This is a genomic window from Teichococcus oryzae, assembly GCF_008386565.1.
Lineage (GTDB): Bacteria > Pseudomonadota > Alphaproteobacteria > Acetobacterales > Acetobacteraceae > Pseudoroseomonas > Pseudoroseomonas oryzae.
Genome location: NZ_VUKA01000004.1, coordinates 53770 through 107963, shown reverse-complemented (window position 1 = coordinate 107963; position 54194 = coordinate 53770). Strand labels below are relative to the sequence as shown.

The 54194-nt window shown below is 71.5% G+C and carries 55 protein-coding genes, 1 tRNA gene and 1 pseudogene (2 of these 57 only partly in view); 29 read left to right on the top strand and 28 right to left on the bottom strand.

Going from position 1 to position 54194, the window contains the following annotated elements; translation table 11 throughout:
* Positions 1-511, bottom strand: the 5' portion of a protein-coding gene (gene xseA / locus F0Q34_RS10890; RefSeq protein WP_149812248.1) for an exodeoxyribonuclease VII large subunit. 1046 nt of this gene lie to the left of the window's left edge; 511 of the gene's 1557 nt are visible here — the first part of the coding sequence; it begins with the start codon at positions 509-511; its stop codon lies off the left edge, out of view.
* Positions 512-591: 80 nt separating this feature from the next.
* A complete protein-coding gene (locus F0Q34_RS10885) occupies positions 592-1221 on the bottom strand; it encodes a glutathione S-transferase family protein (RefSeq protein WP_149812247.1) in 630 nt (209 codons plus the stop codon).
* Between the two features lie 118 nt (positions 1222-1339).
* Between F0Q34_RS10885 and purD the strand changes: the two genes are divergently transcribed.
* Complete coding sequence (gene purD, locus F0Q34_RS10880) at positions 1340-2608, top strand: phosphoribosylamine--glycine ligase (RefSeq protein ID WP_149812246.1); 1269 nt, start codon at positions 1340-1342, stop codon at positions 2606-2608.
* A 26-nt stretch (positions 2609-2634) separates the two neighbouring features.
* Here the strand turns inward: purD and F0Q34_RS10875 are convergent, their stop codons facing one another.
* Both F0Q34_RS10875 and F0Q34_RS10870 read right to left on the bottom strand, forming a co-directional pair.
* Entirely contained in the window at positions 2635-5223 is a 2589-nt protein-coding gene (locus tag F0Q34_RS10875; RefSeq protein WP_149812245.1) for an HWE histidine kinase domain-containing protein, read from the bottom strand.
* Positions 5220-5843, bottom strand: a complete 624-nt coding sequence (locus F0Q34_RS10870) for a biliverdin-producing heme oxygenase (RefSeq protein ID WP_149812244.1) — start codon at positions 5841-5843, stop codon at positions 5220-5222. Before F0Q34_RS10870 ends, F0Q34_RS10875 begins: the two co-directional genes overlap by 4 nt.
* Positions 5844-6026: 183 nt before the next feature.
* Between F0Q34_RS10870 and F0Q34_RS10865 the strand changes: the two genes are divergently transcribed.
* Entirely contained in the window at positions 6027-7181 is a 1155-nt protein-coding gene (locus tag F0Q34_RS10865) for a patatin-like phospholipase family protein (protein ID WP_149812243.1), read from the top strand.
* Between the two features lie 30 nt (positions 7182-7211).
* On the opposite strand, the gene F0Q34_RS10860 is transcribed toward F0Q34_RS10865, so the two are convergent.
* Entirely contained in the window at positions 7212-7553 is a 342-nt protein-coding gene (locus tag F0Q34_RS10860; protein ID WP_149812242.1) for a cupin domain-containing protein, read from the bottom strand.
* Positions 7554-7655: 102 nt separating this feature from the next.
* The gene (locus F0Q34_RS10855) at positions 7656-9965 is read right to left on the bottom strand and encodes a molybdopterin guanine dinucleotide-containing S/N-oxide reductase (RefSeq protein ID WP_149812241.1); all 2310 of its coding nucleotides are present in this window, start codon (positions 9963-9965) and stop codon (positions 7656-7658) included.
* A 166-nt stretch (positions 9966-10131) separates the two neighbouring features.
* Here F0Q34_RS10855 and F0Q34_RS10850 point away from each other — a divergent pair, with 166 nt between their 5' ends.
* The 7 genes from F0Q34_RS10850 (at position 10132) to F0Q34_RS10820 (ending at position 16158) form a co-directional block, all read left to right on the top strand.
* The gene (locus F0Q34_RS10850) at positions 10132-10620 is read left to right on the top strand and encodes a YccF domain-containing protein (RefSeq protein ID WP_149812240.1); all 489 of its coding nucleotides are present in this window, start codon (positions 10132-10134) and stop codon (positions 10618-10620) included.
* A complete protein-coding gene (locus F0Q34_RS10845; RefSeq protein WP_161600839.1) occupies positions 10617-11882 on the top strand; it encodes a flavin monoamine oxidase family protein in 1266 nt (421 codons plus the stop codon). The genes F0Q34_RS10850 and F0Q34_RS10845 overlap by 4 nt, the downstream gene beginning before the upstream one ends.
* The gene (locus F0Q34_RS10840; RefSeq protein ID WP_149812238.1) at positions 11879-13000 is read left to right on the top strand and encodes an MlaE family ABC transporter permease; all 1122 of its coding nucleotides are present in this window, start codon (positions 11879-11881) and stop codon (positions 12998-13000) included. Before F0Q34_RS10845 ends, F0Q34_RS10840 begins: the two co-directional genes overlap by 4 nt.
* A gap of 2 nt (positions 13001-13002) precedes the next feature.
* Positions 13003-13782: an ABC transporter ATP-binding protein gene (locus tag F0Q34_RS10835; protein ID WP_149812237.1), complete on the top strand. Its 780-nt coding sequence runs from the start codon at positions 13003-13005 to the stop codon at positions 13780-13782.
* A 3-nt stretch (positions 13783-13785) separates the two neighbouring features.
* Positions 13786-14802 (top strand): MlaD family protein, encoded by a 1017-nt coding sequence (locus tag F0Q34_RS10830; RefSeq protein WP_149812236.1) that lies wholly within the window; start codon positions 13786-13788, stop codon positions 14800-14802.
* Positions 14803-14837: 35 nt separating this feature from the next.
* The gene (locus tag F0Q34_RS10825) at positions 14838-15440 is read left to right on the top strand and encodes an ABC-type transport auxiliary lipoprotein family protein (protein WP_161600838.1); all 603 of its coding nucleotides are present in this window, start codon (positions 14838-14840) and stop codon (positions 15438-15440) included.
* Positions 15441-15561: 121 nt separating this feature from the next.
* On the top strand, positions 15562-16158 hold the full coding sequence (locus F0Q34_RS10820) for a hypothetical protein (protein WP_149812234.1): 597 nt from the start codon (positions 15562-15564) through the stop codon (positions 16156-16158).
* A 24-nt stretch (positions 16159-16182) separates the two neighbouring features.
* Here F0Q34_RS10820 and F0Q34_RS10815 read toward each other — a convergent pair whose 3' ends face one another.
* A complete protein-coding gene (locus F0Q34_RS10815) occupies positions 16183-16836 on the bottom strand; it encodes an OmpW/AlkL family protein (RefSeq protein ID WP_241665451.1) in 654 nt (217 codons plus the stop codon).
* A gap of 105 nt (positions 16837-16941) precedes the next feature.
* On the bottom strand, positions 16942-17928 hold the full coding sequence (locus tag F0Q34_RS10810) for a Bug family tripartite tricarboxylate transporter substrate binding protein (RefSeq protein WP_149812233.1): 987 nt from the start codon (positions 17926-17928) through the stop codon (positions 16942-16944).
* A 205-nt stretch (positions 17929-18133) separates the two neighbouring features.
* On the opposite strand from F0Q34_RS10810, the gene F0Q34_RS10805 reads away from it, so the two are divergent.
* The 4 genes from F0Q34_RS10805 (at position 18134) to F0Q34_RS10790 (ending at position 22085) form a co-directional block, all read left to right on the top strand.
* The gene (locus tag F0Q34_RS10805; RefSeq protein ID WP_149812232.1) at positions 18134-19804 is read left to right on the top strand and encodes a formate--tetrahydrofolate ligase; all 1671 of its coding nucleotides are present in this window, start codon (positions 18134-18136) and stop codon (positions 19802-19804) included.
* Positions 19805-19846: 42 nt separating this feature from the next.
* Positions 19847-21070 (top strand): tetratricopeptide repeat protein, encoded by a 1224-nt coding sequence (locus F0Q34_RS10800; protein WP_149812231.1) that lies wholly within the window; start codon positions 19847-19849, stop codon positions 21068-21070.
* A gap of 260 nt (positions 21071-21330) precedes the next feature.
* Positions 21331-21765, top strand: coding sequence for a flagellar biosynthesis repressor FlbT (locus F0Q34_RS10795; protein ID WP_149812230.1), 435 nt, complete (start codon positions 21331-21333; stop codon positions 21763-21765).
* A complete protein-coding gene (locus F0Q34_RS10790) occupies positions 21762-22085 on the top strand; it encodes a flagellar biosynthesis regulator FlaF (protein WP_149812229.1) in 324 nt (107 codons plus the stop codon). Before F0Q34_RS10795 ends, F0Q34_RS10790 begins: the two co-directional genes overlap by 4 nt.
* Positions 22086-22100: 15 nt before the next feature.
* On the opposite strand, the gene F0Q34_RS10785 is transcribed toward F0Q34_RS10790, so the two are convergent.
* Both F0Q34_RS10785 and F0Q34_RS10780 read right to left on the bottom strand, forming a co-directional pair.
* Positions 22101-23108: a hypothetical protein gene (locus F0Q34_RS10785; protein ID WP_149812228.1), complete on the bottom strand. Its 1008-nt coding sequence runs from the start codon at positions 23106-23108 to the stop codon at positions 22101-22103.
* 27 nt (positions 23109-23135) lie between these two features.
* Positions 23136-23684: an adenine phosphoribosyltransferase gene (locus F0Q34_RS10780; RefSeq protein ID WP_149812227.1), complete on the bottom strand. Its 549-nt coding sequence runs from the start codon at positions 23682-23684 to the stop codon at positions 23136-23138.
* Between the two features lie 210 nt (positions 23685-23894).
* Between F0Q34_RS10780 and F0Q34_RS21790 the strand changes: the two genes are divergently transcribed.
* Positions 23895-24128: a DUF2842 domain-containing protein gene (locus tag F0Q34_RS21790; RefSeq protein WP_161600837.1), complete on the top strand. Its 234-nt coding sequence runs from the start codon at positions 23895-23897 to the stop codon at positions 24126-24128.
* On the opposite strand, the gene F0Q34_RS10770 is transcribed toward F0Q34_RS21790, so the two are convergent.
* Positions 24112-24873: a TorF family putative porin gene (locus F0Q34_RS10770; RefSeq protein ID WP_241665436.1), complete on the bottom strand. Its 762-nt coding sequence runs from the start codon at positions 24871-24873 to the stop codon at positions 24112-24114. The two genes, F0Q34_RS21790 and F0Q34_RS10770, sit on opposite strands and share 17 nt — an antisense overlap.
* Positions 24874-25071: 198 nt before the next feature.
* Positions 25072-25148, bottom strand: a tRNA-Pro gene (locus tag F0Q34_RS10765).
* 193 nt (positions 25149-25341) lie between these two features.
* On the opposite strand from F0Q34_RS10765, the gene F0Q34_RS10760 reads away from it, so the two are divergent.
* Positions 25342-25803: a c-type cytochrome gene (locus F0Q34_RS10760; protein WP_149812225.1), complete on the top strand. Its 462-nt coding sequence runs from the start codon at positions 25342-25344 to the stop codon at positions 25801-25803.
* A gap of 15 nt (positions 25804-25818) precedes the next feature.
* Here the strand turns inward: F0Q34_RS10760 and F0Q34_RS10755 are convergent, their stop codons facing one another.
* Positions 25819-26493, bottom strand: a complete 675-nt coding sequence (locus F0Q34_RS10755) for a cytochrome b/b6 domain-containing protein (protein ID WP_149812224.1) — start codon at positions 26491-26493, stop codon at positions 25819-25821.
* Between the two features lie 114 nt (positions 26494-26607).
* Between F0Q34_RS10755 and F0Q34_RS10750 the strand changes: the two genes are divergently transcribed.
* The 8 genes from F0Q34_RS10750 (at position 26608) to F0Q34_RS10715 (ending at position 32361) form a co-directional block, all read left to right on the top strand.
* The gene (locus tag F0Q34_RS10750) at positions 26608-27618 is read left to right on the top strand and encodes a LysM peptidoglycan-binding domain-containing protein (RefSeq protein WP_161600836.1); all 1011 of its coding nucleotides are present in this window, start codon (positions 26608-26610) and stop codon (positions 27616-27618) included.
* A gap of 57 nt (positions 27619-27675) precedes the next feature.
* Positions 27676-28395: a phosphatidylserine decarboxylase gene (locus tag F0Q34_RS10745; protein WP_149812222.1), complete on the top strand. Its 720-nt coding sequence runs from the start codon at positions 27676-27678 to the stop codon at positions 28393-28395.
* Positions 28395-29276, top strand: a complete 882-nt coding sequence (locus F0Q34_RS10740; RefSeq protein WP_149812221.1) for a CDP-alcohol phosphatidyltransferase family protein — start codon at positions 28395-28397, stop codon at positions 29274-29276. Before F0Q34_RS10745 ends, F0Q34_RS10740 begins: the two co-directional genes overlap by 1 nt.
* 207 nt (positions 29277-29483) lie before the next feature.
* Positions 29484-30206: a S1 family peptidase gene (locus F0Q34_RS10735; protein WP_161600835.1), complete on the top strand. Its 723-nt coding sequence runs from the start codon at positions 29484-29486 to the stop codon at positions 30204-30206.
* Positions 30207-30337: 131 nt separating this feature from the next.
* A complete protein-coding gene (locus tag F0Q34_RS10730; RefSeq protein WP_149812219.1) occupies positions 30338-30775 on the top strand; it encodes a CBS domain-containing protein in 438 nt (145 codons plus the stop codon).
* A 67-nt stretch (positions 30776-30842) separates the two neighbouring features.
* Entirely contained in the window at positions 30843-31346 is a 504-nt protein-coding gene (locus F0Q34_RS22080) for a hypothetical protein (protein ID WP_194163321.1), read from the top strand.
* A gap of 71 nt (positions 31347-31417) precedes the next feature.
* Complete coding sequence (locus F0Q34_RS10720; RefSeq protein ID WP_149812218.1) at positions 31418-31810, top strand: metallopeptidase family protein; 393 nt, start codon at positions 31418-31420, stop codon at positions 31808-31810.
* A gap of 53 nt (positions 31811-31863) precedes the next feature.
* Positions 31864-32361, top strand: coding sequence for a nucleotidyltransferase family protein (locus tag F0Q34_RS10715; protein WP_241665435.1), 498 nt, complete (start codon positions 31864-31866; stop codon positions 32359-32361).
* A 12-nt stretch (positions 32362-32373) separates the two neighbouring features.
* Here F0Q34_RS10715 and F0Q34_RS10710 read toward each other — a convergent pair whose 3' ends face one another.
* The 5 genes from F0Q34_RS10710 to F0Q34_RS10690 form a co-directional block, all read right to left on the bottom strand.
* Complete coding sequence (locus F0Q34_RS10710; RefSeq protein ID WP_149812216.1) at positions 32374-32973, bottom strand: uracil-DNA glycosylase family protein; 600 nt, start codon at positions 32971-32973, stop codon at positions 32374-32376.
* Positions 32970-33686, bottom strand: a complete 717-nt coding sequence (locus tag F0Q34_RS10705; protein ID WP_149812215.1) for an NAD-dependent deacylase — start codon at positions 33684-33686, stop codon at positions 32970-32972. The genes F0Q34_RS10710 and F0Q34_RS10705 overlap by 4 nt, the downstream gene beginning before the upstream one ends.
* A complete protein-coding gene (locus F0Q34_RS10700; RefSeq protein WP_174242032.1) occupies positions 33683-34159 on the bottom strand; it encodes a copper chaperone PCu(A)C in 477 nt (158 codons plus the stop codon). The genes F0Q34_RS10705 and F0Q34_RS10700 overlap by 4 nt, the downstream gene beginning before the upstream one ends.
* Before the next feature lie 101 nt (positions 34160-34260).
* A complete protein-coding gene (gene thpR / locus F0Q34_RS10695) occupies positions 34261-34842 on the bottom strand; it encodes an RNA 2',3'-cyclic phosphodiesterase (RefSeq protein WP_149812214.1) in 582 nt (193 codons plus the stop codon).
* A gap of 7 nt (positions 34843-34849) precedes the next feature.
* Positions 34850-35515 carry an arylesterase gene (locus F0Q34_RS10690; RefSeq protein ID WP_241665434.1) on the bottom strand — a complete coding sequence of 222 codons (666 nt, stop codon included), beginning with the start codon at positions 35513-35515 and terminating at the stop codon, positions 34850-34852.
* 52 nt (positions 35516-35567) lie between these two features.
* On the opposite strand from F0Q34_RS10690, the gene F0Q34_RS10685 reads away from it, so the two are divergent.
* The 3 genes from F0Q34_RS10685 (at position 35568) to F0Q34_RS10675 (ending at position 39783) form a co-directional block, all read left to right on the top strand.
* Positions 35568-36257, top strand: a complete 690-nt coding sequence (locus F0Q34_RS10685; protein WP_241665433.1) for an ABC transporter ATP-binding protein — start codon at positions 35568-35570, stop codon at positions 36255-36257.
* A complete protein-coding gene (locus F0Q34_RS10680; RefSeq protein ID WP_149812211.1) occupies positions 36254-38797 on the top strand; it encodes an ABC transporter permease in 2544 nt (847 codons plus the stop codon). Before F0Q34_RS10685 ends, F0Q34_RS10680 begins: the two co-directional genes overlap by 4 nt.
* Before the next feature lie 200 nt (positions 38798-38997).
* Positions 38998-39783 (top strand): Bax inhibitor-1/YccA family protein, encoded by a 786-nt coding sequence (locus F0Q34_RS10675; RefSeq protein WP_149812210.1) that lies wholly within the window; start codon positions 38998-39000, stop codon positions 39781-39783.
* 111 nt (positions 39784-39894) lie between these two features.
* Here the strand turns inward: F0Q34_RS10675 and F0Q34_RS10670 are convergent, their stop codons facing one another.
* The 4 genes from F0Q34_RS10670 to F0Q34_RS10655 all read right to left on the bottom strand — a co-directional run bounded on the left by F0Q34_RS10670 (position 39895) and on the right by F0Q34_RS10655 (position 44421).
* Positions 39895-40548, bottom strand: coding sequence for a CarD family transcriptional regulator (locus tag F0Q34_RS10670; protein ID WP_174242031.1), 654 nt, complete (start codon positions 40546-40548; stop codon positions 39895-39897).
* Between the two features lie 214 nt (positions 40549-40762).
* Positions 40763-41095, bottom strand: coding sequence for a ferredoxin FdxA (gene fdxA / locus F0Q34_RS10665; RefSeq protein ID WP_149812209.1), 333 nt, complete (start codon positions 41093-41095; stop codon positions 40763-40765).
* Positions 41096-41202: 107 nt separating this feature from the next.
* Positions 41203-41520, bottom strand: coding sequence for an RNA-binding S4 domain-containing protein (locus F0Q34_RS10660; protein ID WP_149812208.1), 318 nt, complete (start codon positions 41518-41520; stop codon positions 41203-41205).
* A 36-nt stretch (positions 41521-41556) separates the two neighbouring features.
* A complete protein-coding gene (locus F0Q34_RS10655) occupies positions 41557-44421 on the bottom strand; it encodes a helicase-related protein (RefSeq protein ID WP_241665432.1) in 2865 nt (954 codons plus the stop codon).
* A gap of 96 nt (positions 44422-44517) precedes the next feature.
* Between F0Q34_RS10655 and F0Q34_RS10650 the strand changes: the two genes are divergently transcribed.
* A complete protein-coding gene (locus F0Q34_RS10650; RefSeq protein WP_161600834.1) occupies positions 44518-45672 on the top strand; it encodes an MFS transporter in 1155 nt (384 codons plus the stop codon).
* 42 nt (positions 45673-45714) lie between these two features.
* Here F0Q34_RS10650 and F0Q34_RS10645 read toward each other — a convergent pair whose 3' ends face one another.
* Together F0Q34_RS10645 and acnA are read right to left on the bottom strand one after the other, a co-directional pair.
* Positions 45715-46548, bottom strand: a complete 834-nt coding sequence (locus tag F0Q34_RS10645) for a metallophosphoesterase family protein (protein WP_149812205.1) — start codon at positions 46546-46548, stop codon at positions 45715-45717.
* A 520-nt stretch (positions 46549-47068) separates the two neighbouring features.
* Positions 47069-49765, bottom strand: coding sequence for an aconitate hydratase AcnA (gene acnA / locus F0Q34_RS10640; RefSeq protein WP_149812204.1), 2697 nt, complete (start codon positions 49763-49765; stop codon positions 47069-47071).
* 88 nt (positions 49766-49853) lie between these two features.
* On the opposite strand from acnA, the pseudogene ccmA reads away from it, so the two are divergent.
* Both ccmA and ccmB read left to right on the top strand, forming a co-directional pair.
* Positions 49854-50474 (top strand): annotated as a pseudogene (ccmA, locus tag F0Q34_RS10635) (heme ABC exporter ATP-binding protein CcmA); the annotation flags it as partial.
* Positions 50471-51121 (top strand): heme exporter protein CcmB, encoded by a 651-nt coding sequence (ccmB, locus tag F0Q34_RS10630; protein WP_149812202.1) that lies wholly within the window; start codon positions 50471-50473, stop codon positions 51119-51121. The pseudogene ccmA and the gene ccmB, both read left to right, overlap by 4 nt.
* A 16-nt stretch (positions 51122-51137) precedes the next feature.
* Here the strand turns inward: ccmB and F0Q34_RS10625 are convergent, their stop codons facing one another.
* The 4 genes from F0Q34_RS10625 to tsaD form a co-directional block, all read right to left on the bottom strand.
* Positions 51138-52217 carry a GGDEF domain-containing protein gene (locus F0Q34_RS10625; protein WP_149812201.1) on the bottom strand — a complete coding sequence of 360 codons (1080 nt, stop codon included), beginning with the start codon at positions 52215-52217 and terminating at the stop codon, positions 51138-51140.
* A 95-nt stretch (positions 52218-52312) separates the two neighbouring features.
* Positions 52313-53302 (bottom strand): NAD(P)H-dependent glycerol-3-phosphate dehydrogenase, encoded by a 990-nt coding sequence (locus F0Q34_RS10620; protein WP_149812200.1) that lies wholly within the window; start codon positions 53300-53302, stop codon positions 52313-52315.
* 7 nt (positions 53303-53309) lie between these two features.
* Positions 53310-54137, bottom strand: coding sequence for a 23S rRNA (adenine(2030)-N(6))-methyltransferase RlmJ (locus F0Q34_RS10615; protein ID WP_149812199.1), 828 nt, complete (start codon positions 54135-54137; stop codon positions 53310-53312).
* A protein-coding gene (tsaD, locus tag F0Q34_RS10610) for a tRNA (adenosine(37)-N6)-threonylcarbamoyltransferase complex transferase subunit TsaD (protein WP_241665431.1) crosses the window boundary here: on the bottom strand, positions 54134-54194 show its end. The gene runs 995 nt beyond the window's last position; the window shows 61 of its 1056 coding nt (coding positions 996-1056); its start codon lies off the right edge, out of view; its stop codon occupies positions 54134-54136. Before tsaD ends, F0Q34_RS10615 begins: the two co-directional genes overlap by 4 nt.

Here is a 54194-nt window from a genome sequence, read left to right as displayed (position 1 = left end):
GCCGCGCGATCGTGGTGCGGATGTCCTGGATCACCGCGCCCTTCTCGGAGGACACCACGCCCACCACCCTCGGCAGCAGCGGCAGCGGCTTCTTGGCGGCCTCGTCGAACAGGCCCTCGGCGCCGAGCTTCTTGCGCAGCGCCTCGACGCGGGCGAGCAGCGCGCCTTCGCCGGCGAATTCCAGCCGGTCGATGATCAGCTGGTAGTCGGAGCGCTCGCCATAGGAGGACACCTTGCCGGTGGCGATGACCTCTATGCCGTTCTCCGGGCGCAGCGACAGGCGCGGCACGGCGAAGCGCCAGATGATGGCGCGGATCTTCGCCCCCTCATCCTTCAGCGCCAGGTAGATGTGGCCGGACGGGTAGGCCTTCAGCTCGGTGATCTCGCCGCGGATGCGCACCCGGCCGAACGTGCCCTCCAGCGTGCGCTTGATCGCGCCGCTGATCTCGCTGACGGTGAATTCGGGGGCGTTGGTGCGGGGGCGCGCGCCCTCGGGAGAGTCGGTGTCCATGCCGGCCCATTATGCGCCAGCGGCGGAGCGGCGGCCAGCCGCCCCCTTTCCCCGGCCCGGCGGCGCCCCGGCAACCGGCCTCAATCCCGCTTTTCCGGCATCAGCGCCTCGTCCATGGCGAGTGCCCGCCGCGCCGCCGGGCGCCCGGACAGCTTGCTCCAGTAGCGCTCCAGCGCCGGCCGCTTTTCCAGCGTGCCGAAATGCATGCCCCAGCCGATCTGCGAGCCGAGATACAGATCGGCGGCGCTGAACCGGTCCCCCGCCAGGAAGCCGCCATCCTGCACGGCGTATTCCAGCATGTTCATCACATCCGCCATGCAGCCATAGCCCACCAGGGCGCGCTGCTCCTCGCCGGGGGCAACGCCCATCGCGGCATCGGCCACCGCGGCCTCCACCGGGCCGGCGCCGAAGAACAGCCAGCGGTAATAGGCGCCGCGCGCCGGATCGCCCGGCGGCGGCGCGAGGCCGGCTTCGGGAAAGGCATCGGCCAGATAGGCGCAGATGGCCGCACTCTCGGTGACCACCACCTTGCCGTGGCGGATCATCGGAACCTTGCCCATCGGGTTCAGCGCCGTGAAGGCCGGCGCCTTCATCGCCGGCCCGTAGCCGATGATCTCGGTCCGGTAGGGAACGCCGAGCTCCTCCAGCATCCAGCGCACGATGCGCCCGCGCGACATGGGGTTGGTGTAGAAGACGAGGTCCTGGGCCATCGCTTTTTTCTCCCTTACAGCCGGCCGGGCCGGCCCGAGGCATGACGGCGAAGCCGCCATGGGCTGACGCGGCGGCCGTGCCATGCTAGCGCGGCGCCGTTGCGGAGAGGGATGAAGGATGAAGGTTCTCCTGGTGGGCGGCGGCGGTCGCGAGCATGCGCTGGCCTGGGCGCTGTCCGGCTCTCCGCTGCTGGGCAAGCTGTGGTGCGCCCCAGGCAATGCCGGCATCGCCGAGATCGCCGAATGCGTCGCCATCGGCGCCGAGGATGTCACGGGGCTTCTCGCCTTCGCGCGCGAACAGGGCGTGGACCTGGTGGTGGTGGGGCCGGAGGCGCCGCTGACGCTGGGCCTCGCCGATGCCTGCGCCGAGGCCGGCATCCGCTGCTTCGGCCCCAGCGCGGCGGCGGCGAAGCTGGAAGGCAGCAAGGCCTTCACGCGGGAGGTGGCGACCGCCGCCGGCGTGCCGGGCGCCGAATGGGCGCAGTTCACCGACCCCAACGCCGCCCGCGCCTATGTCCGGCAGAAGGGCGCGCCCATCGTGGTCAAGGCCGATGGCCTCGCCGCCGGCAAGGGCGTGGTGGTGGCCGAGACCGTGGAGCAGGCCGAGGCCGCCATCGCCGCCATCATGGAGGACCGGGTGCATGGCGCCGCCGGCGCCACGGTGCTGATCGAGGAATGCCTGCTGGGGCAGGAAGTGTCCTTCTTCGCCCTGTGCGACGGGGAGGTGGCGCTGCCCATGGCGGCGGCGCAGGACCACAAGCGGGTGGGGGATGGCGACACCGGCCCGAACACCGGCGGCATGGGCGCCTATTCGCCGCCCCCCGCCTTCACCGCCGACATCGAGACCCAGGTGATGGAGCGCATCATCCGCCCCACCCTGGCGGAGATGGCGCGGCGCGGCGCCCCGTTCCGCGGCGTGCTGTTCGCCGGGCTGATGCTGACGGAGCAGGGGCCGAAGCTGATCGAGTTCAATGTCCGCTTCGGCGACCCGGAATGCCAGGTGCTGATGCTGCGGCTGCAATCGGATCTGCTGGCTGCCCTGGCGGCGGCCTGCGACGGCACGCTGGACCAGGCCGAGCTGCGCTGGTCGCGGGAAGCGGCCATGGTGGTGGTGATGGCGGCGCAAGGCTATCCCGGCGCCTACCGCAAGGGCAGCGTGATCGAGGGGCTGGAACAGGCGGCGCAGGTTCCGGGCGCCCAGGTCTTCCACGCCGGCACGGCGCGGGGTGATGACGGCGCGCTGGTCGCCACGGGCGGGCGGGTGCTGGGCATCGCCGCGAGCGGCGCCACGCTGGGCGCGGCGCGCGACGCCGCCTATGCGGCGGTGGACGCCGTGCGCTGGCCCGACGGCTTCTGCCGCCGCGACATCGGCTGGCGCGCCCTTTGAGTTGAGGGAGGGGGGCGCCGCGCCCCTCAGCTTCCTTCGGCCAGCCGCTTTTCCAGAGCCCGCCGCATCTCGGCGGCGGTGTAGGGCTTGCTGATCACGCCCGACGTCTTGAACCGCTCGGGGAAGGCGTCGGCCTCGCCATAGCCGGTGGCGAAGACGAAGGGCACCCCGTGGGCCCGCAGCGCATCGGCCACCGGGAAGCTGTTTTCCCGCCCCAGATTGACGTCGAGCAGGGCGATGCGCGGCGGCGCATGCTCCAGCAGCCGCAGCGCCGCCTGGACCGAGCTGGCGACATCCACCGCCTCGGCCCCCATGCGCCGGAGCTGGTCCTCGGCATCCATGGCAATCAGCAGGTTGTCCTCCACCAGCAGCACGCGGCCGGACAGGGAAAAGGCATCCGGGCGCGCCTCGCCACGGGGCGGTGGCTGCGGCTGGGCCGGCGCGGGGGTGGCGGGCGCGCTGCCACGTCGCACGCAATCCGCCGGCAGGAGGAAGCGCGCCTCCAGCCCCGCCAGGTTGTAGTGCAGCTCGGCCTCGCCATTCAGGTCATGGGGCAGGGCGCGCTCCACGATGGTGGTGCCGAAGCCCTTGCGCAGCGGCGGCTTGACCGGCGGGCCGTTCTCCTCGGTCCAGAAGATCTCCAGCGCTTCCTCCGGGGTGAACCGCCAGCGCAGCAGCACCCGGCCTTGCCTGTCGCACAACGCGCCGTATTTGGCGGCATTGGTCATCAGCTCATGCACCACCAGCGCCATGGTGGTGTAGGCGGCGGGCTCCAGCAGGGCCGGGGGGCCGGACAGGATGACGCGGTCTTGGTTTCCGTTGAGATAGGCCTCGGCCTCGGCCACCACCAGGTCGCGCAGCGGGGCGGGCTGCCAGCGATCGGTGTTGATCTGGTCATGCGCGCGGGCCAGGGCCTGGATGCGGCCGCCCACCATGTCGCCGAATTCCTCCACCGTGGCGGCGTGGCTGCGGCTTTGCGTCACCAGGCCGCGGATCAGGCCCAGGATGTTGCGCACGCGGTGGTTCAGCTCGGCGATCAGGATTTCCTGCCGTTCCTGCGCCACGCGCCGCTCGCGCTCAGCCATGTCGGTGAGCTGGAGGACCACCTCCAGCAGCGTGACGCGCAGCCGCTCGGCCATCACCAGGTCGCTCTGGCTCCAGAGGCGGCTTTGCCCTTCCACGGTCTGCTGCCATGCCGCGAAGCTTTTGCGCGGCGTCAGCCGGGCGCCGTTGGGGCCCAGCGTCACCGGCTTCTGGGGGTCGCCGGCCCAGGTCACGGAATGGGTCACGGCGCGGCGGAAGAACACCAGGTAGTCGCGCGGGCTGCGCGACAGCGGGATGGCCAGCACCCCGGCGGCGCGGTCGGCGAAATCGGCGGCCTCCGGGTACATCTCCCCCAGCCTGTGGGTGGCATAAACCCGGCCCGAGGCGGCGCGGTTCAGGTAGCGGATGATGCCGGCGAATTCCTCCGCCGTGGGCGAATGGCCGCGCAGCGCGGTGCCGCCCTTGCTCCACAGCCCGATGCCGTCGCAGGGGATCACCTCCGACAGCATTTCCAGGAACTCGGCCAGAGAGCGGTTGCCGGGGCGCATGGCGCCCAGCGCGGCCATCAGCTGCTGGTGGACGCGGTTGGCCTCGGCGTCGCGCGCCTGTTCCTGTTCCCGTTCCCGCGATTCCAGCACCAGGGAGAAGATCTGCCCGAACAACTCGGCCGCCGTGCGCCGCTCGAACGGCACGCGCAGCGCCTCGTTGTGGTGGCAGGCGATCAGGCCCCACAGCCGCCCCTTGCGCAGCACCGAGATCGACATGGAGGAGCGCACGCCCATGTTGCGCAGGTATTCGACATGGATCGGCGACACCGAGCGCAGCACCGACAGCGACAGGTCGAGCGGCTGCCCGTGGCTGTCCAGCAGGGGCAGCACCGGCACCGGCGGCACCTCGGTGTCGGCGATCAGGCGGAGCAGGTTGCGCTCATACAGGATGCGCGCCTGGCGCGGGATGTCGGAGGCCGGAAAGCGGTGGCTCATGAAGGAAGCCTGGAAGGAGGCGGCCGATTCCGCGATCACCTCCCCCGCGCCGTCATGGTCGAAGCGGTAGAGCATGACGCGGCTGAAGCCGGTCAGGCCGCGGATCTGCCGCACCGCCTCGCGGCAGATGTTCTCGAAGCCGTCGGCCTGGTGGAGGCGCGCGATCATGCCGCGCACGGTGGTGCCGGCTTCCAGCCCGTCCTCGAGGTCGGAAGGTTCGCCCTCCAGGACAATGCTTTCCCCCACCATGTGGATGGCGAGGTCATAGGCGATGCCGCCTTCCTGCAGCACGACGCCAAAGACGCGCTCCACCGTGTCGGGGCCGCGCAGCAGGTGCAGCAGGCCGCCGATCCGGTGCATCGCCCCGGGCAGCAGCAGGGCGTTCAGCGGCTCGCCCAGCAGGGCTTCCGGAGCCTGGCCGAGATGCTCCGCGACATTGGCGGAAGCGCGCCGCACCACCCAGTCATTGCCGACCGCCACCAGGAAGCCGATGGGCTGGATGCCGCCCAGCAGGTGGATCGGCTCGCGGTCGCAATTGGTGAGGTCCACGCCGCGGGGCAGGTCGACCTGGCTGAACGGATCATTCATGAAACGGCAACTCTGGGGATGTCCTGGGGATGGGGCGCGGCGGGGGTCACGCCGGTCCTGAGGGCGTCAAGAAAGACCTGGAAGGCCAGCCGCGCGCCGTCGGCGGCGGCGGCCCAGCTGCCCGGATCGGGCAGTTCCTGGTCCAACAGGGCCAGGAACCCGGCCCAGCCGGCAGGACCGGGCTGGTGGGACAGATAGGCAAAGGCACCGCATTCCGCCAGGGCTGGCCCCGCCTGCGCCTGCCGCAGCAGCATCGTGTTGCCGAGCCGGGAGCCCTCCAGCACATAGGCCGCGCCCAGCGCCGCCGCGCCCGGCGCGATGGGCGGCACCGGCAATGGCGCGGGCACCGGCTCGCCGAGCCGCGTCAGGTCCGCCTGCAACGCCGCCGCCCGCCGCCGGCGGGGCCAGTCCGGCAGCATCGCCGCCAGCCCGGCGGCGTCCAGCGCCGCTTCCAGCCCCGGCAGGGCACGCGCATGCACGCCGAGGAAGCGGGCATAGCCGGGCAGGGTGGAAAGATCATGCGCGCCGCCCAGGCGGTCGGCCTCGGCATGAAGCGCCGCCGTGGCTTCCCGCAGGTGCCATCGCGGGCCGGACCGGCGGCTTCCGGGCACGGCCGTCATGCCGGCCATCCCGAAGGGAGCGGGCGGGAAGCCAGGGCTGGAATGCCCGGGGAAGGGTGGATCATCCGGTGCGGCAGGAAAGGCATGCCGTGACCAATCCGCCCGGTTGTGGCAGGAGGCAAGGGAAAATGGCGCTTCCGCGCATCCTGCCCCCACCCATCCACCTTCCGGACGGCCAGCAGCATGGATCTCCCGAGTCACCGCCCCGCCACGCCGCAGAATGCCCATTGGCGCCCCGAGGGCTGCCGCCGCGTGGCGCTGGTGCTGCAGGGCGGCGGCGCGCTCGGCGCCTATCAGGGCGGGGTGCATGAGGCGCTGGTCGAGGCGGGCATGGAGCTGGACTGGATCGCCGGCGTGTCGATCGGCGCCATCAACGGCGCGCTGATCGCCGGCAACCCGCCCGGGCGCCGGGCCGAGGCGCTGCGCCTGTTCTGGGAGCGCATCACCCGCGACCGCATCCACGACCTGCTGCCCGATGGCGACCTGACACGGCAATGGCGGCATGAGCTTTCGGCGCTGATGACCATGGCGCAGGGCCAGCCGGGCTTCTTTGCGCCGAATGTGCCAAATCCCTGGTTTTCCCTGCCGGGCGCCAGGACGGCCACAGCCTTCTACAACAACGCGCCGCTGCGCGAGACCTTGCGGGAACTGGTGGATTTCGACCGGCTGAACGATGGAAGCATCCGCTTCTCGGTTGGCGCGGTCAACGTGGCCACGGGCAATTTCGCCTTCTTCGACAGTGCCCGCACCAGGATCACGCTGGATCACGTGGTGGCCTCCGGCGCCTTGCCCCCAGCCCTGCCTATGGTGCGGATCGGCACCGAATATTTCTGGGATGGCGGGCTGGTGTCGAACACGCCGTTGCAGCACCTCCTGGAGAACCTGGAAGGCCGCAACACCCTGGCCTTCCAGGTGGACCTGTTCAGCGCCAGCGGCCGCGTGCCGCGCTCCATGCCGGGCGTGCTCTCGCGCGAGAAGGACATCCGCTATTCCAGCAGGACCCGCGCCGTGACGAATTTCTACCGCCGCATCCGCTCGCTGGAGATCGCCCTGAAGCAGGCGCTGGAGCAGATCCCCGACGAACAGCTGGACGAGGCGCAGCGGCGCGAAAAGGAGCGGCTGCGGCGGCTGCCCGAGGTGGTGATCCTGCAGCTGATCTATCAGCAGCAGGCCTATGAGGGGCAGGCGAAGGATTACGAATTCTCCGCCACCGCGATGCGCGAGCACTGGGCCCTGGGGCTGGAGGACACCCGCGCCACGCTGCGGCACGGGCAATGGCTGGCCATGCCGCCGGAAGGCAGCGGAATCCAGGTGCATGACGTCCATCGCGGTGAATAAGGGCGCCGCGCCGGCGGCCCTGGCCGACCTTCAGGGCGCGGGCCGGGGCGCGCCGAAAAAGATCACCCACACCTTGAAGCCTTCCGTGAAGCTTTCGAAGCGGTGGGGAACATGGGCGGGCACGTAAAGCAGGTCGCCCGGGCCGAACTCCACCACCTCCTCGTCGCGGCGGAAGCGTCCGCTGCCGGCCGCCACGATGTACAGCTCGTCCCGGTCATGCGGCAGCTGGCCGTCGGCGCCGATGGGGGCGTACAGCTCCACCGTGATCGCATCGCCACGCTCGAACAGGGTGGCGAACGGATTATTGGCCGAAAGGCGCCGCGCCGCATTGGCCAGCGTGACCTGAAGGTCGCTCGCGGAATGGCAGGACATGACGGCGTGGCCTCCCGTTGACGAGGGCCAGCCTAGGGAGGAGTGGGCGGAAAAACCAACAGGATTGAACCTTTCCGCCCCCTTCGCGTCACCTGGCCCTGTTCAGCCGCCCGGCGGGTCCCAGGCGCGCACCGGCGGAAGGTTGCCGGTGAACTTCTCCACCTCCAGCGTGGTGAGCTGCCCGGTGCAGCCCTGCGCCAGGCGCGAGGTGCCGACATCACGCGTCAGCACGTTCGGGTTGCCATGGACGCAGAGCGGATTGTCCTCCGCCGGGTCCTCGGGGTCATACCATGCGCCTGTCGCGAGCTGCACCACCCCCGGCATCAGCGCCTCCGACAGGGAAGCGGAGGCGAGACAGGCGCCGCGCTCGTTGAACAGCCGCACGATGTCACCCTCGGCGATGCCGCGCGCGGCGGCGTCCCGCGGGTGGATGCGCATCACCTCGCGCCCGCGCCGCTTGGCGTTCTCGCTGGTGCCGCCGAAATCGAGCTGGCTGTGCAGCCGCGTCGCCGGCTGGTTGGCCACCAGCCAGAGCGGCTGGCGGGCATCGGGCACATCGCCATAGGGGATGAAGGCCGGGTGGCCCGGGCAGTCCGGATAGCCGAAGCCATAGATGGTCTCGGAAAAGATCTCGATCCTGCCGGACGGGGTCGGCAGGGGGTGCCCGGCCGGGTCGTCGCGGAAGGCGCGGACGATGCCGCCATCATCCTCCTCCATCGGCAGCTTCAGCTCGCCCGCTTCCCAGAATTCCTCGAAGGACGGGGCGGGCTCGCCGCGCGCGGCGATGGCGGCGCGGGTCTTCTCGTACAGGTGGCGCAGCCAGCCCTGGGCGTCCCGGCCCTCGGTGAAGGCGTCCTCCTTGCCGAGCCGCGCGGCGAGGTCGGCGAAGATGCTGTAATCGTCGCGCGACAGGCCAAAGGGCTCGGCCAGCCGGTGCATGGCGATCAGCAGGTCGTCCTGCGGGGAGCCGCCGATATCCTCGCGCTCCAGCGTCATGGTGCAGGGCAGGACGATGTCGGCATGGCGCGCCGTGGCGGTCCAGGCGGTTTCATGCACCACCAGCGTGTCCACCGCGGCGAAGGCGCGGCGCAGGCGGTTCAGGTCCTGGTGGTGGTGGAAGGGGTTGCCGCCGGCCCAGTAGACCAGCCGGATATCGGCGTAGCGGCGCTGCTGCCCGTTGTAGTCATAGGTGCCGCCGGGGTTCAGCAGCAGGTCGGAGATGCGCGCCACGGGAATGAAGTCGGCCACCGTGTTGCGGCCCTGCGGCAGCGCCCCGATCGGCACCGCCGCGTTGCGCTTGCCGTAATGCGCAATAGAGCCAAGCGCGTAGTTGAAGCCGCCGCCCGGCAGGCCGTGCTGGCCCAGCATGGCGGCCAGCACCACCGCCATCCACACCGGCTGCTCGCCATGCTCGGCGCGCTGCAGGGAATGCGCCATGGTGATCAGCGTGCGCGTCGCCGCCGCGTCCCGCGCCAGCTGCGCGATGGTCGCGGCCGGGATGCCGCAGATGGCGGCGGCCCAGGCGGCGTCCTTGGGCTGGCCATCCGTGCGGCCCAGCAGATAGGGCTCGAACCGGTCATAGCCGGTGCAGAACTTCGCCAGGAAGGCGGTGTCGTGCAGCCCCTCGGCCACCAGGGTATGCGCCATGCCCAGCATCAGCGCGGTGTCGGTGCCGGGATGGATCTGCAGCCATTCGGCGCGCGCCTCCTCCGGCAGGTCATCCTTCAGCGGCCCGATCAGCACGAAGCGGCAGCCGCGCTCGGCGGCCGCCTTCATGGAGGGGCGCTCGATATGCTTCGACACGCCGCCGGAGGCGACCGCGCTGTTCTTCACCGCCATGCCGCCAAAGGCGAGGCACAGCCCGGTGTGCTCGACGATCTGCCCCCATGTGACGTTGCGCTTGGCCACCGGGTCCATCGGCCCGATGACATGCGGCAGGATCACCGCCGAGGCCCCGGCGCTGTAGGAATTGACCGAGCGGACATAGCCGCCCATCACCGTGTTCAGGAAGCGGTGCACCTGGCTTTGCGCATGGTGGAACCGCCCCGCCGAGGCCCAGCCATAGGAGCCGCCGAAGATCGACCCCGGCCCATGCGCCTCGCCCACCCGCTTCAGCTCGCCAGCCAGCAGGTCCAGCGCCTTGTCCCAGGACACCGCGACGAACTCGTCCCGGCCGCGCATGCGGTCCGGCCCGGGGCCGCGCTCCAGCCAGCCCTTGCGCACCATGGGGGTGGCGATGCGGGCGCGGTGGCGCAGCGCCTTGGGGAAGTTCTGCAGGATGGGGGAGGGATCGGGGTCGGCGGGATGCGGCTCCACCACCAGCTCATCGCCCCGCCAGCCGGCGCGGAACGCGCCCCAGTGCGAGGAGTGCGGCTTCATGGCCACATCGTTCCGCTCTTTCACCTCCGACATCCGGCCCCTCCATCCCTTATGCTGCCGCAGAATGGGGCCATTGGGGCGGGCTGTCACCCTGTCACGCGCGCAGCTCATCTCTCGCCTTTCGCGCGCAAGGGTTGTATCCGCGCCGGAAGGGCGCATCTGCGCATTCCGCGAAGATCCAGCCTGAGGAGCGAATGGCGTGGCGCTGCTGCTGAACATCCTGTGGAACGTTCCGGGGCTGGGCTTCATCCCCGCCCTGTTCTGGCTGCTGGCGGCGGTGATCATGGCGCTGACGGTGATCGGGCTGCCCTGGGCGCGCGCCTGCCTGATGCTGGCCGGCTACAGCTTCATGCCCTTCGGCCGCCGCCTCGTCTCGCGGGAGGAGCTGACCGGCGCGCCTTCCTTCGGCACCGGGCCGCTCGGCGTCATCGCCAATGTGCTGTGGTTCCTGCTGGCGGGGATCTGGCTCTGCATCTCCCACCTGACGCTGGCGGCGGCGGCGGCGGTGACCATTATCGGCCTGCCCTTCGCCTGGGCGCATCTGAAGCTGGCCGCCGCCTCGCTGTTCCCGGTGGGCAAGCGGGTGGTGCCGAACGAGGTCGCGGACGCGGTTGAGTTCGGCCAGGGCCGCGTCGCCCTCGACCGGCTGCGGGAGGGTTCTGGGGAGCGTCCGTGGAAGCAGCGGTGACCGACGCCGACATCCTGGTGGTGGGGGCCGGCGCCGCCGGCATCGCCGCCGCCCGCGCCGTGCGCGAAGCGGGAAGCAGCGTGCGGGTGCTGGAAGCGCGCCGCCGCCCTGGCGGCCGCGCCTGGACCGACCCCGGCACGCTGGGTGCTCCGTTCGATTATGGCGCGACCTGGCTGCACCAGGCCGAGGAGAACGGCCTGGCCCGGCTGGCGGAAGGGGGCTTCGACCATGATTCGGTGCGCAGCCACCGCTGCCATATCGATGGCCGCCCCGCCGGCGCCACGGAAATCGCGCAATATGATGCCGCCTATGCCGCCTTCCATCCGCGCCTGAGGTCGGCGCGGGACGCCGCGCCGCCGGATGCCTCCGCCGCGGATTTCGCCCCGCGCGGCGGCTATTGGGACGCCACGGTGGCGCATTGGGAAGGGCCGGTGATCTGCGCGGCGCCGTTGGCCGCGATGGATCTGCGGGATTTCCTCGATACCCAGCTGAGCGGACCGAACCTGTTGCTGCCGGAGGGCATCGGCGCGCTGCTGGAAGGGCTGGCGGCGGAGCTGCCGGTCACCTACGGGGCGCCGGTGCGCCGCCTGCGCTGGCAGGATGCGGGCGGCGTGGTGGCGGAAGGCGATTTCGGCCGGCTTGTCGCCCGCGCCGCCATCGTGACCGCGCCCACCGCCGTGCTGGCCGCCGGCACCATCCGCTTCGATCCCGACCTGCCGCCGGAAACCGGGCAGGCGATCCATGACCTGCCGCTGGGCCTGCTGAACAAGGTCGGGCTGCGCGCCGCCGGGGCGGACCGCCTGGGCCTCGCCCCCTTTGCCGGGCTGGAGCGCCGGGTGGAGCGGGAGGACGAGGCGGCGATGACCTTTATCGCCTGGCCCTTCGCGCGGGACCACATGATGGGCTTCATCGGCGGGGAGGCGGCCTGGGCGCTTTCCCGCCAGGGGCCGGAAAAGGGCCCCGCCGCCCTGCTGGACCACGCCTTCGCCGAACTGGCCCTGTCCCTCGGCCCGCGTGCCGCGCGCGCCCTGCGGCGGGAGCCGGCGCTGGCCAGCGACTGGGGCAACGATCCCTGGTCGCTCGGCGCCTATTCCCACGCCAGGCCGGGCCGCGCCGATGCCCGCCGCATCCTGGGGCAGCCCCTGGCCGGAGGGCGGCTGTGCTTCGCGGGGGAAGCGTGCCATCCGCGCCTCGCCGCCACGGTCGGTGGCGCCTGGGCCAGCGGCGAGCAGGCCGCCGCCCTGGCGCTGGCCGCCCGATGAGCGAGGCGGCGGTCCGCGAGGCCACGCCCCTCGCCACGGCGGAGGCCCGGTTCGAGCGGGAAGGCGACCTGCTGCGCTTCGGCGGCGCGCTGACCACGCGGCAGGCGCCGCGCATCTGGGCCGCCGCGCTGCGCGCCGCCAAGGGCGCGCGCCGGATCGACCTCGCCTCCGTGACCGTGCTCGACACCACCGGCGCCACCCTGGTGCTGCATGCCGCGGCGCCGGAGGACGCGGTGGTGGAGGGCGCCAGCGCGCCGGTGGCGGCAGTGCTGGAGCGCGCCCGCGCCGCCCTGTCCGCGCCGCGTCCGCGCGCCGCACCGCCGCCGTTGCCGGTGGTCGGAAGGGTGGGGGCCTGGGGCGTGGCCGGGCTGCGTCGCGCGCGCGCCGGCATCGGCTTCCTGGGCGAGACGGCCGCCATGGCCGCCGCCGTGCTGGGGCATCCGCGCCGGCTGCGCTTCGCCGACCTGCTGCGCCACCTGGATGAGGCGGGGTTGCGCGCCTTTCCGCTGACCGTGCTGCTCGGCACGCTGATCGGCGTGATCCTGGCCTTCCAGTCCTCCATCCCGATGCGGATGTTCGGCGCCGAGATCTACATCCCGCCTCTGGTCGGCATCTCGCTGATCCGCGAACTGGGGCCGCTGATCGCCGCGGTGATCCTGTCGGGCCGCACCGGCTCCGCCTTCGCCGCCGAGCTGGGCACCATGACGGTGAACGAGGAGGTGGATGCGCTGCGCATCATGGGCGTCGAGCCGGTGGCCATGCTGGTGTTGCCGCGCCTGCTGGCGGCGGCGCTGGTGATGCCGGTGCTGACGCTGCTGATGAACCTGTCGGGACTGCTGGGCATGACCGCCGTGATGTACGGGCTGGGCTTCCCGACGCCGCTGGTGGTCACGCAGCTTGAGCAATGGCTGACCCTGGGCAGCCTGCTCGGCGGGCTGGGCAAGTCGGTGTTCTTCGGCATCGTGATCGCCGGGATCGGCTGCCGCGCCGGGCTGCTGGCCGGGCGTGGGCCGCGCGCGGTGGGCGATGCGGCGACCTCCGCCGTGGTGGGGGGCATCGTGTCCACCGTGGTGCTGGACGGCCTGTTCGCCATCCTGTTCTTCCGGCTGAACTGGTGAGCATGGAAACGCCCGACATCCACCGCACGGCGGTGGCCGATCCGGTGGTGGAGGCCGAGGGCCTCGCCATGGCCTTTCCCGGCAACACGCTGTTCCGCGACGTGTCCTTCCAGGTCGGCCGGGGCGAGGTGTTCGTGATCCTGGGCGGCTCCGGCTGCGGCAAGTCCACCTTGCTGAAGCTGCTGATCGGGCTGCACCAGCCGACCGCCGGCCAGATCCGCATCCTGGGCGAGGACCTGCTGGGGGCCGGCGGCCGGACCCGGCGGGATCTGCTGTCCCGCTTTGGCGTGATGTGGCAATCCGGCGCGCTGTTCGGCTCCATGACCCTGCTGGAGAACGTGATGCTGCCGCTGGAGGAGCATACCCGCCTGCCGCCCGCCGCGCGGGAGGAGGTGGCGCGGCTGAAGCTCGGCCTGGTCGGGCTGTCCGAGGCCGCCGACCGGCTGCCGGCGGAAATCTCCGGCGGCATGGCCAAGCGTGCCGGCATCGCCCGCGCCATGGCCCTCGACCCGCCGCTGTTGTTCCTGGACGAGCCCTCGGCCGGGCTGGACCCGATCACCTCGGCCGGCCTGGACCGGCTGATCCAGGACCTGGCGCGCGACCTCGGCACCACCTTCGTGGTGGTGACGCATGAGCTGCAAAGCATCCTGGCGATCGGCGACCGCTGCATCATGCTGGACAAGCAGGCCCAGGGCATGATCGCCGAGGGCGACCCCCGCGAACTGCGCGACCACGGAACCCATCCGACGGTGCGCGCCTTCTTCCGCCGGGAGGCGGCCTGAGCCATGTCCCCGAACCGCAGCCTCTATATCCGCGTCGGCGCGCTGATCCTGGCCGGGGCCGCGCTGTCGCTCGGCTTCCTGTTGTTCCTGACCGGCGGGGGCCTGCGCAGCCAGAGCCTGATCTTCGAGACCTACCTGGCGGAAAGCGTCACCGGCCTGGAGGTGGGCGCCCCGGTGCGCTACCGCGGCGTGCAGATCGGCCAGGTCAGCGAGATCGGGCTGGTCAACGCGGAATACCCACCCGATTCCCGCAGCGTCGCGCTGGAAGCCTTCCAGCTGGTGCTGGTGCGCCTGGCCATCGACCCCGAGCGCGCCACGCTGCGCGACGAGGAGGCCGGCCGGCGCGCGGTGCAGCGCGGCCTGCGCGCCAAGCTGTCGAGCCAGGGCATCACCGGCCTGGCCTATATCGAGCTGGATTTCGTCAACGTCACCCGCTTTCCCGGCGGCGGCGAATATCCCTGGACGCCCAGCTATGCCGTGATCCCTTCCATCCCCTCCACCGTGGCGCAGGTGCAGAACGCCGCCGAGGCGATCCTGAACCGCATCCAGCAGGTGCCGCTGGAGGAATTGCTGCATGGCGTCACTGATGTGGTCGGGCTGGTCAAGGCGCAGGTCGAGGATGGCGATTTCGCCCGGACCCTGGCGGAAGCCGCGGCCACGCTGACGGCGCTGCGCCGCATCCTGGAAGGCTCCGACCTGCCGGCCCTGGTGACGGAGCTGCGCGGCGTCACCGCCGATCTCCGCACCCTGGTGGGCGGGCCGGACACCAAGGCCGCGCTGGCCTCGGCCGCCGGCGCCGCCAATGAACTGCGGCAAAGCCTGCAGCGCCTGCCAGCGGTGATCAACGCGCTGGAGCAGACGGCGCGTTCCGCCCGCAACACCACCCAGGACACCAGCGCCGAGCTGGGCCCGCTGCTGCGCGATCTGCGCGCCACGGTGGGCAATCTGCGCGACACCACCGAAACCTTGCGGCGCGCGCCCGGGCAGGTGCTGTTCGGCGCCCCGCCGCCGCCCCGCTGAAGCCGCCCCTGACCCTGCTCCGAGCCGGAGGAATGATGCGACGCCGATCCCTGCTGCTGGCCTTGCCCGCCTTGCCCGCCTGCTCGGTCCTGCCGTCCTATGATTACGTGGAGCCGAAACGCTTTCCGCTTGTCGCCACGCGGCCCGGAGCGCCGGCGCCGGGGCCGGCGAAGCGGGTCCTGCTGATCCGGCTGATGCGCGCGGCGCCCGGCATGGACAGCCGCGGCCTGCGCAGCCTGCGCTCCGACGGCACGGTGGCGCTGACCTTCTACGCCGAATGGACCGCGCCGCCCGCCGAACTGGCGGAGGAAGCGCTGCATCGCTGGCTCGGCGCCTCCGGCCGGTTTTCCGCCGTGACCTCTCCGGGCAGCCGCGCGCGGCCCGACCTGGTGCTGGAAAGCGAGCTGACCACGCTGGTTGCCGATCTGGGGCGGCGCGAAGCGCGGGCGGGATTCTCGGTGCTGCTGCTGCGGCAGCAGGCGGACGAGCCGAGGCCCCTGCGGCAATTCGCCATCCAGGGCCGCGCGCCCCTTCCGGCGGGGGACGAGCTGCCGCCGGAAGCGCTGGCCGAGGCCATGAACGCCGCCTTCGCCGATGCGCTGGCGGCGCTGGAGCGAAGCCTCGCCCGCTACGCCTGACATCTGTCCCATGCGGTGGCACGTCGCTTAACGCCCTGGCAAGCATCGTCCCAATAGTCTCAGAAAAGAGAATTTCGGGATCGAGATGTCATGTTTCTGAGCCATGGCCGGGGGCGGGGGAATGGCGCCGAATAGCCCCCCCGCCGATTCCTGGGACGAGGTTTGGGCCGATTACGATCAGCGCGCCATGCTGTCGCGGACCAGCCCCGGCAATGCGGCACCACCACCACGGCGGAGGCGCCGCATGCGCCTGGCCCTGCTGCTGGGGCTGGCGGCCCTGGGCGGGGCGGGGCTGGCCGGGCCGTCGCGGCCCCTGCTGGGCATGCTTCATCTTGCCTGGCGGCCGGAAGCGATGGAGCGGCTGGACTGGCCGGCCAGCATGCCGGCCCTGCCGCCCGCGCGCCCGCGCCGGCAGGACGGTTCCGCCGCACCTTACCTGAGGCAGCTGGATGCCATGCTGGCGGAAGGCTGGAACGACCCGGTGGCGCTGCGGCGCGTGGTGGAACTCCGCCATGCCTTGCCGATGCAGCGCGATCCCGCCCTGCGACCGCCGCGCACCACCTGGAGCTGGCGCCGCTGGGGCAGGGCCGAGATGACGCTGGGCGCGGCCACGGCGCCGGAACTGCGGCTGGAACTCGGATGGGTGGATGGCGGATGGCGGGTCCTGCGCGTCCTGTCGGAGTCGGTGCGCGGCGGCGCGCCGCGCGGGCCGGGCTGAACCCGCCCCGCATCCCGCCACCCGTCAGAAGCGGTAGCGGATGGCGGCGCCGATGATCCAGGGGTCGAGCTCCGCCCGTGCCCCGATGGCGCCGCCATTCACCGACACATCCGGGCGCAGGAACAGCTTCTTGGCATCCACGTTGATCAGCCAGTTCGGCGCCACCTCGTAGTCGATGCCGGCATTCAGCGCCCAGCCCCAGCTGTTCTCCACATCGACCTTGCTGACCGGCGGGGTGCGGCCGCCGCCCTCGCCATAGAACACCGTGTAGTTGACGCCGGCGCCGACATAGGGGCTCACCCGTGATTGGGGAAGCGGGTGGAACTGCACGGTCAGGGTGGGCGGCAGCGCCCAGACCCGGCCCAGATCCACCTCGCCAAGCGCCGAGCCCCCCACCTTCACGTCGTGCCGGGAGGTGGCGGCGATCAGGTTCAGCGAAAGCCGCGGCGTCACGAAATAGGTGAGGTCGAGTTGCGGTGTCACGGTGTCCGAGGCCTCGGGCTTGCCGCCGATCGCATCCACCCGGCCGCCCTTTTCCGGCAGCACGCCGATCAGGCCGAAGCCCAGCAGCAGGTCGCCCGCCTGCTTGCCCCGCACGGGCTGGCTTTGCGCCAGGGCGGCGGGCGCACCCCAAAGGGTGGCTGCCGCCAGGCCGGCGAGCAGCACCCGGTTCATCATCTTCGTCACGGCGTACCTCGTTCACTTCGGGCGGATCAAATGCCCAGGTGAAGCTAGGAGCGCCGTGAATCCCCGGCCCTGATCTGCATCAGGTGCCGGCCGCCCTTATTCCGGCTTGATGCCGGCGCGCTGGATCACCTCCCGCCAGCGGGCGATCTCGGCCAGCTGGAAGGCGCGGTATTCCTCCGGGCTGTTGGCCACGACGTCGAAGCCGATCTGCTCCAGCCGCGGCTTCACATCCGGGTGCCGCAGCGCCTCGGTCACGGCGCCGCTCAGCTTGGCCAGCAGGGGCTGCGGCAGGCCGGCGGGCGCCATCACCGCCTGCCAGGAGGTGACCACGAAATCCTCCAGCCCCGCCTCGGCGGAGGTGGGAACGTCGGGCAGGGTGGGATGCCGCTTCGAGCCGGTCACCATCAGCGCCCGCAGCCGCCCACCCTGGATGTGGCCGGACACGGTGGGCAGGTTCTGGAACGACATCTGGACATTGCCGGCGATCAGGTCGGTCGCCGCCGCCGCGCCGCCGCGATAGGGCACATGCGCCACATCCGTGCCGGTGCGCTGCTTGAACAGTTCCGTGGTCATCTGGTCGGAGGAGCCGACGCCGCTGGTCGAGTAGGACGCCTTGCCCGGGTTCTTCTTCAGCCATTCCACCAGCTCGGCGGTGGTTTTGACGGGCACCCGCTCCGGGTTCACCACCAGCACGTTGGGGGTGCTGACGGCCAGCGTCACCGGGCTGAACTCCTTCACCGGGTCATAGCCCAGGTCGGGCCGCAGCGCGGCGTTGATGGCGAAGACGCCGATCGAGCCGACCATCAGCGTGTGCCCGTCCGCCTCTGCGCGGGCGAGGGAGCGGCCCGCCACCTCGCCATTGGCGCCGGCCCGGTTCTCGGCCACCACGGGCTGGCCGATCACCTGGCTCATGCGGTTGGCGATGGCGCGGGCCACGATGTCGGAAGGGCCGCCGGCGACAAAGGGCACCAGGATGGTGACGGGGCGGCTGGGCCACCCGCCCTGGGCACGGGCGGCAGTGGTGACGAAGGGCAGGGCGAGCGGCGCGGCGGCCAGTCCCGTCAGCAGGGCGCGGCGATGCATGGGGCGGATCTCCCGGATGGGTTCTTGTTGTCCGACAACATTGGCGGGAAACACGGCCGCCGGCTACAGCCCTGCTGTTCAGAAGGCCGGGATCGGCCCCTGGGGGAGGGCTGGGCTTTCCGGCCCGCATGCCGGTGCCGTCTTGCCGTGCGATACCGCCTTGTTTAAGCCCTGCGGCTCCGCCCCCTTTGCGCAAGGCCCATCCATGGCGACCGACCTCGACATTGCCCGTGCCGCCACGCTGCTGCCGATCGCCGAGGTGGCGGCGCGCATCGGCATCCCCGATGAGGCGCTGGAGCCTTATGGCCGCCACAAGGCCAAGCTCGGCCTCGATTTCGTGGACAGCCAGCGGAGCAGGCCGGATGGCGCGCTGGTGCTGGTCACCGGCATCAGCCCGACGGCGGCGGGGGAAGGCAAGACCACCACCACCATCGGCCTGGGCGACGCGCTGAACAGCCTCGGCACGAAGACGATGATCGCGCTGCGCGAGCCCTCGCTCGGGCCGTGCTTCGGGGTGAAGGGCGGCGCCACCGGCGGCGGCCACGCGCAGGTGGTGCCGATGGAGGAGATCAACCTCCACTTCACCGGCGACTTCCACGCCATCACCTCGGCCAACAACCTGCTGGCGGCGATGGTGGACAACCACCTCTACTGGGGCAACGAGCTGGGGCTCGATGCGCGCCGCATCGCCTGGCGGCGGGCGGTGGACATGAACGACCGCGCGCTGCGCTCCATCAACGCGGCGCTGGGCGGCGTGCCGAACGGCTTCCCGCGGGAGGACGGCTTCGACATCACCGTGGCGTCCGAGGTGATGGCGGTGTTCTGCCTGGCGCGCGACCTGGACGACCTGCGGGCGCGGCTCGGCCGCATCATCGTCGGCCAGACGCGCGACGGCCGCAACGTCACCGCGCATGACCTGAAGGCGGACGGCGCCATGGCGGCGCTGCTGCGCGATGCCTTCGCGCCCAACCTGGTGCAGACGCTCGCCGGCTTCCCCGCCCTGGTGCATGGCGGCCCCTTCGCGAACATCGCGCATGGCTGCAACAGCGTGATGGCGACGCGGCTGGCGATGAAGCTGGCCGATGTTGTGGTGACGGAAGCCGGCTTCGGCGCCGATCTGGGCGCCGAGAAATTCCTCGACATCAAGTGCCGCGCGGCCGGCATCGCGCCCTCCGCCTGCGTCGTGGTGGCCACGGTGCGGGCGCTGAAGATGCATGGCGGCGTCGCCAAATCCGCGCTCGGCGCCGAGGATGTGGCGGCGGTGCGGCGCGGCATCGCCAACCTCGCGCGGCATGTGCAGAACATGCAGAAATTTGGCCTTCCGGTGGTGGTGGCGCTGAACCACTTCACCAGCGACACCGAGGCCGAGATCGCCGTTGTGCGGGAAGCGATGGCGAAGCTCGGCACCGAGGCCATCCTGTGCACCCACTGGGCCGATGGCGCGGCCGGCGCGGCCGACCTCGCCCGCGCCGTGCAGGGGCTGATCGCGGGCGGCACCGCCGCCTTCGAGCCGCTCTACAACGACCACATGTCGCTGGCCGGCAAGATCGAGACGGTGGCGCGCGAGATCTACCACGCTTCCGCCGTTGCCATTCCGCCGCCTGTGGCCGCCAGGCTGCGCCGCTTCGAGGAACAGGGCTTCGGCCATGTCCCGGTCTGCATCGCCAAGACGCAATATTCCTTCTCGGCCGACCCTTCCCTGATGGGCGCGCCGGAAGGGCATGTGCTGCCGCTACGCGAGGTCCGGCTCTCGGCGGGGGCGGGCTTCGTGGTGGCGATCGCCGGTGACATCATGACCATGCCCGGCCTGCCGCGCCGCCCGGCCGCCGAGGGCATCGGTCTGGACGCCAGGGGCCGGATCGAAGGCCTGTTCTGAGCCGGGACCGGGCGCCGGCGCCGCCGCCGATCAGGAGGATGCATGCCCAGGCCGCCCACCCCGCAGGACCCGTCAGCCCTCCTGTTGCAGGAAGCGGTCGCGCTGCACCGGGCGGGCGACCTCGCCGGGGCCGCGGAACGCTACCGCCGCCTGCTCGCCCGCCAGCCCCGCCATGCCGACGCGCTGAACCTGCTGGGGCTGGTGCACCGCCAGCAGGGCGACCTGCCGCAGGCGCTGCGGCTGATCCGCCGAGCCGTCGCGCTGGCGCCGGACGCGCCGGTTTTCCTGGCCTCGCTGGGCGGCACCCTGGCCGAGGCCGGCCAGTTGCCCGAGGCGGCGCGCACGCTGCGCGCCGCCCTGGCCCACCGCCCGCAGGACGCGGTGTCGCAGCGCAATCTGGGCCAGGTCCTGTGCGCCATGGGCCAGCCCTCGGCGGCGCTGGAGCCGCTGCGCCGGGCCACGGCCCTGGACCCTGCTTCGGCGGAAGCGTGGCTGGCGCTGGCCCATGCCGCGCGGGAACTGGGCCTTGTCGCGGAAGCGGCGGAAGCGGCGGCCACCGCGTTGCGCCAGCCGGAACTGGCCGCCGGGCTGGCCGCGCAGGCGCGCTTCCTGCTGGCGGCGCTGGGGGAAGGGCCGGCGCCCGATCGCGCGCCAGCCGCCTATGTCCGCGAATTGTTCGATCAATACGCCCCCCGCTTCGACGCGGAGCTTGAGGGCCGACTCGGCTACCGCACGCCCGCTTTGCTGGCCGACCTGCTGCGGGAAAATGGAATCCCGGCGGAGAACCGTTTGGCGGTGCTGGACCTCGGCTGCGGCACCGGCCTGTCCGGCCGGGCGCTGCGCCCCTTCGCGGCACGGCTGGAAGGGCTCGACCTGTCGCCGCGCATGCTGGCCGAGGCCGGGCGCACCGGCCTCTATGACGCGCTGCATGAGGCCGACCTGCTGGATTTCCTGCCGCGCCATCCGGCCTGCTGGGAGCTGCTGGCGGCGGCCGACGTGCTGAACTACCTGGGCGACCTTTCGCCCGCCCTGGCCGGGATGGCCGCGGCCCTGCGCCCCGGCGGGCTGGCCGCCTTCAGCGTGGAGCGTGGAGTCGCGGGGGCTTACGCGCTGGGGCCGGGCCTGCGCTACCGCCACGACCCGGCCCTGCTGCGGTCCCTGGCGGCTCGGCACGGCTTCATCGTGCTGGCGGAAGCGGAGGTGGCGCTGCGCCAGGAGCGTGACGCGCCGGTGCCCGGCCAATTGCTGCTGCTGCGCAAGGGCTGAGCCACGCCCGGTTGAGCAATCATTAGGGATTGCCGCCGCAGATTGCCTTCCGCGCCGTCGTGGCGCAGCCCGGATGCACCGCTTCCCCGCCGGGGGGAGGCTGCCCCGGCGCTGCGGCCAGGATGCGCGGGAGCATGTCAGGACATGAACTGAGCGGCTGAACCTTGCCACGCGGCGCCGGTGCCCCCGCATCGCCGCCCCGCCACCCTTTGCCCCAACCGACCGGCAGAACCGCCGTCTCGTCCCGAGAGCGCCAGACCATGTCCACGCTCGTGCTTGAGCTTCGCCAGGGCGACCTGCTGGTCGTCAACGGTGCGCCACTCCGCTTCCGCAACCGCGCCCGCGTGGAACTGACCAGCCACGCCCGCTTCCTGTTCGGCAAGCAGATCATGCAGGCGGCCGCCGCCACCACCCCGGCCCGCCGCCTCTATTTCGCGCTGCAGACCGCCTATATCGGCACTGAGGAGGAGCGGGAGCGCGGCCTCGACATCGCCCGCCAGCTGGCTGCGGCCTTTCGTGGCGCGACCAGCTCCGCACAGGTCCAGGAATGGCTGGATGCGGCCATCATCGCGGCCGAGCGCGACGAATGCTACCAGGCGCTGAAGCTGGCCCGCCGGCTGATGCAGCATGAGGAGGCGGTGCTTGGCGCCGCCGCTCCACCGGAAGCGGAGGGGGAAGCGGAGGCAGGGGGTTGACCGCCGCGCCGGCGCGGGCGGCCCCGGCCATCCGCGCGGCCGAGGCCGCGGCGTTCCGCCACGCCTTGGCGCTGCTGGAAAATGCGCGCGCGGGCAGCGGGAGGATGCGGGCCGAGGCGATCCTGGCCACAGGGCTTCTGTGGGATGCCGTGCTGCTGGCCAGCGCCGGTCCGGCATCCGGATTGCCCGCGCCCCTGCGCCGCGAGCTGACGCGGCTCGCCCGCAGCGTGTTGCGCGAAATCGACCGGCCGGTGCCGGACCTCGACTTCCTGATCACCGTGAACGGGCAGATGCTGCGCGGGCTGGCCACCCTGCACTGAAAGCCGGAAGGGTCGTCAGGCCGGCTGCCAGGACAGCCGCCGCAACAGCCATTCGCGGTAGGCCAGCATCGCCGGCGGCGGCGGGAACAGGGGGGCGATGGTGGCGCGGGCCTCGGCTCCCACCAGGGCGGCCGCGGGTTCGGTGGATTGGCGCGCCTCCTCCTCCTGCCAGCGCAGCGCCGCGTGCCGCCAGGCGGCGACGGTGTCGGCCGGGGTGAGTTCAGGCAGCATCAGCGCGGCGCGCAGCCGCAGCGCGGCGAAGCCGGCCTGCATCGCCTCCAGCCTCGCGGCCGCGCCGGGCACGGCGGCGGTGGAGGGCAATTGCGGATGGTCGCGCCGTCCGGGCGTTTCCAGTTCCAGCCAGGGAGACAGGCCCAGCGCATCGGCGACGCGCAGCGGGGCGGGGGCACCGATCACCAGGGCATCGGCATGGCCGCGCGCCACCAGATCCTCGGGGGGCTGGAGGGCGGTGGCGAAAACCGGCTGCGCCTCGACCCCCATCAGGTCCAGCGCCAGCAGGGCGGCGGTTTCCGGTGCCTCGGGGGCCGGCAGCGCCAGGCGCAGCATCGCTGTCCGCGGGCGCGGCCAGGAACCCTTGCCGGCCAGCACGGCGCCCTGCCAGGAAACGCAGATCGGCAGCCAGCCATCCGGCGTGAACTGCGCCCGGCTTTCGCCAACCAGCCGCAGATGCGCCGCCACGCCCGGCAACACCAGCAGCGTGCGGCCATTGCCGGCTTCCAGGGTGGCGAAGCGGTTGGCGGCGGTGATGCCATCGGGACCGCCCAGCGCCGTGGCGCGGAGCGAGACGGCATGCGGCAGGCCGCGCAGCAGGCCAGCGGCCAGGGTCTCGGCCCAGCGCGCGGCGGGGCTGCCTTCCGGCCCCGGCATCAGCAGGATGGCGCTGTCCGGCACCGCCGGCCGGGGTGTCGCGGCGGGGGGCGGCTGTGCCCCCCTGGCGCGGCTGGCCGTGAGCGCCAGGACGGCACCCAGTTGCAGCAGGCCGCGCCGGTGCGGCCCTAGCATGCCGCTCCCGCAGATGGCGCGGGGCGCTCAGCTGTCATAGGCCACCAGGGTCTCGACCGGCACGTCCAGGCGCTGGCGGCCGTTCAGGAAGGTCAGCTCCACCATGGCGCCGGCCGCCGGCACGGTGGCGCCCGCCTTGCGCAGCAGCTGGATGGACGCGGCCATGGTGCCGCCGGTGGCCAGCAGGTCGTCCAGCACCACGACGCGATCGGCCGCGGTCACCGCATCGGCCTGCATCTCCAGGCGGTCGGTGCCGTATTCCAGCTCATAGTCATAGCCGATCGTCTCGCCCGGCAGCTTGCGCGGCTTGCGCAGCATGACGAAGCCGAGCCCCAGCTCCAGCGCCAGCGGCGCCGCCAGCAGGAAGCCACGGCTCTCGATCCCGGCCAGCATGGTGGGACGATAGGGGCGGATCTTGCCGGCCATCCGGCTCATCGCCGCCTTCCAGGCCGGCCCGTTCCGCAACAGGGTGGAAATGTCGTAGAACAGGATGCCGGGCTTCGGAAAATCAGGAATGCCGCGGATATGCGCCTTCAGGTCGAATTCGGCGGCAGGGGGCAGACCTTGCTCGGGCATCGGGTTCTTTCGGGTCGGACAGCAGGCGGGATCATGGCCCCTGAGGGGCAGCGGCCGGAGACTAGGCGCCCGGACCCGCCGCTGCAAACACTGAGCGGGGGAAATCTCCGGCCGGAAAGCGCGGTCCGGGCGGGCGGGCGGAAGGCGCGGGGGGCTTGGCGGATGGCGGCCCAACTGCCATCAGGGGGCCAGTCACGGGGAAGCTTGTCATTGCGCATTCTGTTCGCCTGCGTGGCCGGGCTGTCCGGCATGCTGATCTACCTGTTCGCGGTGTTGTGGGCCGGGGATTACGTCCAGCTTTGGCATTGGGCGTTGCAGGTGCCATTCTACGTGCTGGCCGGCTTCCTGTGGGTGTTCCCCGTGCTGCGGCTGATCTACTGGGCGGCGCGGGTGACGCCGCCCCGCCGCGGGGCGAAGGACCGCGCCGTCAGAACACGCGGCTGAGCATCACCAGGGCACGGGCGCCGCAAAGCTTGGTGCCGGCGAAGCATTCGCCTTTCGAAAGGTCGGTGTCGTAGTAGCCGACGCCCAGGGTGAAGCCGGCATACAGCTCGCGGGATAGCGTCAGCGACCAGTTGGCGTAGTCCGGCGCGCCATAGCGGCCATTGCGGTCGATGAACTGGTAGCCGTAGCGGCCGCTCCCGGTGAAGCCGAGCGGCAATGCCACATCCGCCCCCGCTTCCAGATAGGTGGCGGCGCCGCTCTCGAAATAGAAATCCGGCGACCACGCGACCGTGCCGAGGAACTTCACCGGGTCCAGCGTATAGGCGGCCTTCGCCACCACCTCGAAGTAGTTGTAGTCGAAGCTGCCGCTGGGCGCGTCATAGCCGGGATAGCTGTAATACACGCCGCCCAGATCCAGCGTCGCATTGCCGGTGCTGAAGCGGTAGCCGGCCAGGAAATCGACTTCCTGCCGCGCATTGCTGCCGGGGAAGGCGACATTGGTGCCGAAGGCGCCGACATAGAATCCGCTGTCATGCTGCAGATCCAGCAGAAGCTGGATGGCCGGCCGGTTGCGGGTCTGTGAGATGCCGCGGAACAGGTAGTCCGAGGCCAGGGCGGGTGTCGCCGTCAGGGTCAGCCCGGTTCCCTCGAAGGCGGTCTGCGCCCCCGACGGGCGCGGCGCCGCGGCGCAGGCCAGAACCGCCACCAGGACCAGCATGGCGCACGGCTTCAGGATGTTTGTCATCGCATCAGGGTTCCCCCACCGCGGGCACTGGCCGGCGGTGTCGGTCATTGCCCATGCAAAACGCATGCTAGCGCCGATGGAACCTTGCGCGGAGCCGGTGGGGAGAAGGGAGGGAAGCGTCCTGGCCCTGAAAGCGGCAAGCCCGCCTGTTCGCGGCTCTAGGAGCCGAAACAGGCGGGCTTGTGCCCGGCCGGATATTGGTCGGAGCGAGAGGATTCGAACCTCCGGCCCCTGCGTCCCGAACACAGTGCTCTACCAGGCTGAGCTACGCTCCGTCATTCCGGCCGGGCGTCGCATCGGGTGCGGCGCGGCGTATAGCCGCCCCGGCGAGGCTCGGCAAGAGGGCGTGTTGAAGCGTTTGCGGGGCTTGCCTCGAAAGCAGGTTTCGCGCTTCCACTATGGCCTGCCCCGAGCGCAAGCGTGGCCTGCCGCCACGCAACGGCCGATTCGTCGCAGAAAGGACCCCGCATGCCCTTGTCGCGTTTCCCCTTGATCCTTGGCGCGGCCGGGCTGGCCATCGCCACGATGCTGCCCCTTCAGCCGGGCCCCGTGCTGGCGCAGGGCGCGGACCCGGTTGCCGAGCGGCAGGCCGGCCTGAAGCGCATGGGCGCCCATGGCCGCGCCATCAAGGAGGCGCTGGACAACACGGGCGACCTGTCCGACGTCGCCAGCCGCGCGCGGGAGATGGAAAGCTTCTTCAGGACCCTGCCGGCGCTGTTCCCGCCCGGCAGCGACAAGGGCGACACCAAGGCGTTGCCGGTGGTCTGGTCGGAGCGGGCCGGGTTCGAGACGGGCGCGGCCCGCACCGCCGGCTTCGCCGGGCGGCTCGCCACGGCGGCGGCGGCGGGGGATGCTTCCGCCTCGGACAGCGCTTTCCGGGAGCTGGCCGGAAGCTGCGGCGCCTGCCACCGCACCTATCGCGCCCGCTGAACGGTTGCTCCCGCCTCAGCCGAGGCGGGAGATCCCCCAGGCGGCGGCGCCGGCCATGGCCAGCAGCAGCACCGCCAGCAGCGGCGACCCGAGGCGCGGGGCATGGCCGGCCAGCCTGGCCGGCAGCCGCTTCACCCCTGTCACCATCGGCCGCACCAGATCCTGCCCGCGCCCAAGCGCGTAAAGCAGCACCGCCAGCACATGCAGCGCTGCCAGAACCAGGATCAGGTTGAAGTTGCGGATATGGATAAAGGTCGCCCAGTCGCTGACGGCGCCGGGCACATGGGCGGCAAGCGGCCCGCGCGTGAAGATCAGGTCGTCCGCGAACAGCCCGGTGCCCGCCTGGGTCAGCAGCACCAGAAGCAGCAGCAGCACCATCCAGCCGCCGGCGGCGTTGTGGCCGATCTCGGTGTCCGGGGCGCGGTGGAACAGGTGCCGCAAATGGCCGATGGCGGCGAGGGGGGAGCGCAGGAAAGCGCGGAACCTCGCCGTTTCCGAGCCGATGAAGCCCCAGGCCAGCCGGAACAGCAGCAGCGCCAGCACGCAATGGCCCAGCGTCATGTGCAGGTCCATCCGGCCGGTTTCGGCGCTCCACCACAGCCCGCCGAGCAGCCCCACCAGCACCCAGTGGACGATGCGGATCCAGGGGTCCCAGACCTTGATGCGGATGGTGGCGTCGTTGTCTGGCATGGCCTTCCCCGGTCTGCGGCGCCCGCCGATGAGACGTCGTGCCGCGCCATGCCGCAAGACCCGGCGGCGAATGTCCGGCCAGGAACGCCCCGGGGGCCGAGAGGAAGGCTTGCCGTGCCCGGACCCCAGGGTCTACTGAACGGTTCCATGATGGCAACGACGCGGTTGTGGATGCTCGGGGTGCTGCTGGCCGGGTCGGGCGCCGCGGCCGGCTGGCTGGCCTGGCCCGAGCGCGCTCCGGCGCCGCTGCCCGCCCCGGCGGCCCGGCCGGCCGCCGCGCCGGCGATGCCTTCACCCACCGCACCTTCCTTTGACGTCACGCGGGTCGGCCAGAGCGGCGATGCCGTGGTGGCAGGCCGCGCCGCGCCAGGCGACGAGGTGACGCTGCGCGCGGGGGAGCGCGAGCTGGGGCGGGTGCGGGCCGATGCGCGGGGCGAATGGGTCATCCTGCCGCCCGAGCCGCTGCCGCCGGGCACCCACGCCCTGTCATTGTCCGCCCGCTCCGCCGCCGGCACGCCGCAGCCGGGAGGGGAGGCGGTTGTGGTGGTGGTGCCAGAACGCCCTGGAACCGCCGCTGGCCCGGCCGCCGCGGCGGAGCCGCCGGCGCAGCCCCTCGCCTTGCTGCTGCCGGGGCAGGGCGCGCCTTCCCGCCTGATGCAGGGCAGCGAGGCGGGGCGGGCCGCGCGCCTCGGCCTCGAAGTGGTGGAATATGATGAGGAAGGCGCGCTGCGCTTCGCCGGCACCGCGCCGCCTGGCAGCACGGTGCGCCTTTACGTCGACCAGGCGCATGCCGGCGACGTCACAGCCGACTCCGAAGGGCGCTGGGGCCTGCAGCCGGCGCCGCCCGGGCCGAAGCCCGGCCAGCACATGCTGCGGCTGGACCAGCTTTCGGCCGGCGGCGGCGTGGCGGCGCGGCGCGAGCTGCCCTTCATGCGCGAAGCCAATGGCGGCCCGATCCGCCCCGGCGAGGTGCTGGTGCGGCCGGGCAACAGCCTGTGGCGCATTGCCCGCGCCAATTATGGGCGCGGCACCCGCTACACGATCATCTACCGTGCCAACCGCAGCCAGATCCGGGACCCGGGACGCATCTATCCCGGCCAGATCCTGGCCTTGCCGCCCCGCTGAACAGGATCAGGCCCTGGGTTGTTTGCGGCAGCGCGACAGACCATAACCAGAAACATCATGGCGCTCATTCAAAGCCTCAAGCTGGTGCTTGCCCCGCCGCATCCGGCCGGCAAGCCCTTTATCATCGGCGGCGCGGCGGTTGCCGTGATCGGCGGGCTGATCCTCGGTCCCTGGCTGTTCTGGCTGGGTGCCGCCTTCACCGCCTTCTGCCTGTATTTCTTCCGCGATCCGGAGCGCGTCACGCCGACGCGGCCGGTGATCGTGGCGCCGGCCGATGGGCGGGTGGTCAGCGTCGCCCCGGCGGTGCCGCCATCCGAGCTGGGTCTCGGCGCCGAGCCGCGCTGGCGCGTCGCGATCTTTCTTTCGGTGGCCGATGTTCACGTGAACCGCGCCCCGGCCGACGGCACCATCACCCGCATCGCCTACCGCCCCGGCAAGTTCATCAATGCCAGCCTGGACAAGGCCAGCGAGGACAATGAGCGCAACGCCCTGGCGATGAAGCTGACCAATGGCCAGGACATCGCGGTGGTGCAGATCGCCGGGCTGATCGCGCGGCGCATCCTGTGCGACGTGCGGGAAGGCGACAGCATCGGCGCCGGCGAGCGCTTCGGCATCATCCGCTTCGGCAGCCGCACCGACCTTTACCTGCCGCATGGCGTGCAGCCGCTGGTGGCGGAGCATCAGCTGATGATCGGCGGCGAAACCGTTATCGCCGAGCTGCCGCCCCCCGCCGTGGTCCACGCAACCTCGGGCGCCGAGATGGGTTCCGCCCTCTGATGAACATTTCCTCCCGTTCTTCCGGCTCCAGGAGCCGGTTCCGGTTTGGCGCCCGGCAGCGGCCCAGGTTCCAGGGGCAGTCCTTCAACAGGCTGATCCCGAACATCCTGACGCTGCTCGGCCTTTGCGCCGGGCTGATGGCGATGCGCTTCGCGCTGGAAGGGCGGTGGGAACCGGCGGCGGGGCTGATCATCCTGGCGGGCGCGATTGACGGGCTCGACGGGCGGTTGGCGCGGCTGCTGAAGGCCACCAGCCGATTCGGCGCCGAGTTCGACAGCCTGGCCGATTTCCTGTCCTTCGGCGTCGCCCCGGCGATGATCCTGTATCTCTGGACCATGCATGATTATCGCGGCCTGGGCTTCGTGCCCTGCGTGATGTTCGCGGTGTGCATGGCGCTGCGCCTGGCGCGCTTCAACGCATCCATCGATGCCGGGCCGGTGCCGCTGCCCGGGCCGCCGCCGAAGCCCGCCTTCGCGCAAAGCTTCTTCACCGGCGTGCCGGCGCCGGCCGGCGCCGTGCTCGGCATGTTCCCGATCTTCGCGTCCCTGGCCTTCCAGGGCTGGGGCTGGGACGGGATGGCCGATGCGGTGCGCCACCCGCTGTTTGTCGGCCTGCTGCTGATTGGGGTGGCGCTGGCCCTGGTCAGCACCCTGCCGACCTGGAGCTTCAAGAACTTCAAGGTGCGGCGCGAATATGTGCTGCCGCTGCTGCTGTCGATCGGCGCCTATGCCGCGCTCCTGGTCAGCGAGCCCTGGGCGGCGCTGGCCGCGGCGGGGCTGATCTATTGCTGCATGCTGCCCTTCTCCTTTCGCTCCTACCTCCGGCTGAAGCGGGAAGCGGAGGAACTCATCCAGCCGATCGGGCCGCCGCCCGGAGCCTGAACCCGCTTTCTCATCGTGGCTGCTTGCCGCCGCCCGGCCCCGCCGGGCGGCGGCACGTGATTCAGGACCCCTTCATGCTTTTCCCGTAGGCCGTGGATTGTTGTCCACGAGCTTCTGCAAATCGAAGCTTTTGAGCAGTTTACAAAGGCAATCTAACTTATAAGTTGATAAAGACTGAAAGCGTGGGGCGGGATGGGCGGTTCGGGCATGGATCGGCGGGGCTTTCTGCGGCGGAGCATGGTGGGCATGCTGGCGGGATCGGCGGCGGCGCCCTTGTGGCTGTCCGGCTGCGCCGCGCCGGCGGCACGGGCCGCGCTCGGCACCCCGGCCGAACGCATCACCGCCACGAGCTTCGCCGTTCTGCGCAGCGGCGGCATGGCGCGCGGCGCCGTTGTCGGGTTTCGCGACGGCCATGTGCTGACCTGCGCGCATCTGCTGGATGGCAGCGACGCGGTGCCCGCCCTGCGCCGCGCCGACGGGGCTGAGGCCGAGGCCCGGCTGGTTGCGCGCAGCCCACGCATGGACCTGGCCGTGCTGCGCGTTCCGGCCGGCTTTCTGGCTCCTCCCGCCGCGGCACCGGCGCTGCCGGCCAGTGGCGACATGGTGTGGGCGGCTGGCGCGCCGGGGCTCGGCCATGCCGTTGCGCAGGGCCATGTGGAGGCGCCGGATGCCGAGATGCCGGGCTTCGGCCGTGGCTTCACTGCCCGCATGCCGGTGCTGATGGGCTATTCCGGCGGGCCGGTGGTGGATGAGGAAGGCCGGTTGCTCGGCCTCACCGCCGCCCTGCCGGAGCCGGGAGCGGCCGGAGCCATCGCCTTCCTGACCGGGGCGGATCTTGGCGGCCTGGCGGGCGGGCCGCGCCGCGTCTTCGTGCTGGCGATCCGCCGCGCGGGCGCGGAGGCGGAGCGGCTGCTGGCCTCGGCGGGCTGAGGGCGCGGCCTCAAAATTCTGGACTTTGCTTCATCCGCCGCCGCATCGTTGATGTCGGCAGGACAGAACGGGCAGAACAGGCGCCCTTCCATCGGGGGCCTGCCCCGCCTGGACGGAAGGGAGAAAAAGTCATGATCGTTGAGCGCATCCTGCGCAACAAGGGTAGCGATGTGGTGTCCGTCCGCCCTGAAGATGACGCCATGGCGATTGTCCGCACCCTGGCGGAGCACCGCATCGGCGCGGTTCTGGTGCGGGACGGCGCCGGGACGATCGAAGGCATCGTATCCGAGCGCGATCTGGTGCGCGCCATGGCCGATCATGGCGGCGCCGTCGCGCAGCTGCGCGCTGCCGAGCTGATGACGCGCGTGCTGCATACGGTGACCCCGCAGACCACCCTGGTGGAGGCCCTGTCCATGGTGACCGGGCGCCGCGTCCGCCACCTGCCCGTGCTGGGTCCGGATGGCGCGCTGGTCGGCATGGTCTCGATCGGGGACCTAGTGAAGGAACGCATCGCCGAGGCGGAGCAGGAAGCCCATGACCTGCGGGATTTCGTCGCCACGGCAGGGTGAAGCAAGCGACAGCACAACCTTTGCCGGGTTTTGGCGTTCATCAGCCACCTGCAAGGGAGAAATGCCAATGAAGCTTCACATGATGGGTGCCGCGGCTCTGGCTCTTGCTCTGGCCGCCTGCGGCACGAATGAACGGGACCGGGTGCAGGGCGGCGCGGCCGCCGGCGCCGCGACCGGCGCGGGCGTGGGCGCGCTGGGCGGGCCGGTCGGTGCCGCCGTCGGTGCCGTGGTCGGCGGTGGCGCGGGCGCCGTGACCGGCTACACCACCTCGCCCAGCGACGTGAACCTGGGCAAGCCGTTGTGGCGGGACCCGGAGGTGCGCACGCCGCTCGATGAGAACCGCCGCGGCAGCCGGTCCTCGACGCGCCGTGGCGCCAGAGGCAATGACGGCGCCTACATGGGCGGCGGCATGGTGGTCGAGCCGGGTGGCACCCCCTCCAACCCGCGCCCCGCTTCCTCCACCGCGCCGATGAACAATTCCACCGGCACGGGCGCTGGCATGGGCAGCGGCACGGGCATGGGCCCCGGAACGGGCGCCGCCACGCCGACGCCCACCAACCCGGCGCCGTGATCCGCGCGGGCGGCACCGGAACCGGTGCCGCCCGCTTCGCCTCCAGCGGAAGGCGATGATAGAAGGGCCGCATGCAGTTCAATCATCCGCCGTCCCTTGAAGACCTGCAGGCCATGGCCGAGGCGGCCTTCTCCGCCATGCCCGAGGCCCTGCGGGAAGCCGTGCGCGGCGCCGCCATCCTGGTCGAGGATGTGCCGGATGAGGAAACGCTGGAGGCGATGGAGCTCCAGCACCCCTGGGAACTCACCGGCCTGTATCGCGGCGTGCCGCTGACCGAGAAATCGCATCTTTCCGTTCCTTCGGAGCCGGACATCATCCTGCTCTACCGCGAGCCGATCCTGGTGGAATGGATCGAGACCGGGGAGGACCTGTTCCGCCTAGTCCGCAATGTGCTGATCCACGAGATCGGCCATCATTTCGGCTTCTCCGACGAGGAGATCGCCCGGCTGGAAGGCGAGGGCTGAACCCCGGCCTTTTCCTGTCCCTCGTCGCGCAGGACCCGTTCAACCGCGCCCTGTTGGCGCGGCTGCCTGCGCTCGGGCTGCGCCAGGGCTACCTCACCGCGGGCTGCATGTTCCAGGCGGTCTGGAACCACCGGGCAGGCCGGCCGCCGGGCTGGGGCGTCAATGACTATGACGTGTTCTACTTCGACGACCGCGACCTGTCCTGGGAGGCCGAGGACCGGGTGATCCGCCGCGCCGCCGCCCTGTTCCGCGACCTGCCGGCGCGGGTCGAGTTGCGCAACCAGGCGAGGGTGCATCTCTGGTACGAGCGGCGCTTCGGCGTGCCGGGGCCCGTGCTGCGCTCCAGCCGGGCGGGGATCGACCGCTATCCGGTGGCCTGCACCTGCGTCGGCATCGCGCTGGCGGACGGGGCGCTTTATGCGCCGCAGGGCCTCAATGAGATCTGGGAAGGCGTGTTGCGGATGAACCCGCGCAATCCCCATCGCGGCATGTTCCGCGCCAAGGCGGAGAATTACCGGCGCCGCTGGCCCTTTCTGCGCGTTTTGGGCTGAGGCCGGGCGGGATCAGCCCGCCGGCGGATCGGCCAGCGCGGCGGACACGCTGGCGCGCAGGGCCGGCAGCACCTCCGCCTCGAACCAGGGGCGCCGAGCGGCCCAGGCCTTGGTGCGCCAGGACGGATGCGGCAGCGGAAACAAGCCCCGCTCCAGGTGGCTGGCGAAGTCGCGCACCACATCCTCCAGCCGGGCCGCCGCCCTGGCGCCCAGCCGGCCGGCGATGGCGTGGCGGCCGACCAGCAGCGTCAGGCGCAGCGACCGCATCGGCGCCAGCAGGCGGGGGTGCCAGAGCGGTGCGCATTCCGGCCGGGGCGGGGCGTCGCCGCCGCGCGGCAGGCGGCCGGGATAGCACAGGCCGGTGGGCAGGATGGCGACGCGCGCCGCATCGTGGAACCGGGCCTTGTCCAGTCCCATCCAGTCGCGCAGCCGATCGCCGGAGGCATCTTCCCAGGGGATGCCGCTTTCATGGGCGCGCGTGCCGGGCGCCTGGCTCAGGATCAGCAGCCGGGCGCTGCGGCTGACCCGGAAGATCGGCTTCGGCCCGAGTGGCAGATGCGCGGCGCACAGGGTGCAGGCTCGAGCCGCCGCCGCGCTGTCCTCCAGCGTCACCCGAGATCGGCCAGCAGGTCCTCGACGAAGCGCGGCACCACCTCGGTGGCCGGGCCGTGATGCGCCTCGTCGAACAATCGCGTGCCGGCGCTGGGCTCCAGGTTCAGCTCCACCGTGCGGGCCTCCCCCTGCACGGCGGCGACGAAGCCGGCGGCCGGATACACGAGGCCGGACGTGCCGATCGAGAGGAACAGCCCGCATTCCGCCAGCGCCGCCTCGATCCGGTCCATCCCCATCGGCATCTCGCCGAACCAGACGATGTCCGGCCGCATGCCGCCGGCGGCGCCGCAGGCGGGGCAGGGGGTGTCGGTGGACAGATCCTCATCCCAGTCCCGCGCGGCGCCGCAGCGCAGGCAGCGGGCGCGGCGCAGCGAGCCATGCATGTGCAGCAGCGCCTCGCTGCCCTGCATCACCCGGTCATGCAGGTCATCGACGTTCTGCGTCACCAGCAGGGCGGGCGACGGCCAGGCCGCGCACAGCCGGGCCAGGGCCAGATGCGCCGCGTTGGGCCGCACCGCCGGGTCGCGCAGCCGGGCGCGGCGGGCATTGTAGAAGCGGTGGACGGTGGCCGGGTCGCGGGCGAAGGCCTCGGGCGTCGCCACGTCCTCGACGCGGTGGCCTTCCCACAGGCCATCCGCGCCGCGAAAGGTGGCGAGCCCGGATTCGGCCGAGACCCCCGCGCCGGTCAGGATGATGAGCGGCGGCGCGCTCAATGCGCGTGCCCTCCCGCCGGGGCGCCGGCGGCGGCCACGGCCAGCTCCACGGTGATGCTGCCGGCGCGCTCGAAGGTCAGGGTCACCGGCACGCGGTCGCCCTTGGCCATGGCGCGCTTCAGCCCGATCAGCATCAGGTGGTAGCCGCCGGGCGCCAGCAGGACCTCCTCGCCCGGCGGCAAGGGAATGCCGCCCTCGACGGCCCGCATGCGCATCACGTCGCCCTCGCGGATATGGGTGTGGATCTCGGTGCTGCCGGCGATCTCGGCGCTGGCGGACACCAGCCGGTCCGGCGTGCCGCCGGTGTTGCGGAGGGTCATGAAGCCCGCGCCGGTGATGCGGGCGGGCGCCGCCCGGCTCCAGGGATGGCCGATGGCGATGTCGCCCTGCCGGTAGTCATGCGCGTGGGCGCGGGCGGTGGCGGACAGGCCGAGCAGGGCCAGGGCGAGGGGCAGGCGGCGGCGGTGCAGCATGGAAAAGGCGGTCCTCCTGGCGGACGGCGAAGCCCCGGCCGCTTCCCCCCGCCCCATAGGCTGGATCGCGGTGGCGGGGAAGCCGCCGCCGCGGACGGGGATCAGACGCCTGCCTCGCGCGGCAGGGCGCCATCCGGCGGGGAGGCGTGCTCCAGCGGGTAGTCCACCTCCGCCTCGTAATGCGCCTGCTCCTTGCCGAGAAGCGAGGAATACAGGGAGAAATGCTCCACTGTGATCGGCGGCGGGCGGAACAGGTTGTGTGCCTGGACGAAGCTGATCAGCTTGTCCGGCGCCGCCTTGTCGGTGCGCGCCAGGGTGATGTGCGGGGCGAAGCGGCGGCGCTCCGGCGGCAGGCCGGCGCGCTGCAAGGCCTGCTCGACCTTGGATTGCAGGTGCAGCAGGCGCTCCTCGCGCTCCACCTTCACATGCAGGGAGGTCAGGCGGCCCGCCTTCTCGAACAGGTCGAGGCCGCTGGGCTGCACGGCGAAGGGGCGGGCGCGGATGCTGGCCAGCGCCTCATCCACCTCATCCGCCTGCCAGCCATCGACCTCCCCGATGAAGCGCAGAGTCAGGTGGTAATTCTCCGGCGGCACCCAGCGGGCGCCCGGAATGCCCCCGGCCAGATCGGCCAGCTGTCCGCGCAGCTCCTCGGGGATGGGCACGGCAACGAACAGGCGTGGCATGGTGGTTTCAACCTCCCTGCACCTTGGACAGCAGCTCCTGCACGGGGGGAAGCATGCGGCGTGCCACCTCCTCAACGCCGCGCGGGTTGGGGTGGATGCGGTCGGGCTGGTTCAGCGATTCCTCGCCCGCCACGCCTTCCAGCAGGAACGGATAGAACACCGCCTCCGGATGCTCCCGGCGCAGGCGCTCAAAGGTTTTGCGGAACTCGCGGCCGTAATCGGCGCCAAGGTTGGGCGGCGCCAGCATCCCCGCCAGCAGCACCGGCAGGCCACGCTGCTTCAGCCGCTCCAGGATGTTCTTCAGATTGGCGTAGGTTTCGGCGGGCGGGACGCCGCGCAGCCCGTCATTGCCGCCCAGCGCCACGATCACCGCCTGCGGCCTCTCGGCCAGCGCCCAGTCGAGGCGCGACTTGCCGCCCGCCGTGGTGTCCCCCGACACACCGGCGGCGATGACGCGGACATCCGCTCCCGCCTCGCGCAGCCGCGCTTCCAGCCGGGCCGGCAGGGCTTCGGCCTGGGCCAGTCCATATCCGGCGGTGATCGAATCGCCCAGCATCAGCACCCGCACCGGCTCTGCCGCCCGGGCGCCGAGCGGAAGCGCCGCCGGAAGAAATAATCCGATACCAAGCAAGGCCCTTCGCAGGACGGCGCGGCGGCCATATCTGCCAGGCATGCTGGACGCACCAAACGCCATCCGAACCCCCGCTGCTGCCTCCCCAAGCGGGGTGGATCGCGACGCGAACCTCATCGAGGCCCGCGGTCTCACCTTCAAGGTGGCGGCGGGGGGTGGGGAGGTCAACATCCTCCGCGGTGTCGATATGGCGGTGCGGCAGGGGGAGGCGGTGGGGCTGGTCGGCCCGTCCGGCTCCGGCAAGACCAGCCTGCTGATGCTGCTCGCCGGGCTGGAGCGGCCCTCGGGCGGCAGCCTGCGGGTCGCAGGGGAGGACATGGCGCGGCTGGACGAGGATGCGCTGGCCCGCTTCCGCCGCGACCAGCTCGGCATCGTGTTCCAGGCCTTCCACCTGGTGCCCACCATGACGGCGCTGGAGAATGTCGCCGTGCCGCTGGAATTCGCCGGCCGCGGCGATGCCTTCGAGCGCGCCCGGCTGTCGCTGGAGCGGGTCGGGCTTGGCCACCGGCTGGACCATTATCCGGGGCAGCTCTCGGGCGGCGAGCAGCAGCGCGTGGCCCTGGCCCGCGCCGTGGTGGCCGAGCCCCGCCTGCTGCTGGCCGACGAGCCGACCGGCAATCTCGACGGCGCCACCGGCCAGAAGGTGATGGACCTGCTGTTCGGGCTGCGCGACCAGCTCGGCATGACCCTGTTGCTGATCACCCATGACCCGGCCGTGGCGGCGCGCTGCGGCCGGCGCATCCGCATGGCGGACGGGCTGCTGGCGGAAGACCAGGGCGCATGAGCGGCCCCGCACCGGCCGTCGGCCCGGCCCCGGGTGGCTGGGCGCAAACCCTTGCCCTCGGCTTCCGCTTCGCCCGGCGCGAGCTGCGCGGCGGCATCAAGGGGCTGCGCATCGTGCTGGCTTGCCTGGCGCTGGGCGTCGCCGCCATCGCCGCCGTGGGCACGCTGCGCGCCGCCACCGAGGCCGGGCTGTCCGCCGACGGCGCGCGCATCCTGGGCGGCGACCTGTCGGTGCGCGTGTCCTACCGGCCCATGCCCCAGGCGGCGCGCGACTGGATCACCGGTCGCGGCGCCCGGCTTTCCGAGGTGGTGGAGATGCGCGCCATGGCCGTGGCCGCTTCCGGCGACCGCACCCTGGTCGAGCTGAAGGCGGTGGACGGCGCCTACCCCCTCTACGGGGACCTCGTGCTCGACCCGCCGGGGGAGCTGCTGCCCGGCACCGTGGCGCTCGACCCGCTGGTGGCCGACCGGCTGGGACTGGGCGCCGGCGACACCCTCCGCCTGGGAGAAGCGCGGCTGCGCGTCGCCGGCACGGTGCGGGAGGAGCCCGACAAGGTGGCGAGCCCCGCCATCCTCGGCCCGCGCGCCATGATCGACCTCCGGGACCTGCCGCAAACGCAGCTCATCCAGCCCGGCAGCCTGGTGCAGTATGAATACCGCATCGCCCTGCCGCCCGGGTTTTCCCCCGCCGCCTTCGCGCGGGATCTCCGCGCCGCGCATGACGATGGCGGCTGGCGCATCCGGGACGCGGCGGAAGCATCGCCTGGGGTGAGCCGCTTTCTCGGCCGCGCCGCCTCCTTCCTGACGCTGGCCGGGCTGACGGCGCTGCTGGTGGGCGGCATCGGCGTGGCCACCGGCGTGCGGGCCTGGCTGGACCAGCGGGCGCGCACCATCGCCATTCTCCGCTGCCTGGGCGCGCCGGCACGGGTGATCTTTGTCACCTACCTGATCCAGGTGATGGCCTTGTCCGCCCTTGGCATCGTGATCGGGCTGGCCGCCGGGCAGGGGCTGACGATGCTGGCGGCGAAGGCCCTGTCCGGCGCGCTGCCGGTGCCGCCACGCCTCGGCTTCTACCCGCTGCCGCTGGCGCAGGCGGCCCTGTATGGCGTGCTGACGGCGCTGGCCTTCGCGCTGTGGCCGCTCGGCCGCGCGCGGGAGATCCCCGGCGCCGCGCTGTTCCGGGACGCGGTCCAGCCCGGCGACGGCCGGCCCCGCCTGTCGCTGTTGCTGGCCAATGCGCTGGCGGTGCTGGCGCTGGTGGCGCTGGTGGTCGGCAGTGCCGAGCAGCCGGGCTTCGCGCTGGGCTTCTGCGCCGCCGCGGGGGGGACGCTGCTGTTGTTCCGGCTCGGCGCCGCCGCCCTGTCGGCCATGGCGCGCCGGCTGCGCAACATCCGCCGCCCGGCGCTGCGCCTGGGGCTGGCCAATCTGCACCGCCCCGGCGCGCCCACCGCGCTGATGCTGGTGAGCCTCGGCATCGGGCTGACCACGTTGTCGGCAGTTGCCATGATCGAGGGCAATCTGCGCCGGCAGATCCAGGGGCAACTGCCCGAGGCGGCGCCAAACTTCTATTTCATCGACATCCAGAACGACCAGGCGGCCCGGTTCGACGAGCTGGCGCGCGCCCAGCCCGGCGTGACGGAGCTGCGGCGCGTTCCCTCGCTCCGGGCCCGCATCGTGTCCATCAAGGGCGTGCCGGTAGAGCAGGTGCAGGCCACCGAGGACACGCGCTGGGCGCTGCGCGGCGACCGTGGCCTGACCTACGCCGCGGTGCCGCCGGAGAACACGCGGCTGGTGTCCGGCCAATGGTGGGCGCAGGACTATGACGGCCCGCCGCTGCTGTCCCTCGATGCGCGGCTGGCCGAGGGCTGGGGCGTCGGCCTCGGCGATGTGGTGGTGCTGGATGTGCTGGGCCGCGAGGTGCCGCTGACCATCGCCAGCACGCGGCAGATCGAATGGCAGGGGCTGGGGCTGAACTTCACCCTGATCGCCTCTCCCGGCCTGCTGGAAGCGGCGCCGCACACCCATATCGCGACGCTGCGCGGCGATGCGGCGCGGGATGCGCAGGTGCTGCGCGCCGTCACCGACGCCTTCCCCAATGTTTCCGGCATCCGCGTGCGGGACGCGGTGGAGGCCGTGGCCGGGTTGCTGGAGCGGCTGGGCACGGCGATCTCGGCAGTGGCGGCGGTGACGCTGCTGGCCGGCGCGCTGGTGCTGGCCGGCGCCATGGCGGCGGGGCAGCGGCGGCGGGTGCGGGATGCCGTGGTGCTGAAGGTGGTGGGCGCCACGCGGGCGCAGATCCGCCGGGCCTGGATGGTGGAGTTCGGCCTGCTGGGCCTGGCTGCCGGCGTGCTGGCCGCCATCTGCGGCACGGCGGCGAGCTGGGCGGTGGCCCGCTTCGTGATGCGCACCGAATGGGTGTTCCTGCCCGGCACGCTGGCGCTGACGGTGCTGGGCTGCACCGTGCTGACGCTGGCGCTCGGCTATGCGGGCACCGCGCTGGCGCTGGGTGCCCGGCCGGCGCCGCTGCTGCGCAACGAATAAGGCGGGAAGGCGGTGCCTCGCGGCGGGAAAACGTCCCGGCCGCCGGCAATCCGGGCAAGCGGCGCGGAAAAAATTGGGCGGTTCGCGGGAAAATAACGCCAGCCCGCGCTGGTGCCGGGATTCCCGTTGAATCAGGTTACGGATAGTCCATATTGGTGCTGACCCGCGGATTCTCCGCGAGAGTGGGAGTGTTTCATCCAATGGCCTCTGGTCCCGACTATCGCTACACGACGGGCGCGACGGGCTGGGGCCGCACGGCAACCGCCGATGCGGCCGCCGTCGATGCCGGGCTGCGGTCCTACATGCTCCGCGTTTACAACTGGATGGCGTCCGGTCTGCTGCTGACCGCGATTGTCGCCTATGTGATCGCGAACACCGGGGCCGCGGATCTGTTCTTCACGCGGGTGATGACGCCGCGCGGCGCCGCCACGCAGCCGACCATCCTCGGCTTCATCGCCATGCTGGCCCCGCTGGGCTTCGTGCTGGCCCTCTCCTTCGGCATCAACCGGATGAGCAAGGGCGCGGTGCAGGGCCTGTTCTGGCTGTTCTGCGCTACGATGGGCGCCTCCATGGCGAACATTTTCGCCGTGTATGTCGGCACCTCGATCGCGACCACCTTCGTGATCACCTCCGGCATGTTCGCCGCCGTGAGTCTGTATGGCTACACCACCAAGGCGGACCTGACGAAGCTTGGCACCTTCATGATGATGGGCCTGATCGGCATCATCATCGCCGGGCTGGTGAACATGTTCGTGGGCTCCTCCGCGCTGCAGTTCGCCATCAGCGTGATCGGCGTCGTCGTGTTCGTGGGCCTCACCGCCTATGACACCCAGCGCATCAAGGCGGACTACATCGAGTACGCCTATGCCGAGGGCACGGACCTTGCCGCCAAGCGCAGCGTGTTCGACGCGCTGGGCCTGTACCTGAACTTCATCAACCTGTTCCAGCTGTTGCTGCAGTTCATGGGCGTCCGCCAGCAGGACTGATCCTGCCAACCGGCGAAGCCAAACAAAAAGAGCCCCGGAGGCAGCTGCCTCCGGGGCTTTTCGTTTGGGCGGGAACCATCGTCACCGGGCACCCGCCATCCCGCGCGGGCCTCAGCCCTTCAGGTGTTCCAGCAGCTTGTTCATCGCCGCGTTCTTGTCGGACCCGTCGATCGCCGCGACCTCGGCCGCCAGCCTGTCCATCGCCAGCTCATAGATCTGGCGCTCGGAAAAGGACTGGTCCGGCTGGCCGGCATTGCGGTGCAGGTCGCGCACCACCTCGGCGATCTGCACGGGGTCGCCGCTGTTGATCTTCTGCTCGTATTCCTGGGCGCGGCGCGACCACATGGTGCGCTTGATGCGGGCGCGCCCCTTCAGGGTTTCCAGCGCCTCGCCCATCATGTCGCGATTGGCCAGCTTGCGCAGCCCGGAGGAGGCCGCCTTGTTCAGCGGCACCCGCAGAGTCATACGGTTTTCCTCGAAGGTGACGATGATCACCTTGAGCTCCGCGCCGGCCACGGCCATGGATTCGATGCCTTGCACCTGGCCCACGCCATGGGTGGGATAGACCACATGGTCGCCCGTCTTGAACTCGTTGCCTTGGTTGCCGAGCGGCTTGGGCGGCGGGCCGGGCCGGACCGGGCCGGCGGCAACGGTTTCCGCCGGGGATGGCGCCTGGCTTTCGGCCATGCCGCGCCGGGCCGCCGGGCGGGAGGCCGCCGTGTCCGGCTCGGGGGGGGAAGATTTCGGGCCGGCGGGTGGCTTCATCCGCTCTCTACTCCTGGCAACCGGTGTCACGGGCGCGGTGGCGATTCTGCCGGCGGCCCCTCATGGACAGCCGGCCGGATTGCCGCGCCAGTGAATCAAGGAGGTGGTGTGGCTTCTGCAAGCCCACAACCTCACCAAGCCGCCGCATAGCACAAAGCGCGCCAAGCGTCACCTTGGCGCCGATGCCTCCGCGGTCCCGATGCCTCGGCCGCGCTCAGGGCTTGCCCGGGTTGGGGCTCAGCAGGGGCCGCTTGTTGGGCTTGCCGTTCCATTCCTCGGCGTCGGGCGGGGCCTCGCCCTTGCGGGTGATGTTGGGCCATTGCTGGGAATATTCGCGATTGACCTCGGCCCATTCGGCGGCGCGGTCGTCGCTGTCGGGCAGGATCGCCTCGGCCGGGCATTCCGGCTCGCAGACACCGCAATCGATGCACTCATCCGGGTGAATGACCAGGAAGTTCTCGCCAACATAGAAGCAGTCCACCGGACAGACTTCGACGCAGTCCATGTACTTGCAACGGATGCAATTTTCAGTGACGACGTAGGTCACGGCCGGGTTCCTCGGTCAATCCAGTGCAGAGCGTGGGGCAGAGATGGACCGGGCAGCGGCGGGACGCAACCGCCATTCGCGCGGTGCAGCACCGCCCGGATGCCGGATCAGCCGCCGCCCGCCGCGGGATCGGACGCGGCATCGAGATCGTCATACAGCAGGCGCGCTTCCGGTGCCGGGCCGCGCCGCTCGGCCAGGGCGCGGATCCGCCAGATCCGCACCACGCCGCGTTCCGGCCCACCGAGCGCCAGGGTGATCACGTCGCCCACGCGCAGCCGGGCGCCTGGCTTGCCCACCGGCTGCCGGTTCAGCCGCAGCGCACCCTTCTGCACCAGCCTTGCGCAATCCGCCCGGGTCTTGGCCACCCGGGCGCACCAGAGCCACTTGTCCAGCCGCTGCCAGTCGCGGTCCTCGGCGTCAGCCATGGGACCGGGGGAAGGGGCGGGCCGGCAGCCGCGGCATCAGCCCTTGTCGAGCTTCAGCCGCGCCAGCACGGCGAAGGGGCTGTCGGGGTCCGGCCCCTTCTCCTTCGGGCCGGAGAAGCTGTAGGAGCGGCCTTCGTTGCGGTCGTCGCGCGGCGGGCGGCGGTCGCGGCGCGGGCCGTCATCCCGATCGGGGCGCGGCGGGCGGGGGCCGCCCTTGCCGGTGAAGCGCGGCGCGCCGTCCTTGCCGGTGAAGCGGGGCGGCCTCGGGCCACGCTCGGGGCGCGGGCCGGCGGCCTCGGCGGCCACGGCCTCGCCTTCCGCCGGGGCGGGGGCGTCGTCGCGCGGGCGCTGCGGCCGGTCGGGGCGCGGGCCACGCTCGGGCCGCGGGCCGCGATGCTGGTCGCGCTGGCCATCCGGGCGCCCGCCGGGGCGGCGGAAGCGCGGGCCGCGATCCTCGCGCCGGGCCGACACCATGGCCGGGCCGGGCGGGCCGAAAACATCCTCGGCCAGCGGCTCGGCCGGCAGGAGGCGGAAGCCCAGCACCTGCAGCACGGCGGGCAGGATGTCGGCCTTGACGCCCAGGCGGCTGGCGACATCTGGTGGCAGCATGGCGGGCGCGCGGCGGGTCAGGTGGCCCAGCTCGCCGGCCACGCGCTCCGCGACGTCGAGGCGCAGCAGCACGGGTCCGGCCTGCACCCAGCCCATGGTTTCCGCGAAGCCTTCCGGCCAGCCTTCCGGCGGCGGCACCGAAACCAGGCCGCCCCCCGGCACCGCCGGCACGTCGCAATCGGCCTTCAGCGCCCAGAGCTGCGCGCGCAGCGCCATCGGCTTCGGCTTCAGCACCTCGGGGATGTAGAGGGCGAAGCGGCCGGCGCGGATGCCGATCGCCTTCAGCTTCTGCCGCAGCTCCGGATTGACCTCGGCCTCGGTGCCGCCCGGCACCAGGCCCAGATATTCACGCAGCCGGAACGCCGGGCCGCGCAGCGTGTTGTCCTCGGCCGCCTTGGCCTCCACCACGTCGAGCGAGGCGAAGTCCCGCTTGATCATGGCCTCGATCCAGGCGGCGAGCCGGGCACGGATCCGCTCCCGCTGCGCCCCGTCGATGAACTCGGAGGCAAGCGGCTCGATCAGCGGCTTGTCCGGCGTGGGGCCGGGGCGCAGCCGTGCAACCTCGTCACCATTCCAGGTGATGTGGTGGTTGGGCAACAGGGCGAAGGCGTCGTCGGACGCTGTTTCCAGATCAGTCACGCGCTTTGGCATCTCACTTTGCAAGGCCCTACGGGCGGCACGCAGCACGAGCTTGCGCTCATCCTCATTACCCGCAGCAGCATCGGGTTCAAACATGAAACCCGTCACGTGGCCAACCCTGTGGCCTTCCACCACGACCTGGCCTTCCCGGGTGACAGCGGAAAGCAACTCCTCGGCGGTGTCGTCAAGGCGGCGGATCAGGTGCGCGGCCCGGCGGTCCACGAAGCGCGCGGTCAGCCGCTCATGCAGGGCGTCGCTGACCATGTCCTCCGCCTGGCGGGCCTCGTTCTGGTAGCGTTGGGCATCCCGCAGCCAGTCGCCGCGCGCCGCGATGAAGGCCCAGACGCGGATCGCGGCCAGCCGCGTCATCAGCGTGTCGATGTCGCCCTCGATGCGGGCGCAGCCGGCGATCTGCTGCCCGACCCAGTCGGGCGGCAGGTGCCCCTCCTTCACGAGGTGGCCGAAGATGCGGCCGCACAGGCGGGTGTGGCTGTCATCGGCCAGCTTGCGGAAATCCGGGATCTGGCAGGTTTCCCACAGCAGCCGCACCCGGGCGCGGCCCTGGGCCAGCTTGCGGATCTCCTGCTCGCGCGAGAGATGGGCGAGGGTGATGTGGTCGGTCGCGTCGTTGCCGCGCGCCAGGCCCGGCACCGGCGGCGGCATGGACAGGCTGTCCAGCAGTGAGTCCACGCTGGTCATGTCGAGCGCGGAGTTGCGCCAGGCCAGGGTGGTCAGGGTCTCGAATTGGTGGCCCTCGATCTTCTCCACCATTTCGGGCGGCAGGGGAGGGGATTCGGCGGTGGAGCCGAAGGTGCCGTCCCGCATGCCGCGCCCCGCGCGGCCGGCGATCTGCGCCGCTTCCTGCGCGGTCAGCGGACGCGGCCGGTGCCCGTCGAATTTCTGCAGGCTGGCGAAGGCGACATGGTCCACATCCATGTTCAGCCCCATGCCGATGGCATCCGTCGCCACCAGGAAATCGACCTCGCGGTTCTGGTACAGCGCCACCTGGGCGTTGCGGGTGCGGGGGGAAAGGCGCCCCATCACCACCGCGCAGCCGCCCCGGCGGCGGCGGATCGCCTCCGCGATGGCGTAAACCTCGCCGGCGGAGAAGGCGACCACGGCGGAGCGCGGCGGCAACCGCGTCAGCTTGGCCGGGCCGGCATAGGAAAGCTGCGACAGGCGCGGCCGGGTTTCCACCTCCGCCTGCGGCACGAGGCGCTGCAGCAGCGGACGGACGGTCTCGGCGCCGAGAAACATGGTTTCCACCAGCCCGCGGGCGTTCAGCAGCCGGTCCGTGAAGACATGGCCCCGATCGGCATCGGCGCAAAGCTGGATCTCGTCCACCGCCACGAACTCGACCCGGCGGTCGAGCGGCATGGCCTCCACCGTGCAGGCGAACCACTTCGCCTCGGGCGGGACGATCTTTTCCTCCCCCGTGATGAGGGCGACGTATCGCGCCCCCTTGGCGGCCACCATGCGGTCATAGTTCTCGCGCGCCAGCAGGCGCAGCGGGAAGCCGATGATGCCGGAGGCATGCGCCAGCATCCGGGTGATCGCCAGATGCGTCTTGCCGGTGTTGGTGGGTCCCAGAACGGCCTTGACCCGCGCGGGGAACATGGAACCGGAAGCGAACGTCGGGGCGGGATCACGCATTATGGTCCTGTGTGGCGTTTCCGGCCCCCGCTTGCAACGGGCGGGAGGGACATGGCTGGCGGCGAAGGACCGCGCGTTGCATCGTTGTCACCTGCCATGCCGCGCGACTCCGCCCCGCCCCCGCCTGCCCATCCGGGGCGCCACATGGCGTTGCTCGGGGCGGTTTTCGCCGCGATCGGCGCGGTGCAACCCTTTCTGCCCGCGTATCTGGCGGAACGCGGCCTGAGCGCCGCCCAGGTGTCGCTGGTGCTGGCGCTGGGCGCCGGCATCCGCATCCTGGCCGGCCCGCTGGGCGGGCGGCTGGCGGACGCCCTGGGCAATCCCCGGCTGCTGATGGTGCTGTTCAGCCTCGCGGGGGCGCTGGCGGCGGCTGGCTTCGTGCCGGCCGCCGGGCTTGCGGGATTTCTGCTGGCGCAGCTGGCGCTGAATGCCGCCATGGCGCCGCTGACCCCGCTGGCCGATGCGGTCTGCCTGGCGGCGGCGCGGCGCGGCGGGCTGGAATATGGCCGGCTGCGCGCCGCGGGCTCGGTGACCTACATGGCCATGGCGGTGCTGGCCGGCTGGATGGCGGGCCATTTCGGGCTCGGCCTGCTGCCCGGGCTCATGGCGGCGGCGCTGCTGGCGGTGACGGCGGCCGCCCTGGCCCTGCCGCGCCCGCCGCCGCCCGCCACGCGGCCCGGCTTCCAGGGCGGGGTGGGGGCGGTGCTGCGCCTGCCCGGCTTCGCCCGCCTGCTGCTGCTGTCGGGCCTGATCCAGAGCAGCCACGCCACCTATTACGGCTTCAGCACCATCCACTGGAGCGCGGCGGGCCATGCCCCCTCCGTTATCGGCCTGCTTTGGGCCGAGGCGGTGGTGGGGGAGGTGGCGCTGTTCGTGATGGGCCATCGCCTGGCGCGGCGGCTCGGGCCGGCGGGGATGGCGATGCTGGCGGCCTCGGCAGGGCTGCTTCGCTGGAGCCTGATGGCGGCCACGACCTGGCTGCCGGCGCTGCTGCTGATCCAGTTGCTGCATGCGCTGAGCTTCGGCGCCCAGCATCTGGCGGCGATGCAGCTGATCCTGCGCCTGGTGCCGCCGCCCCTGGCAGGCACGGCGCAGGCGCTGCACTCCGCCCTGGGAGTCGGGTTGCTGATGGGGCTGATGACCCTGGTTTCCGGCCCCGCTTACGCGGCCTGGGGCGGCGGCGTCTTCCTGGTGATGGCCGGGCTCTGCGCCTTGGCGCTGCCCCTGGCGCTGCGGCTGCGGCAGGATTGATGCCTCAGGGGTCGGCCCGGTCCCGCCATGCAGCAGCAGGGATCAGGGCATCGCCTCGGCGGTCAGCACCTGTTGCGGCCACGCCGGTTCCTCGGCCCCCAGCCAGTTGCGGCCATCCCAGCGATGCGGCTCGATGCGCACCTCGCGCCCTTCCACATAGATGCGGTTATAGGCGTTGGGCTCGCCGCGCAGGCGGGTGGAGATGGCGGAACCGGCCTGCACCACCAGCAGCTCCTCCTGGTGGACGCTGGAAGCGGGGGCGCCACGATGCAGCCGCACATAGCCGCGGTGCAGGTGCCCGGACAGGATCAGCCGGACCCCGGCCTTCTGCAGCCGCTCCAGCGCAGGGGCGGCACGGGCCGCCAGGGGCGTGTCGGGCGCGTCTTCCGGCGCCAGGAACGGGTGATGCGCCACCACGATGCGGAACAGGCCCGGCGGCAATTCCTCCAGCCGCCGCAGCAGGCGCTTGAGCCGGTGGCGCTTGACCCGGCCTTCCTCCCAGGAGAAGTGCCAGCCGCCCCGCACCACGGTGTTCAGGCCGATCACGGCCAGATGCTCGTCGCGCCAGATCGGCTCCGTCTTGCCGCCGATGAAGCGCCGCCACCGGCCGAAGGGGTCCAGGAAGCGTTCCCAGGGCCAGTAATTGGTGATGTCGTGATTGCCGGGCACCACGATATGCGGCGCCTTCAGCGCATCCAGGAAGCGCCGCGCCGCCCGGTATTCCCGCGACCGGGCGCGCATGGTGAGGTCGCCGCTGACCACCACCAGGTCGGCCGGGTCGGCGTTGAGCGTCCCGAGCAAGGCCTCGGCGGCCGTTTCGTCCACCCGTCCGTAATGCAGGTCGGAGATGTGGTCGATGCGGCGGTTGAAGGTCATGCGGCAGCGGCTCCGCTTTCTGGAGGCGGGAAGAACACGCCCCGTCAACGCTGCGCCGGCCCGGAAGGATGCGGCGCCGGCGCGCTTTCGCCCGAAGCGCCCCGCCGGATGGCGAAGCCTCCGCACGGTCCCGGCGCCGGATGACACGCAATTTTTGCGCGCTTCAGGACTCCTTCATCAACAGGCCCGATCCTATGTCCATCCATGATGAAAGGAGACAGGTGCCATGCCCTGGACCATGCGCCCTCAGCCCATCACCCCCCGCAGCCTTTTCCGTGGACTTGTGGACCTTCCCTGGGATGCTCCCCTGTTCGGCCCGGTCCGCCTGAAAAGGCCGGTTGACTGACCCTGGCTCGAAGCGCCTGGGGCCCGAAACGCCCCAGGCCTGAAATGCCGGGAGCCCTGAGCCGGGAGTCCTGAAGCGCCAAAGCAAAAAGCCGGCCCTGAGGCCGGCTTGATCGCCCGCCGCGCGGGCGGCCATTCGAAATGGCCCGGGAGAACATCCCGGGCCGTTCCTGTTTCAGGCGGCCTTCGCCATGTTGCGCAGCACGTAGTGCAGGATGCCGCCATTCTTGTAGTACTCGACCTCGTCGGCCGTATCGACGCGGCACTGCACCTGGGTGGTGGTGGTGGTGCCGTCAGGGCGGTGGATGACCAGGTCCAGCAGCATGCGCGGCTTCAGGTCTTCCAGGCCCTGGATGTCGATGATCTCCTCGCCCGTCAGGTTGAGGGAGTTGCGGTCCTCGCCCGGCTTGAACACCAGCGGCAGCACGCCCATGCCCACGAGGTTGGAGCGGTGGATGCGCTCGAAGCTTTCGCAGATCACCGCCTTCACGCCGAGCAGGAAGGTGCCCTTGGCCGCCCAGTCGCGGGACGAGCCGGTGCCGTATTCCTTGCCGCCGAAGATCACCAGCGGCGTGCCCTCGGCCTTGTACTTCATGGCCGCGTCATAGATCGGCATGACCTCGCCCGAGGGCTGGTGCTTGGTGATGCCGCCCTCGATGCCCGGAACCATCTCGTTCTTGATGCGGATGTTGGCGAAGGTGCCGCGCATCATGACCTGGTGGTTGCCGCGGCGGGCGCCGTAGCTGTTGAAGTCGGCCTGACGGACCTGGTGTTCGCCGAGATACTCGCCGGCGGGCGAGGTCTTCTTGATGTTGCCGGCCGGCGAGATGTGGTCGGTGGTGATCGAGTCACCGAGCTTGGCCAGCACCCGCGCGCCCTTGACCGAGGCGATCGGCTTCGGCTCGGCGTCCATGCCCTCGAAATAGGGCGGGTTCTGCACGTAGGTGGAGCCGGAGTTCCAGCGATAGGTGTCCGAGCCGGCATCGACGCGGATCGCCTGCCACTGCTCCGGGCCCTTGAAGACGTCGGAATAGCGGCTCTGGAACATCTCGCGCGTGACCACGGCGGCCACGGTGTCGTTGACCTCCTTCTGGGTCGGCCAGATGTCCTTCAGGTAGACCGGCTGGCCGTTCGAGCCGGTGCCGATGGCTTCCTTGGTGACGTCGAGCGTGATGGTGCCGGCGAGCGCGTAGAGCACCACCAGCGGCGGCGAGGCCAGGTAGTTGGCGCGCACGTTCTGGTGCACGCGGCCCTCGAAGTTGCGGTTGCCCGACAGCACGGACACGGCGACCAGCTTGTTGTCCTCGATCGCGTCAACGATCGGGTCGGGCAGGGGGCCGGAATTGCCGATGCAGGTGGTGCAGCCATAGCCGACGGTCTGGAAGCCCAGCGCGTCGAGATGCTGCGTCAGGCCGGACTTGTCCAGGTAGTCGGTCACGACCTGCGAACCCGGCGCCAGCGAGGTCTTGACCCAGGGCTTCGGCTTCAGGCCCAGCGCGTTGGCCTTCTTCGCCACCAGGCCCGCGGCCACCAGCACATAGGGGTTGGAGGTGTTGGTGCAGGAGGTGATGGCGGCGATCACCACGTCGCCATGGCCGAGGTCGTAATTGGCGCCGGCCACCGGCACGCGCAGGTCGGCCTTGTCGCCGGGCACGCCGAGATTGCCGGAAGCCAGTTCCTTGGCGAAGGCGGGGGCGGCGCCGGACAGCGCCACGCGGTCCTGCGGACGCTTCGGGCCGGCCAGGGACGGCTCCACCGTCGACATGTCCAGTTCCAGCGTGTCGGTGAAAACCGGGTCGGGCTGGCCTTCCTCGCGGAACATGCCCTGGGCCTTGTAGTATTCGCGCACGAGGTTGATGCGGTGCTCGTCGCGGCCGGACAGGCGCAGATAGTCCAGCGTCACCTCATCGACCGGGAAGATGCCGCAGGTGGCGCCGTATTCCGGGGCCATGTTGCCGATGGTGGCGCGGTCCGCCAGCGCCATGTCGGCGAGGCCCGGGCCGTAGAACTCGACGAACTTGCCGACCACGCCCTTCTTGCGCAGCATCTGCGTCACCGTCAGCACCAGGTCGGTGGCGGTCACGCCCTCGCGCAGGCGGCCATGCAGCTTGAAGCCGATGACGTCGGGGATCAGCATGGCGATGGGCTGGCCGAGCATGGCGGCCTCCGCCTCGATGCCGCCCACGCCCCAGCCCAGCACGCCCAGGCCGTTCACCATGGTGGTGTGGCTGTCGGTGCCGTAGCAGCTATCCGGGTAGGCGAAGGTCTCGCCCGCGTCGGTCGCGGTCCAGACGCCCTGGGCCAGGTATTCCAGGTTCACCTGGTGGCAGATGCCGGTGCCGGGGGGCACGACGCGGAAATTGTTGAACGCCTCCTGGCCCCAGCGCAGGAACTCGTATCGCTCGCCATTGCGCTCGAACTCGATGTCGACGTTCTTCTGCAGCGAGGAGGCGCTGCCGGAAACGTCCACCATCACCGAGTGGTCGATCACGAGGTCGACGGGAACCAGGGGGTTCACGCGCTTCGGGTCGCCGCCGAGCTTGGTGATGCCGTCGCGCATCGCGGCAAGATCCACCACGGCGGGGACGCCGGTGAAATCCTGCATCAGGATGCGGGCGGGGCGGAAGGGCACTTCCTTCTCGCTCCGGCCTTCCTTCACCCATTCGGCGACGGCCTCGGCGTCCTTCACCGTGTAGGCGCGGCCATCCTCGTGCCGCAGGACGTTTTCCAGCAGGACCTTGAGGCTGAAGGGCAGGCGGCTGACGTCGCCGATGCTCTTCGCCGCTTCGGGCAGGCTGAAGTAATGGTAGGTCTTGCCGTCAACCGTCAGGGAGCGACGCGCCTTCAGGCTATCCTGCCCGATCATCCGCATGGTCCGGGGTCCCTCGATATTTGCTGCGAACGCCGCAGCTTATTACACGCTGCGCTCGCCCGGTCCATCGGGCCAAGGGGGATCCTGTGCCGTGCTGGAAGCCAGTGATGTTGCTGTTTTGCGCGGGGAGCGGGTGATCTTCTCGGGACTGCGCCTCACGGTCTCGCCCGGGGAGGCGGTGGTGCTGACCGGCGCCAACGGGGCTGGCAAATCGACCCTGCTGCGGGTCCTCGCGGGGCTCGTCGGGCTGGCGGAGGGGCGGGTCCTCTGGAACGGGGAGGACGCGCTGGCCGACCGTGCCGCGCATGCCGCCCGGCTGCGCTACCTCGCGCATGCGGATGCCCTGAAGCCTGGCCTGTCGGTGGCGGAGAACCTGCAATTCTGGGCGCGGCAATGGGGCGGCGACATTCCGGCGGCGCTGGAGGCGGTCGGCCTCGCGCCGCTGGCCGAGCTGCCGGCGCGCATGCTGTCGGCCGGGCAGAAGCGGCGGCTGGCCCTGGCGCGGCTGGCCCTGGCGCCCTGCCCGATCTGGCTGCTGGACGAGCCGAGCGTCGGGCTGGATGCCGCCTCCATCGCCCGGCTCGGCGCGCTGCTGCGGCGACACCGCGCGGCGGGCGGTCTAGTGGTGGCGGCGACCCATGTGCCGCTGCCGCTCGACGGCGCGCGCGAACACCGCCTGGACGGGCTTCCTGCCGGGGTGCCCGCGTGATCGCCCTGCTGCGGCGGGAGATGCTGCTGGCGGCGCGGCATCCGGCGGACACGCTGGCGGCGGTGCTGTTCTTCCTGCTGGTCACCGCGCTGTTTCCCTTCGGCGTCGGCCCGGCGCCCGACACGCTGGCGCGGCTGGCCCCCGGCGCGCTGATCGCCGCCGCCCTGCTGGCCGCGCTGCTGCCGCTCGACCGGCTGTTCGGCGCCGAGGCGGAGGATGGCTCGCTGGACCAGCTACTGTTGTCGGGCCTGTCGGGCGCGCAGATCGCCGGCGCCAAGGCGGTGGCGCACTGGCTGACCACCGGCGGGCCGCTGCTGCTGGCGGCGCCGGTGGCGGGCGCCATGCTGAACCTGCCGGTGGAGGCCTGGCCCGTCGCCATGCTGGCGCTGGGGCTGGCGACGCTGTTCCTGTCGCTGCTGGGCACCGCGGGGGCGGCGCTCACTTTGGGGGCGCGGCGGGGCGGGGTGCTGCTGCCGCTGCTGGTGCTGCCGCTGGCCATTCCGGCGGTGATCTTTGGCGCGGCGGCGATCGAGGCGGCGGCCGGCGCCGGCACGCCGCGGCCCTTCCTGCTGCTGCTGGGCGCCCTGGTGGCGGCAGCCCTGCCCTTGGCGCCGTTGGCGGCGGGCGCGGCGCTGCGGGCCGACTGACCGCCGCCCCAATTCTTCAGGCCGCGCCGGCCAATTCCGTGGCAGCCGGGGGATCGGCCAGGATCACGCGGTTGCGGCCCAGCGACTTGGCCTCGTAGAGCGCGGCATCGGCCTGCCGCAACGCCGCCGCCAGGGGCTGGTTGCTGTGCCACCAGGCGACGCCGGCGCTGATGGTGACCTCGCCGGCGACCGGATGCGGCTCGGCGGACACGGCCTGCCGCAGGCGCTCGGCGATGGCCGGGACATCCGCGCCGCCTTCCGGCACCACCACCAGGAATTCCTCGCCGCCCCAGCGGCCGATCCTGGCATGGTCGGGCAGGGCTCGCCGCATGCGGCGCGCGGCGCCGGCCAGCAACTCGTCGCCCACCAGATGGCCGAAGCTGTCATTCACCGACTTGAAGCGGTCGATATCCAGCAGCACCAGGCCGACATCGTGGCCGGGCCGGGCGGCCAGCCGGCGCAGCATCTGCTCCATCCCGCGCCGGTTGGCGAGGCCGGTCAGCGCATCGGTGGCGGCGACGCCTTCGAGCCGCCGTGCGCGCTGCGCGGCATCCTCGTAGCGCGCGTTGAGCGTGGTGATGAAGGACAAGGCCGCCAGGATCAGGAAATGCACCGCATGGGCATTCAGCAGCAGCATCAGGAGCGCGCTGTCCGCCGGCCGGCCGCCCAGCAGCAGCACGGCCAGTGGCAGCATGGACAATCCGAACACCAGCCCCGCCGCCATCCGCGCGATGCGCCGGTCCAGCAGCACAAAGGCCGCCACATACAGCAGCGGCAGCCATTGCAACTGGCTGGCCGCCGCGTACTGCGCCGTGCCCGGGGCGCGCGTCACGATGTCGAGGAGGTTGATGATGACATAGGCCGCGACGGCGCCATAGGCCGCCAGTTCCAGAAGCGTCCGCCGGTGCGGCAGCCAGCGCAACAGGATCGGCATCACGGCACACAGCATCGCCAGGGCCGGATAAGCGAACCGGTCCACCCGGCCGATCAGCCCCAGCCGGGATTCCAGCAGCCATATCCCCAGGATGATGACCAGCCCGGACAGGAACAGCAGGGTCACCACCAGGCTACGGCGCCGTTGCAGCGTTCCGTCCAATCATGCCTCCTGCCCGCCGCGTCGTGGCGAACTAAAGCGTTGCGGGCGTCGCGCTGCATAGCGCGGAAGCGTTGCTGGGGATATGGCGATCGCGCTCAGTTCAGGTTTTCGGGCCGCAAGGGGCGGGCCAGCAAGCCATAGATTGCGTCGGTGACCTCCGCCTGCCCGTCCAGCACGGCGGTGACGGCGGCGGTGATTGGCATCTCCACCCCGGCCGCGGCGGCGCGGGCCAGCAGGGCAGGCGCGGTCGCGACCCCCTCGGTGACGCTGTTGCGGCCGCCGAGGATGGCGTCCAGCCGCTGGCCCTGGCCCAGGGCATGGCCGAGGGAGAAGTTGCGGCTGCCCGGCCCGGTGCAGGTCAGAAGCAAGTCGCCAAGGCCGGAAAGGCCGCTCACCGTATCGGCACGGCCGCCCAGCGCCACGGCCAGGCGGGCGATTTCCGACAATCCGCGCGTGACCAGGGCGGCGCGGGCATTCTCACCCAGGCCAGCCCCCGTCACGACCCCGGCGGCGATGGCGATGACGTTCTTGGCGGCACCGCCGACCTGCGCCCCCACCGGATCATCCTGGCCGTAAAGCCGGAAGGCGGGGGTGGCGAGGCAATCGGCGGCCTGCCGGCGCAGCGCCTGGTCGGTGCTGGCGATCACCGCGGCGGCGGGCAGGCCGGCGGCGACCTCGCCGGCGAAATTGGGGCCGGACAGCACGCCGGCGGGCAGTCCCGGCCGGGCCAGGGCCAGGGTTTCCAGCGGCAGGTGCAGCCCGTCCCGCGTCACGCCCTTGGCGGCGACCAGGGTGGCCGGCAGCGCGGGCAAGGTCCGCAGCACGGCGGCCATGTGCTGCGTGGGCACCACCAGCAGGGCGAGGTCGGCGCCATGCAGTGCCTCGGCCGCGTCGGCGGTGACCCGCAAGGGCTCGGGCAGGGCGTGGCCGGGCAGATGGGCCTCGTTGATCCGGCTGGTCTGCATGGCGGCGGCGCGCGCCGGATCGCGCGCCCAGAGCGACACCTCGGCGGCGCCCGCGCGCGTGGCCTGGATGGCCAGCGCCGTGCCCCAGGCGCCGGCGCCGATCACCGTGATCTTGCTCATGCGGCGCTTATTCCTCGGCGATGCGGGTCACGGCGAAACCCTGGCCGGGCTCGCCTTCGCCCAGATGGGTCAGCAGGGCGGCCAGGATGGCGCGGGCTTCTTCCTCGAACTTCCAGGGCGGGTTCACCACCACGAGGCCGCAGCCATTCAGGCGCTGCGGGTCGGTGGGCTCGCGCAGCCAGAATTCGCAGGCGACGATGTCGCGCACGCCGCCATCAGCCAGCGCCGTGTGGAAGGCGCGCACGGGCGCGCGGTGCTTCACCGGGTACCAATGCGCCTGCACCCCGGCGCGAAAGCGGTGGGCCACCACGGAGATGGCCTCGGCCATGCGCCCGAACTCGCCTTCCACCTCGAAGGGCGGGTCCACCAGCACCAGGCCGCGCTTCTCGGCGAAAGGGGTGAGGGCGGACAGCGCTTCCCAGGCATCGCGCTTGTGCACGGCCGTTTGCGGATCGCCGCGGAACAGGGTGCGCAGCGCGGCGCTGTCATCCTCGTGCAACTCGCACAGCACCAGACGGTCGCGCGGGCGCAGCATCATCCGCACCAGGGCAGGGCTGCCGGGATAATGCGGCGGAAAGCCGGCACGGCGGATCAGGTCCAGCCAGGGCGCCAACGGCCCTTCGGTGATGTCCAGCAGCCGGCCGACGCCGCGCTTCCATTCGCCGGTGCGCTCCGCCTCGGAGGCGGTGAGGTCATAGGTGCCGATCCCGGCATGGGTGTCCAGCACCCGGAACGGGGTGTCCTTGGCGCAAAGCCGGTGGATCAGCGCCACCAGCAGCGCGTGCTTCATGCAATCGGCGAAATTGCCGGCATGAAAGGCGTGGCGGTAGTTCATGCCGCCACCCCCGGGCCGGCCGGCTCCGCCAGTTCCGCCAGCGGCCAGCGCGGGCGC

Bases quoted from the DNA above. Each gene is read 5' to 3' on its own strand.
- F0Q34_RS10645 (WP_149812205.1), bottom strand. From the start codon at position 46,548: ATGACCTTCAACCGCCGCATCGACCACATCTCCGACCTGCATTACGGA.
- F0Q34_RS10690 (WP_241665434.1), bottom strand. From the start codon at position 35,515: ATGCCTGGCAGATATGGCCGCCGCGCCGTCCTGCGAAGGGCCTTGCTT.
- F0Q34_RS10755 (WP_149812224.1), bottom strand. From the start codon at position 26,493: ATGCCAGACAACGACGCCACCATCCGCATCAAGGTCTGGGACCCCTGG.
- F0Q34_RS10720 (WP_149812218.1), top strand. From the start codon at position 31,418: ATGCAGTTCAATCATCCGCCGTCCCTTGAAGACCTGCAGGCCATGGCC.
- F0Q34_RS10730 (WP_149812219.1), top strand. From the start codon at position 30,338: ATGATCGTTGAGCGCATCCTGCGCAACAAGGGTAGCGATGTGGTGTCC.
- F0Q34_RS10855 (WP_149812241.1), bottom strand. From the start codon at position 9,965: ATGTCGGAGGTGAAAGAGCGGAACGATGTGGCCATGAAGCCGCACTCC.
- acnA (WP_149812204.1), bottom strand. From the start codon at position 49,765: ATGCGGATGATCGGGCAGGATAGCCTGAAGGCGCGTCGCTCCCTGACG.
- F0Q34_RS10875 (WP_149812245.1), bottom strand. From the start codon at position 5,223: ATGAATGATCCGTTCAGCCAGGTCGACCTGCCCCGCGGCGTGGACCTC.
- F0Q34_RS10795 (WP_149812230.1), top strand. From the start codon at position 21,331: ATGTCCACGCTCGTGCTTGAGCTTCGCCAGGGCGACCTGCTGGTCGTC.
- F0Q34_RS10740 (WP_149812221.1), top strand. From the start codon at position 28,395: ATGAACATTTCCTCCCGTTCTTCCGGCTCCAGGAGCCGGTTCCGGTTT.
- F0Q34_RS10655 (WP_241665432.1), bottom strand. From the start codon at position 44,421: ATGCGTGATCCCGCCCCGACGTTCGCTTCCGGTTCCATGTTCCCCGCG.
- F0Q34_RS10735 (WP_161600835.1), top strand. From the start codon at position 29,484: ATGGATCGGCGGGGCTTTCTGCGGCGGAGCATGGTGGGCATGCTGGCG.
- F0Q34_RS10840 (WP_149812238.1), top strand. From the start codon at position 11,879: ATGAGCGAGGCGGCGGTCCGCGAGGCCACGCCCCTCGCCACGGCGGAG.
- purD (WP_149812246.1), top strand. From the start codon at position 1,340: ATGAAGGTTCTCCTGGTGGGCGGCGGCGGTCGCGAGCATGCGCTGGCC.
- F0Q34_RS10870 (WP_149812244.1), bottom strand. From the start codon at position 5,843: ATGACGGCCGTGCCCGGAAGCCGCCGGTCCGGCCCGCGATGGCACCTG.
- F0Q34_RS10885 (WP_149812247.1), bottom strand. From the start codon at position 1,221: ATGGCCCAGGACCTCGTCTTCTACACCAACCCCATGTCGCGCGGGCGC.
- F0Q34_RS10760 (WP_149812225.1), top strand. From the start codon at position 25,342: ATGCCCTTGTCGCGTTTCCCCTTGATCCTTGGCGCGGCCGGGCTGGCC.
- F0Q34_RS10700 (WP_174242032.1), bottom strand. From the start codon at position 34,159: ATGCTGCACCGCCGCCGCCTGCCCCTCGCCCTGGCCCTGCTCGGCCTG.
- F0Q34_RS10830 (WP_149812236.1), top strand. From the start codon at position 13,786: ATGTCCCCGAACCGCAGCCTCTATATCCGCGTCGGCGCGCTGATCCTG.
- F0Q34_RS10650 (WP_161600834.1), top strand. From the start codon at position 44,518: ATGCCGCGCGACTCCGCCCCGCCCCCGCCTGCCCATCCGGGGCGCCAC.
- F0Q34_RS10825 (WP_161600838.1), top strand. From the start codon at position 14,838: ATGCGACGCCGATCCCTGCTGCTGGCCTTGCCCGCCTTGCCCGCCTGC.
- F0Q34_RS10670 (WP_174242031.1), bottom strand. From the start codon at position 40,548: ATGAAGCCACCCGCCGGCCCGAAATCTTCCCCCCCCGAGCCGGACACG.
- F0Q34_RS10815 (WP_241665451.1), bottom strand. From the start codon at position 16,836: ATGATGAACCGGGTGCTGCTCGCCGGCCTGGCGGCAGCCACCCTTTGG.
- F0Q34_RS10820 (WP_149812234.1), top strand. From the start codon at position 15,562: ATGGCGCCGAATAGCCCCCCCGCCGATTCCTGGGACGAGGTTTGGGCC.
- F0Q34_RS10680 (WP_149812211.1), top strand. From the start codon at position 36,254: ATGAGCGGCCCCGCACCGGCCGTCGGCCCGGCCCCGGGTGGCTGGGCG.
- F0Q34_RS10865 (WP_149812243.1), top strand. From the start codon at position 6,027: ATGGATCTCCCGAGTCACCGCCCCGCCACGCCGCAGAATGCCCATTGG.
- F0Q34_RS10745 (WP_149812222.1), top strand. From the start codon at position 27,676: ATGGCGCTCATTCAAAGCCTCAAGCTGGTGCTTGCCCCGCCGCATCCG.
- F0Q34_RS10660 (WP_149812208.1), bottom strand. From the start codon at position 41,520: ATGGCTGACGCCGAGGACCGCGACTGGCAGCGGCTGGACAAGTGGCTC.
- F0Q34_RS10615 (WP_149812199.1), bottom strand. From the start codon at position 54,137: ATGAACTACCGCCACGCCTTTCATGCCGGCAATTTCGCCGATTGCATG.
- F0Q34_RS10770 (WP_241665436.1), bottom strand. From the start codon at position 24,873: ATGACAAACATCCTGAAGCCGTGCGCCATGCTGGTCCTGGTGGCGGTT.
- F0Q34_RS10780 (WP_149812227.1), bottom strand. From the start codon at position 23,684: ATGCCCGAGCAAGGTCTGCCCCCTGCCGCCGAATTCGACCTGAAGGCG.
- F0Q34_RS22080 (WP_194163321.1), top strand. From the start codon at position 30,843: ATGAAGCTTCACATGATGGGTGCCGCGGCTCTGGCTCTTGCTCTGGCC.
- F0Q34_RS10620 (WP_149812200.1), bottom strand. From the start codon at position 53,302: ATGAGCAAGATCACGGTGATCGGCGCCGGCGCCTGGGGCACGGCGCTG.
- F0Q34_RS10810 (WP_149812233.1), bottom strand. From the start codon at position 17,928: ATGCATCGCCGCGCCCTGCTGACGGGACTGGCCGCCGCGCCGCTCGCC.
- F0Q34_RS10800 (WP_149812231.1), top strand. From the start codon at position 19,847: ATGCCCAGGCCGCCCACCCCGCAGGACCCGTCAGCCCTCCTGTTGCAG.
- F0Q34_RS10805 (WP_149812232.1), top strand. From the start codon at position 18,134: ATGGCGACCGACCTCGACATTGCCCGTGCCGCCACGCTGCTGCCGATC.
- F0Q34_RS10860 (WP_149812242.1), bottom strand. From the start codon at position 7,553: ATGTCCTGCCATTCCGCGAGCGACCTTCAGGTCACGCTGGCCAATGCG.
- thpR (WP_149812214.1), bottom strand. From the start codon at position 34,842: ATGCCACGCCTGTTCGTTGCCGTGCCCATCCCCGAGGAGCTGCGCGGA.
- F0Q34_RS10675 (WP_149812210.1), top strand. From the start codon at position 38,998: ATGGCCTCTGGTCCCGACTATCGCTACACGACGGGCGCGACGGGCTGG.
- F0Q34_RS10785 (WP_149812228.1), bottom strand. From the start codon at position 23,108: ATGCTAGGGCCGCACCGGCGCGGCCTGCTGCAACTGGGTGCCGTCCTG.
- F0Q34_RS10835 (WP_149812237.1), top strand. From the start codon at position 13,003: ATGGAAACGCCCGACATCCACCGCACGGCGGTGGCCGATCCGGTGGTG.